Source organism: Nocardioides sp. NPDC057577 (assembly GCF_042801335.1).
GTDB lineage: Bacteria > Actinomycetota > Actinomycetes > Propionibacteriales > Nocardioidaceae > Nocardioides.
Window position 1 is genome coordinate 1 of record NZ_JBHVGB010000009.1, and the last position, 56,500, is coordinate 56,500.

Consider the following 56,500-nt stretch of genomic DNA (forward strand, 5'->3'; position numbering starts at 1 on the left):
ACCTTGCACCGCAGGCCCGGGGGGATTCGCCGGGCCTGCGGTGGTGGGGCTGCCCTCAGGAACGGGCCGCCGCGATCTGCGCACTCACGTCGTAGGGGAACTCCGAGGTGATGCCGATCTTGTCGTACTCCATCTTCGAGGCGTCGAACCCGTCGTTCCAGTTGCCGTTGGTGACCTCGTTGCACTGGTAGGACTGGTAGGACTGGTCGGTGGTCTCACCGACCTCGATGTTGGCGAAGGAGAACCCGCAGCCACCGGCGTCCATGTGGATGCCACGCGTGCCGGAGTCGGGCATCTCCCCGACCGGGTCGGTCAGCACGTCACCGATCACCATCTGCTCCACGGTGTTCTTGATCGGGTGCGGCTCCTGGTTGGCCACACCGTAGGTGTAGAACGCGCCCATGTCACCGGAGTCCAGGCCGGCGTTCTGGATCTCGATGTAGCGGAAGGTGTTGTTGTCGGTGTACTGCTCGCCGTCGACGACCTCCGGACGCGACTCCAGGCTGATGCCGTACCGCGCGGAGTGGTTGACGAAGATGTTCTCGACCAGGTTGTTGCCGGTGTCCATCAGCTCGACCCCGGAAGCGTCGCCGGGCACCAGCTCGCCGATGTGGTCGATGAACACGTTGGAGATCGTGTGCCCGTGGCTCAGGTCGCCCTCACCGGGCCAGCCACCCTCGATCTTGATGGCGTCCGCGCCGATGTTCTCGAACCAGCTGTTGGTCACCTTCAGTCCCTCGTTGGCGAACAGGGCGTAGACACCCATGAACCCGGTGTCGGAGACGTGCAGGTTCGTCAGCGTGATGTCCTTGGTGTTCTCCAGCGTGATCGCACCGAACCGGTTGCGCGGCATCTCGATCTGCCGGTCGTACTCGGGGTACTTGTGCGCATCACCCGAGTCACCTGCCGAGATCCATCCCGAGCGGTACCAGTCGGTGAAGTCGCTGTGCTGCAACCCGATGCCGTCGAAGGTGATGTTCTGCGCACGGCGCTCCGGCGTCGCGCCCTTGACATCGATCAGCTTCTTCACCGTCGGCGCCATGATCCGCACCTTGGAGATGTCGCCCTTCGGCTTGTAGTAGACCTCGTTGTTGGCGTAGTCGAAGTAGTACTCACCCGCCTGGTCGAGGAACGGCAGCGCGTTCTGGATGAAGTAGCGCGAGCCGCCGCCGCTGTTGACCAGCGCGTAGCGCGTCCAGTACTTCAGCGTGGTGAAGCCCTTGCGGTAGTCGGCCCCGCCGATCGGCACGATGTCGGTGAACCAGCTCCAGGAGCCGCCGGACCACACGGTCAGCTGGGCGTTGGCCAGGGGGTTGCTGGTCGGGGTGTCGTCCCACGCCGGGTCCCAGTCACCGTCCTCCCAGTAGAGCCACTGCCGCACGGCCTCCTTCTCGGGCTCACCGAGCTTGGAGAAGAGGTACGGCCCGTGGGAGTCCACCGAGCCACGGTTGGGGTAGCGGGCGACCTCGGCGCGCGCGCCGTCCTCGAACAGCGTGTAGAACCGCTGCCCGGGCTCGACCTTGGTCTTGTAGATCCCGTCGCGGAACGGCTCCCACCCGGTCAGCTCCTTCGCGCCGGTCAGCACCGCCTTGCCCGGCCCGTCCACCGACCGGTAGACCACGTCATGGCCGTTGCTGCCGCTGTCGCGGTCGTCGAAATCGATCGTGGAGTCGACCTGGTACTCGCCGGCCCTGACGTTGACCGTGACGTCGCAACCCATCCGGGCATTGAGCTTCTTGTCGCGGATCTCGTCGCGGGCACGCTCCAGGGTTGCGAACGGCGCGCGCTCGGACCCGGCGGCCTTGTCACTGCCGTCGGTCGAGACCCAGAGGGCCTTGCACTTTCCTCCCGCCGCGTCGGCGGTTCCTGCGGTGACCGCGAAACCGGTGACCGCGACGACGGCCGCCGCGGCCAGCGCGCCCAGGCGGCGCGTCATTGGTTGCTGCATGGTCCGTTCCCTTCTCTATGGGGGCGGAGCGCCCGGCGAGAGACAGAAGGACCACCCAAGGGCGGCCGTGCAGCCTCCGAGACGAGCTCCGTGTGACATGCGCCACGCTACTAGCGTGATGTCATACATATGACGTGTCAAGCCCTGGCTGGATGGTGAGATGCCTCGAACGCCGATGCGGCACGGCCATGTCGCCGCTTCGGCGACGTACGATGTCCTACACTTCCGGGTATGCCGCAACCGCTCTCACGGACCACCACCGTCCTCTCCCAGCCGCGTGACCGGCAGCCGATGCTCGGCGTGGTAGTCGTCGACGAGCTCGTGGACGCGATCGTCTCCGGTCGCCTGGCTCCGGGCGACGCGCTGCCGCCCGAAGGACCGCTCAGCGAGCAGTTCGGCGTCAGCCGCACCGTCGTCCGCGAGTCGGTGAAGCGCATCGAGGAGAAGGGCCTGGTCACGATCGCGCGGGGCCGCGGCACCGAAGTGCGCCCCATGACCGCATGGAACACGATGGACCGAGTCGTCCTCACCGCCCTGATCAAGCACGACGAGACCCTGGGCATCCTCGACGAGCTCAGTGTCGTCCGCGCCCAGCTCGAGTCGGTGATGGCGGCCGAGGCCGCCCGCCGCCGGTCCGAGGACCAGGTCACCGAGCTGGAGCAGGCGATGCAGCGGATGCGCGAGAGCACCGCCGACGAGGAGGTCTTCCGCGCCGCGGACGTGGCCTTCCACGAGACCGTCATGGAGCTCTCCCGCAACCGGCTCGCCAGCAACATCGCGCGCACGCTCATGGACCGGGCGCTGGAGAGCTCCCGCTACCACGGCGTCGACACGCCTGACGCCTTCGCGGTGACCCTGCGCGAGCACGAGGCCGTGCTGGCCGCAATCTCCGAGAGCGATCCCGTCCGAGCACAGGACGCGATGAACGGCCACATCCTCGAGGCCTGGCGCCGCCGCCGTCTGCCGTTGCCCGACGCCGGCAAGCGCGAAGGCTGACCCCGGGGCGTACGACGCCGGTCGGTGGCGTGGGGCGGTTCCCGCACCCACGCCACCGAGCAGGCCTCAGCCCTTGACCGCCCCTGCAGCCATCCCGCTCATCACCCAGCGCTGGGTGAGGACGAAGATCACCAGGATGGGCAGCACGGCGAGCAGCAGCGTGGGGAACACCTGGGTGTAGTCGGCGGAGTACTCCCCCACCGACGCGTAGACGCCGGTGGTGACCGTGTAGAGCCCCGACCCCGGGCCCAGGATGAGCTGCGGACTGGCGAAGTCGTTCCACACGCTCAAGGTGTTCAGGATGAACACGGTCGCCAGGATCGGCTTCATGAGCGGCAGGATGATCGTCCACAGCGTCCGGTAGGGACCAGCACCGTCGATCGCCGCCGCCTCGTCGAGCGAGGCGGGCAACATCCGGATGAACCCGGTGAAGACGAAGATCGTGAACGGCACCGTCGCCGAGGCCATGAAGAGCACCAGACCAGGGAACGTCGACATCAGCCCGAGCGCCCGGAGCACGAAGATCACCGGCACGAGGATCACCTGCGTCGGGATGAACATGCCCGAGATGAAGAACAGCAGCGCCGCACCGAACACCGGGCGAGGCGAGCGCGCGATGACGTACGCCGCGGGCGCACACACGCCGATGGAGACAATGTTGACGCAGATGACCAACCCGATCGTCACGGCGTAGCCGAACGCGATGTCGAAGTCCGGGTTGTTCCACGCCGTGGTGAGGTGCTCGAGGGTGAACTGACCGGGCGAGAGCGAGAACGGCCTGCTGATGATGTCGCGCTGATCCTTGAACGCGTTGACGACCAGGAGGTACATCGGCACCAGCATCACCACGCACAGTGCGGTGACGGTGGCATACCAGAGCGGGGTACGCCGCTCGCCGGTCGAACCGCGGCGACGCACCGGGGCTTGCAGCGCGCTCATCCCTGGGCCCCCTGGTCATGGCGGCGGCGCAGCGCGAGCACACCGAAGGCGAGGATCGCGGCCACCAGGATGAGGACCACGGCCTCGGCCGAGGCCAGCCCGACCTGCCGCTTGGGGAACTCCACGGCGAGGATCTGATAGGCGAACGTCTTCGTGGACCCGGCCGGTCCACCGCCCGTCAGGGAGACGACGACGTCGTAGGTCTTGAGCAGCGAGATCATCGAGGTGATCAGGGCCACCGTCACCGACGGCGCGAGCGCCGGCCAGGTGACGTGGCGGAAGGTCTGCCAGCGGTTGGCACCGTCCATGCGCGAGGCCTCCAGGAGCTCGGCGGGCACAGCCTGGAGCCCGGCGAGGTAGATGAGCAGCTGGACGCCGAACTGCGCCCAGGCGATGACGAGGATCAAGGTCGCGAGCGCCCAGGTCTCGTCGCTGAGGAACGGGAGCGGGCTCCTGCCCAGATTCTCCAGCACCGAGTTGACCGCGCCCTGAGGCCCGAGGATCGCCGACCAGAGGAAGCCGACGACGATCAGGCTGAGCACGTGGGGGTAGAACATGACGACGCGGGCGAACGCGGTGAACCGGGTCGTGCGCCACAGCAGGAGGGCCAGGCCCAGCGCGGCGGCGTTGACCACCATCGACCCCGCGACCGCGACGATCGCGGTCACCACCATGGAGCCCCGGACGTCGGTGGACTCGAAGATCCTGACGTAGTTGTCGAAGCCGACGATCTCGGGGGTCTGGGTGGGGAAGCCGTTGTAGTCGGTGAAGCTGTAGTAGACGGCGTAGCCGACGGGGACGACGAGGAGGCCGACGAAGACCACGAGGGCGGGCAGCACCATCGAGGCCTCCACCCATCCGGAGGTGCGCGGGCGGGAGCCCGGTGACCTGCCGATCACCCCGCGACGCGGTGCCCCTCCCTCCCGCGGCAGGTCAGCTGCCGCGGGAGGGCTGTCGGTCTTGCTGGCGCTCATGAGAGCCATCATCGTTCTCCTCGTCGTGGCCCCGACGGGTCACCCATTCTGCTCGGCCCAGTCGTCGAGCGCCTTGGCGGCGTCCTCGGGGCTGGTTCCGGTGTAGAGGCTCTGCACGATCTCGGTGAACTTGTCGTTGAGGCCGACGACGGGCAGGCGGATGTCGCCCGCGCCTTCACCCACGGTCACCAGCTCGGGTGCCTCATCGATGATCGCCTGGATCTCGGTCGCGACCGGGGACTGCTCGACGGCCGCGCCGGCACGGAACACGCCGTCGGCGGTCAGCTGGCTCTCGATCGCGGCCTCGTCGGTCACGAGGTACTCGACGAGCTGAAGGGCCTCGTCGGAGCGCTCGCTACCGGCGTAGACCATGTAGGGGCTGGCCATGGTGGCGCCCTGCGGGCCGGGGTAGGCCATGCCCTCGTTCACCGGCGGGGAGAAGACGCCCACCTCGAAGGGAAGCTCGCCCGCGTTGTCCAGGCTCGCGACGAGCCAGCTCCCGAGCGGGTACATCCCGACCTTGCCGTCGATGAAGTTCGCGTCGGCCGTGGTCGGGTCGAGGCCGACGTCGGTCTTCTTGATGTAGCCGTCGCCCAGCCAGGTGGCGTAGTGCTCGAACATCGGCTCGAAGGCCTCGCCGAGGGTCAGCTTCTCGTCGGCGACGGCCGACTGCCACTCGGGCTGCTCGGTGTTGAGGGTGGGGTGCCACAGCTGCTGGAGCTGGAGGCCGGTCTCCCACTGGCCCGCGGTCTGCAGCGGGGTGTAGCCGGCTTTGGCGAGCTGGCCGAGCGCGGCGTCGAACTCGTCCCAGGTCTGCGGCGTGGCCTTGATGCCCGCCTTCTCGAAGGCCGTCTTGTTGTAGTAGACGAGCGACTGCGCCTGGGAGCCGACACCGGCGACCAGTCGCTTGCCGTCGATGGCGTACGTGTCGACCATCGGCGTGTCCTCGACCCAGCTCTCGTCGGAGAGGTCGAGCACCTCGGGGGCGATCTGGTCGTCCGGGAAGATGGACTGCACCACGTCGGGAGCAGTGCCCGCAGCGAGCTGAGAACTGAAGGTCTCGCTCACGTTGGTGCCGGTCGGACCCTCGATCTTGACGTCGATGCCGGTCTCGTCCTCGAAGGGCTTCACCAGATCGTTCCAGAAGTCCTTGGTGAGGTTGTCGGTCAGGTTGACCAGCACCCGCACCTCCTTGCTGTCGTCGCTGGCAGCGCCGTTGCCTCCACAGGCAGCGGTCGCGATCAGGGGAAGCAGAACCGCTGCGACAGCACCCGCCCTCCACAAGCGTCGTGTCTCCACAGGAATCTCCGTTTCGTCGTCCGTCGATCTTCATCCGACGGAGGTTGTTCGCGTGGACTCTGGCGATTCGGACTGCCGACCACCGGAGTGAGGAAAGCGCTATCCCGGGCGCCAACGTGACGAAGATAACACATCTTATGTTTAAATGGGCAAGCCCAGATCCAGCCGTTTCCGAAACGGCCGGAAACGGCCTCACAGCCTCGACAACCGAGAGGATCCGCCTCGTGCGCGCCGCCTTCGCGATGACCCCCCAACTTCAGCATCGATTCTTCGATGCACCCCTCCTGGCCGAGCTGGGCGACCTCGTGGACGTCGACCCCGACCAGGTGCTGACGTCCTACGACGACCCCGCTGCCGCCCAGGTGGAGGTGCTCATCACCGCCTGGGGCACGCCGACCATCGACGCGTCGGCCCTCGCCCGGATGCCACGGCTGCGCGCCGTCGTCCATGCCGCCGGCTCGGTGAAGTACTTCCTCTCCCCCGCCGCCTGGGAGCGTGGCCTCCGGGTCACCTGCGGCGTGGAGCCCAACGCCCGCCCCGTCGCCGAGTACGCCCTGGCCGCGGTGTTGTGGGCGACCAAGTCGGTCCTGCCGCTGACCGAGCGGTTCCGCGCCGAGCGGGTTGCCCCCGACCTCACCGTCGACGACACCATCGACGGTGCGTACGGCACGGCCGTCGGCCTGCTGGGCGCCTCGGCCACCGGCCGGGCGCTGATCGAGCTGCTCGCCCCGTTCGACCTGACCGTGCTGGTCAGCGACCCCACGATCGACGCGGCGCAGGCCGACGAGCTGGGCGCCGAGCTCGTGGACCTCGACCAGCTCTTCGCGCGCTCGCGCGTCGTCTCGCTCCACGCACCGATGCTGCCGCAGACCCGACACCTGGTCGACGCCCGCCTGCTCGGGTTGATGGGCGACGGCGCGACGCTGATCAACACCGCCCGGGGAGGGATCGTCGACCACGACGCGCTCCGCGCCGAGCTGGTCTCGGGCCGGCTGCGTGCGGTCCTGGACGTGACCGAGCCCGAGCCGCTCCCCGCCGAGGATCCGATGTGGAGCCTGCCCAACGTCACCCTGACCCCGCACATCGCCGGCTCGCAGGGCGGTGAGCTGCACCGCCTGGGCCGCGGCGCCGTCGACGAGGTGCGCGCTCTGATCGAGGGCCGGCCGCCCCTGCGGCCGGTCGACCCCACCAGCCTGGCCACCAGCGCATGACCAACACCCTGAAACCGGAGACCGACGTGACGACCCCCACCCCTGCGCCCGACCTCGCCCACCTCACCCGCTGGTTCCTGACCTGGGTCACCGACGAAGGGGCGATCAACGGCTTCCACAACCACAGCGTGTGGGGCACGAACCCCGCGACCTTCCTCGACTGGACCAGCGGGCACGCCGCCTTCTCCGCGCCGGCTCTCGGCGCCGTCGCACAGCTCCTCGCCGCGCGGCCCGATGACCGGGCCGCCGAGGTGTGGCGCCGGATGATGCGCTTCCAGAGCAGCGCCCTGCAGGACGACGACCAGTACAAGCACGTCGGCTTCCAGGTCGGGGAGTCGGCCACGACCGGCCTGATCCACAACGCCACCGGTAGCATCGGTCTGCTCCTCGGGCTCAAGCACGCCCGGCATCTGCTCGATGACGCCGAGGTCGACCGCATCGTCGACGTGGTGCGCCGCAACCTGGTCGCCCTCCACTCCTTCGGCGGCGGCCGCCCGGCCGAGGACGGCACCTGCAACCAGGAGTACGCCCGGGTGTGGGTCAAGCTGCTGCTCTCCGAGGTGACCGGCGACGACAGCGGCCTGGCCGAGATCGCCGAGGACCTCGACCTCCTCATCGCCCGCCACCACGAACCCGGAGTCCCGGACGCAGACTCCTCGGGCACCTGGCGGCAGGCCGAGGATCGGGTCGCCGGCGGGATCCTCGAGCCAGCGGAGTACTACGGCCTGATGATCATGCCGCTGCTGCTCGGCCACCTGCGCCTGGGTGAGCAGCGCTACCTCGACGAGGCGGTCCGGCTGTGCCGCCACGTCGCCCGCTCGGCGTGGACCGACGCGGACGGCCAGACCCGCTTCCACCGTTACTGGTACGTCGCACCCAGCACGACCCTGAAGAGCGACACTCCCATGCTGATCGCAGGCATGGGCCTGTCGCTGCACGGCATCCGCGAGGTGTGCCGGGTGCGCCCCGACGCCGAGCTCGAGGAGTTCATGGCGCGCTGCCGGGCGACGTACGCGCACTATCAGGCCCCGGCCGGCTACTTCGCCTCGGCGACCCACTGGGGCACCGAGGCCGACGTCGCCCCGAGCACCGCGTGGCACGCCCACGACCTGGTGTTCCTCGCCGACGACGTCGAAGACCCGGACCCGGACTTCTGGACGACGGTGCTCACGCCCGACGAGCGCCAGTCGGTGCTGATGACCAACCGGGCCGTCTGGGCCGAGCACGGCGTGCACTGGTGCATCCGCAGCCCCCTGACCGCAGGCGACCTCCACCTCTACGGCCGCAAGGACCGGGCGGTGTTCGGGCGCGACTTCTTCGCGTGGACCGACAAGGAGCCGCTCGACGACGAGCTGCGCTACCCCGAGCCGCCGCTCTTCCTCGAGACCAACGACGGGATGCGTCGCGTGGACACCTCCGACCGCCCCACGGACGTCTCGACGCTGGGCACGACCTACCACGGCGGGCTCTGAGCATGCTGCGTCCCGGGTTGTGCTCGGTCACCGCACGTCATCTCCCGACCGACGGGGTGCTGGAGGCGGCCGCGAAGGCCGGCCTGGCCTGCATCGAGTGGGGGGCGGACGTCCACGCCCCGCCTGCCGGCGACCTGCGCGGCCTGGCCGGTGCGACCGCTGCCGCCGGGCTGGCCGTCGCTTCCTACGGCACCTACTGGCGGGCCACGCCGGACGACGACGGCGTCGCGCTGATCGGCGCGGCCCGGGCGTTGGGGTGCACCCGGCTACGCATCTGGGCCGGCACCACCGGTTCGGTCGAGGCCTCCCCCGCCGAGCGCGTCGCGGTCGTACGCCGCGTACAGGGGCTGGCCGACGAGGCCGCCGGGCACGGCCTCGAGCTCGCCTTCGAGCACCACGACCTGACGCTGGCGGACACTGTCGAGTCCACCCTCGACCTGCTGGCCGAGGTGGACCGGCCGAACGTCGGCACCTACTGGCAGCCCCGGGTGGGCGAGCCGGCAGAGGTGGCCCTGGCCGGGCTGGAGCACCTGCTCCCGCACGTACGGGCGGTGCACGCGTTCTCCTGGTGGCCGCGCCACGAGCGCCTGCCGTTGGCGGCCCGCGCCGACCTGTGGCTGCCGGCCCTGGAGATGCTCGCGGACACCGGGCGACCGATCGACGTCCTGCTGGAGTTCCTGCCCGAGGACGATCTGTCGCTGCTGCCGGACGAGGCAGGACGCCTGCGCGAGTGGATCGCGCAGGCGTCCTGACCTCGGTCAGCCGGCAGCCGGGCCGCCCGGGAGTCCGATGCCCTCCCGGGTGACCAGCCGGTTCCAGCTCGCCACCCACTTCCGGCCGAAGGTCTGCGCGACCTCGCCGGTATAGCTGAAGCTCAGCGTGTCGAGGTCGAGCCCGGCGGCCTCGAGCGAGGCCGGCTTGCTGAGGTTGGTGTTGATCGCGTCGCTCCACGTGGAGAGGCGATAGGTCGCGGCCGGGTCGGCGAACGAGTTCTCCCCGGCGCGGTACTCGCCGCCACCGATGATCACCGAGCGGTCGATCGCGTTGCGCGCAGGCACGTAGACGGAGTTCGGGTTCTCCCACACCGTGGCACGGTCGCAGCCGTTGGTCGCGCCGGCCGCGTAGTCGGCCTTCTGGCAGTCCTTGCCGGTCGCGGTGACGCGCGGGACGTACCAGTCCTTGATCTCCGGGAACACGATCGGCGCTCCGTCGGAGTAGCGGGCCTTGCCGTCGGTGTAGTGACGGTGCCAGCGGGCGACGTCCTCCTCGGTGGCCGAGTACTTCTCCCCCGGCCGTACGTCGAGGAACGAGTTGTAGCGGCTCTGCACCACCCAGCCGTTGGGCACCGGAAGACCGGTCTCGCCGTTGCGGTGGTAGAGCTGGTCGTGGCCGGTCTGGTCGACGTCGATGAACACGTTGTCCGTCGCCTTGTTGCTGTGGCCCGACTGGAAGAACACTCCTGAGTGCGCGTTCTTCACGACGTTGTGGTGGAACCGCATCCCCGAGACTCCGTCGTCCATGTAGAACGCGTCGTTGGAGCCGCCGATGGTGTCGAAGAAGTTGTAGGCGACCTCGTTGCCCAGATAGGTGTAGTCACGCCCGGTGTAGACGACGCCCTGGTCGCCGGCGTTCTTCACCAGGTCGTAGAAGAAGTTGTTGTTGACGCGCATGTCGTTGCCCATGATCTGCACCGCCATGTGGGGTGCGTCGTGGACGTAGTTGTTCTCGAAGCTGTTCCCGACGCCGTAGAGGTAGCCGGCGGGCGTGTAGGTCGCCAGCCGTGAGAAGCGCGCGATCTCGTTGTTGCGGGCCACGTTGTCGCCGCGCTCGAGAGTGCTGCGGTCACCGCCGCCGAGCAGGACTCCGCCGCCGCCGAGATCGTGGAGGTAGGAGTTCTGCACGACGTTGTCGTGGCCGCCGCGTACGGTCTCGTAGTCGGGCAGCGCGGTGATGGACTCGGTGGTCTCGCCGATGCGGATCGCGTCCATGCTGACGTTGGAGATGTCGACACCGTCGATCAGGGTCTTCTCGGCGTCGAGCAGCTGGACCGCGCTGATCAGCGAGTCCGACATCGACAGGCCCTTCAGCGTCACTCCCGTGGTGCCCTCGAGCCGGAAGATGTTGTCGTCGAAGGCCCGCAGCGTGGCGCTCTTGCCCTCCATCGTCCCGCCCGCCGGCTTGTAGTAGACGACGTCGTTGCCCGCGTGACGGTCGATGTAGTACTCACCCTCGGCGTCCATCTCGGAGAGGATGTTGAGCGCCTTGACCTTGGTGTAGTCGTTGCGGGGCCAGTACATCGAGGGGTACTTGGCGTACATCGTGGTGCCGCTCCAGGAGACCAGCCGCACCATGTCGTTGGCGTAGTTGTTGCCGAGGTAGCCCGAGAGCCACGCCTCGGTCTCGTACGTCGTGTTGTCGACGTCGGTGAGCTCCTGCGGGTCGGCCTGCACCGGGATGTGCGAGTAGGCACCGAAGCCGCGGGTGCCGTGGTCGACGATCTCCGGCTCCCCTTGAGGAGCCCAGCCCTGGTAGCGGTTGCCCTCGAGCAGCCGGCCGCCGACCTCGTAGAGGGGAGGCGTCATCTTGCGCATCTCGTCCTGGGACCAGGTGTCGCGCTCCGCGGGGTTCGCGAGCTGCTGCTTCTTGTCCTCGAACTGCGCACGCGGCGTCGTCCCGCTGGTCGCCCAGTCGGGCTCCATCCCGAACCGGTCGCGCAGCGTCCACTGGATGAGGTCGTTGGTCGCCGGGACCTTCCACTTGCCACCGTCGCCGTAGAGGTAGCAGCTGCTGTCAGCCCCGGTGCAGTCGTTCGGGTTCGGGTACTGCGCCAGCGTCTGGGTCCCGCCGTCGACGACGAGCTCGGGCGCGAAGGGCTGTGGCAGCCAGTTGAACCCGTTCTTGTAGAGCGTGCCGGGATCGATGCCCTCGGCGCCCAGGTCGTAGACCCACACGCCCTCGCGCAGGGCCGGCGAGTCGAGCCGTGTGTTCGAGGAGAACCGCGGCTGGGCGAGCTCCTCCTCGGACAGGTCGGCGAGCGGCCGCCAGCCCTGGGCACCCAGGGAGTGCGCGCCCGTGAGGCGGACCTTCTCCCCCGCCGCGGCGCGGTAGGTGACCCAGGAGTGCTCGGGACCGGTCAGGTCGATCGCGTCGTCGAGGACGTACTCGCCGCCGTGGACGATCACCGTGCCTCGGTTCTTCGCGGAGGTACGTCCGGCCAGCGCGTCGCGGGCCGCTTCCACCGTCCGCAGCGGCCGGCTCTTGGTGCCCGGGTCGGCGTCGTCCCCGTCGGGGGCGACGTGGATCGTGAGGGTCGTGCCGGCCGCGGTGGCGGGCTGCGTACCGGTGACGAGGACCGTCGAACCGAGTGCCGCCAGGACCACGGCTACCGCCGCGCGGGCGCGGCGTGTCGTGCGAGTCTGCATGTCCGTCTCCTTGAGATATGACGTATGACATGTGTCTAACATCACAGACGAGGTCCGGGCAAGCGTTTTCCAATGTTTCCGGGGCGCGCGACGCCGATCAGGGGTCGAGGCCGTAGACCCGAGCGGCCGTGCCACCCCGGACGTCGGCGCGGCCGGCGTCGTCGAGCCCGGCGAGCACCGTGTCGGCCAGGTCGATCACCTCGTCGTAGGACGAGCGCAGCAGGCAGACCGGCCAGTCCGAACCGATCATCGTGCGCGTGGCGCCGAAGACATCGATGATGTGCGCGGCCCAGGGAAGCACCGCGTCGATCGGCTGGTCCGGAGCGAGCTCGGTGACCAGCCCGGACAGCTTGCACGCCACCGAGTCGTGGCGGGCGAGCGCTGCGACGTGTCCCGCCCACTCGTCGAAGACGACAGGGTCGATCACGGGCTTGCCGAGGTGATCGAGCACCCAACGCCCGCCGGGGACCTGCTCGACCGCTCCGACCGCCGCCCGCAGCTGGGGCTGGCGCACCAGCAGGTCGTAGACCAGGCCGGCATCAGCGACCGCCGTGAGCCCCCGCAGCACGTCGTCGCGGAGCAGCCACCCGGGATCGGGCTCGCTCTGCACCAGGTGGCGAATGCCGACCAGGAGGTCTCCCCCGGGACCCTCGCGCAGCTCGGCGAGCCGGTCGGCGACGTCCGCGGCGGTGAGGTCGACCCAGCCGACCACCCCGAGGATCTCGGGGGTGGCCGCGGCCAGCGCGAGCAGCTCCGGGGTCTCCTCGGCGACCGCGACGGTCTGAACGACGACGGTCCCGGCGATCTCGTGGTCGGCCAGATGGGGCCGAAGGTCGTCGAAGGAGAACGAGCGCCGGATGGCCGGAAGATCGCGCGTCCAGTCCTGGTCGCGCACCGCGAGGTCCCACAGATGGTGATGGGCATCGATGCGCCGGGGCCCGATCGACGGCCCTGCCCATGACTCAGTCAAGGTGGAAGACCTCGGTCATCGGGGACCACTGCTCGTCCTCGGAGGCGGTGGGCAGCCGCTCCTGGCACGGGGCGGTGACCTCCCACCACCGCTGGGTCACGTCGTGGGCGGCGATCGCGGCCATGTCCGCCTCGTAGTCCTCCCCGATGTGCTCGAAGTAGCTGAAGAGCCAGCCGTCGCGCAGGAAGATGGAGTAGTTGCGGATGTTGCTGGCGGTCAGCCGCTCGAGCACCTCGGGCCATACGGCCGCGTGCAGCTCGACGTACTCCGCCTCCTTCTCGGGGCGCAGCCTGACCACGGAGCCGTAGCGAGTCATGGTGGGGTCCTCTCTGTCTCTTTTTCTTGGGGAAGGGCGAGCGGTCAGAGGTCCTCGACGAGGACGACGTGCAGGGTGCGCGGGCCATGGACGCCCTCGACGCGGTCGAGCTCGATGTCGCTGGTCGCCGACGGTCCGCTGATCCAGGTCTGCGGGTTCGCCGGGTCGAGGCGGGCGACGGCCTGCGGAACGCCGGCCACGACGTGGGTGGCTCCGAGGACGCACACGTGCAGGTCCGGGACGAGGGTGAGCGCGCGACGCCCCTGGCCGGGGCCGTGGTCGAGCACGACCGTGCCGGTGTCGGCGATGCCGAGCGCGGCCGCGGAGACGACCGCGTCGATCGTGTCGAGCTCGGCGGCCGACTGCCCGGTGTCGTCGACGGATCCGGGGACCGGCCACGGCAGGCCCGGGGGTACGACGACGCTCCGGCCGGTGACCGCCCGCGCCAGCACCTCGGCCACCTCTGCCGCGCGGCACCGGGTGACCGTGGCGCGATAGTCCTCGACCCTCTCGACGAACCGGGCGAGCACGGCGGATCGGTCGAGGCCTTCGCCCGCACCCCGGTAGCCGCGGGGCACCTCAGCGGTCGGGCGGGGCGCGTCACCGATCGCCCGGCGGACTCGGCCCAGGATCTCCTCACGGGTGCTCATCGTTCATCTCCTCCGGTGCGGCGCCACCAGGCGCGGAAGGACTCGGCGGGCGGGTCCGGCAGGTCGCGGGCCTGCGTCCAGGGGCGCGCCCCGGCACGGCGGGCAAGGCGGACGCCGACGCCGACGAGGCGCTCAGCGAGGCCGAGCCGGCGCCCGGATGCCAGCGTCGCCCCGGCGGCCTTCATCGCCACCGCCTCGGGCTTGGGTACGCCACCCCGATGGGCGTCGACCACCTGCGAGCGCAGCTCCACCAGCACCGAGGGGATGTCGATACGCACGGGGCAGGCCTCGAAGCAGGCCCCGCACAGCGTCGAGGCGTACGGCAGGGAGTCGGTCTGGTCGTCGTGACCCACGCCCTTCAGCAGCGGGTTGAGGATGGCGCCGATCGGGCCCGGGTAGACCGAGCCGTACGCATGGCCGCCGGTGCGCTCGTAGACCGGGCACACGTTGAGGCAGGCCGAGCAACGGATGCAGCGCAGCGCCTGCCGGCCGACCTCGTCGGCCAGCGCGCGGGTGCGGCCGTTGTCGAGCAGCACCACGTGCACCTCCTGCGGACCGTCGTCCGGGGTGACGCCGGACCACACCGAGGTGTAGGGGTTCATCCGCTCCCCCGTGGCCGAGCGCGGCAGGAGCTGGAGGAAGACGTCGAGGTCGTCCCAGGTCGGCAGGATCTTCTCGATGCCGACCACGGAGACCAGCACCTCGGGCAGGGTCAGGCACATCCGGCCGTTGCCCTCGGACTCGACCACCACGAGGGACCCTGTCTCGGCGACCGCGAAGTTGGCGCCGGAGACGCCGACCTTGGCGCGCAGGAACTTCTCGCGCAGGTGCAGGCGCGCGGCCTCCGCGAGCCGGGCGGGCTCGTCGGTCAGGTCGTCCGGAGCGGGACGGCCGACCTCACCCATCGCGGAGGCGAAGATCTCGCGGATCTCGGCGCGGTTGCGGTGGATGGCGGGAACGAGGATGTGGGAGGGCAGGTCGTCGCCGAGCTGCACGATGAGCTCGGCGAGGTCGGTCTCCCAGGCCTCGATCCCGCGGGCGGCCAGCGCCTCGTTGAGACCGATCTCCTGGGTCGCCATCGACTTCACCTTCACCACCTCGGTGGCGTCGTGTGCGGCGGCGATGTCGCCGACGATGCGGCACGCCTCTTCTGCGTCGCTCGCCCAGTGGACGGTCGCGCCGGCCTTCGTGAGCGACTCCTCGAGACGTACCAGATGCTCGTCGAGGTGGAGCAGCACGTTGTCCTTGATGGCCGCACCCGCCAGGCGCAGCTCCTCCCACTCCTCGACCTCACCGACGACGGCGGCGCGCTTGGCGCGGATGGTGCCGGTGGCATGTGCGAGGTTGCGGCGCAGCTGGGAGTCGCCGACCGCATCCCGCGCGGCCTTCGGGAACACCGGCATCCCGACGAACGTGCCGGTCACGAGGCAGCCACCGCGGCAGCCTCGGTCTGGGCGAGGACGTCGGCCAGATGCATGACGCGTACGCCGGCGCGCTGCCGGGAGAGCAGGCCTCCGACGTGAGTCAGACAGGACCGGTCACCGGCCACCAGCACCTCGGCCCCGGTCTCGCGTACGTGCCGGGCCTTGTCGGAGCCCATGGCTACCGAGGTGTCGGAGTTCTTCATCGCGAAGGTGCCCCCGAAGCCGCAGCACTCGGCCGCGCCGGGCAGGTCCACCAGATCGATCCCGCGGACCTGTCGGAGCAGCCGCAGGGGGCGGTCGCCGACGCCGAGCATCCGCAGCGAGTGGCAGGTCGGGTGGTAGGTCACCCGGTGCGGGAAGTAGGCACCCACGTCCTCGACACCGAGCACGTCCACGAGGAACTCGCTGAGCTCGTAGACCCGCTGGGACGTCTCGCGGGACGCCGCCCGCAGGCCCTCGTCGCCGCTGCGGCGCGCCACCAGGTCGTGCTGGTGCCGGGCCGATCCGGCGCACGAGCCCGACGGCGTGACGACGGCGTCGTAGCCCTCGAAGGCGCGGACGAAGGAACGCAGCACCGGCACGGCCTCGTCGAGGTAGCCGGTGTTGACCATCGGCTGACCGCAGCAGGTCTGGGCCTGGGGAAAGTCCACCTCGACGCCGAGGCGGCGCAGGAGCCGGACCACGTTGCGCCCGGTGTCGGGGAACAGGGCATCGTTGATGCAGGTGACCATGAGGGCTACGCGCACGACGGCACCAGCCCCTGGTCGGCCAGGTCGGTCCACAGCTGTTCGGGAACCGACACGGCGAGCCTGTCGAGGTTCTGCTTCACCTGCTCGGGCCGGCCGGCGCCGGCGACGATCGAGACGACCCTCGGGTCCTGCAGCGGGTAGTGCAGGGCGGCGGTGGCGATCTCGACGCCGTGCGCCTCGCACACCTCGCCGATCCGGAGCGCGCGCTCGAGGATGTCGTCGGGCACCTCGCCGTAGTTGTACATCGCGCCCCGGCGCGGGGTGGTGGCGAGCAGGCCGCTGGCGAAGACCGCCGCCGCGACGATCCGGGTGCCGTGCCGGTCGCACGCGTCGAGCAGGCCGTCGGCGACGGATTGGTCGAGGAGCGTGTAGCGGTTGGCGACCATGACCACGTCGGCGAGGCCGGTCTCGACCGTCGCGGTGAGCACCGGGACCGACAGGGAGCCGGTGCCGATCGCGTCGACCAGGCCCTCCTCACGGAGCTTCGCCAGGCCGGCGAGGGCGGTCTCGACGGCAGCCGGGTCACCGGACAGCTCGGGGTCGTGCACGTACAGGATGTCGACCCGATCCAGACCGAGCCGGGTCAGCGACTCCTCGAGGCTGCGGCGTACGCCGTCGGCGGAGTAGTCGAGGACCCGGTGCGAGCTGGCCGGGACGGCGAAGCCCATGTCGTCCTGGGACTGCCCGTCCCAGGACGGGTTGGGCCGCACCAGCCGGCCGACCTTGGTCGAGACGACGAACTCCGACCGTGGCCTCGTCGCCAGGAACCGCCCGATCCGCTCCTCCGAAAGACCCAGCCCGTAGTGGGGCGCGGTGTCGAAGTGACGCACCCCTGCCTGCCAGGCCGCGTCGAGCGTCGCCTGGCAGTCCTCGTCCGTACGCGGCCGGAACAGGTTGCCCATCGGCGCACAGCCGAGTCCGAACAACGGGATCTCCATCCGTCCTCCTCACGCTCTGCCCCCCCGCGGTCGTCCGACCGCCAACCCGAGGCTAGACATCTGATGTTTAGGCTGTCAATATGCATTCACCGCCACATTTGGCGGCTCAGGTTCACCGATAGATCAGACTACTCACCGCTGGAGGCCACCGCATGAAGTTCGCCCGCCTGGGACCCGTCGGGAAGGAAACGCCAGTTCTCGTGCTCGAGGACGAGGTGCGCAGCCTGGCCGATCTCACCACCGACATCGACGCGGCCTTCTGGGCCTCCGACGGGCCGGCACGGGCCGCCGCCGCGCTCGCCGCGGGCGAGCTCCCCCTCGTCGAGGGGGCCGACACGCTCCGCGTGGGCGCCCCGATCGGCAAGCCCGGCGCCATCGTCTGCATCGGCATGAACTACGCCGCGCACGCCGCCGAGTCCGGCTCGGAACCGCCCACGGTGCCGATCATCTTCTTCAAGACCCCCAACACGATCGCCGGGCCGAACGACGCCGTCACCATCCCGCGCAACAGCACCAAGACCGACTGGGAGGTGGAGCTCGGCGTCGTGATCGGCAAGCGCGCGTCCTACCTCGACTCCCCCGACCAGAGCCTGGAGCACGTCGCGGGCTTCGTGATCGCCAATGACCTCTCCGAGCGCGAGTTCCAGCTCGAGATCTCCGGCGGCCAGTGGAGCAAGGGCAAGATCGCCCCCGGCTTCAGCCCTGTCGGCCCGTGGGTTGTGACCCCCGACGAGGTGGAGCACCAGAAGCTGGGCCTGCGCTCCTTCGTCAACGGCGAGCCGCGACAGGACTCCATCACCGCCGACCAGATCTTCGACGTCGCGACGGTGATCCACCATCTCAGCCAGTTCATGGTCCTCGACCCGGGCGACCTGATCATGACCGGCACCCCGGAGGGCGTCGCGCTCTCCGGCCGCTTCCCCTACCTCCAGCCCGGTGACGTCGTCGAGATCGAGATCGACGGTCTCGGCCGCCAGCGCCAGGAGTACGTCGCGTTCGGAAGCCAGGCATGAGTGCCGCGGCAACGCCCGAGCTCGACGGGCTCGTCGCCCTCGTCACCGGTGGCGCGTCCGGCATCGGCGCCGCCGTCGTCGAGGTCCTACTCGAGCGCGGTGCCCAGGTCGCAGCCCTCGACCGCGACCCCGAGGGCATCAACCCCAAGGCCCTGGGCATCCGCGCCGACGTCACCGACGACGCGAGCATCCGGGCCGCGGTGGAGCAGACGGTCACCACCTTCGGCCGGCTCGACATCGTGGTCAACAACGCCGGCATCGGCGCGCAGGGCACGGTCGAGGACAACCCCGACGAGCAGTGGCACGCGGTCTTCGACGTCAACGTCCTCGGCGCCGTCCGGGTCTCGCGCGCAGCGCTCCCGCACCTGCGACGCTCCCCTGCCGCGGCAGTCGTGAACGTGGCCTCGGTGGCGGCGACCACGGGCATCCAGCAGCGTGCCCTCTACTCCGCGAGCAAGGGTGCGATCCAGTCCCTGACCCAGGCCATGGCCGCCGACCACCTCCGGGAGGGAGTCCGGGTGAACTGCGTGAACCCCGGGACCGCCGCGACCCCCTGGGTGCAGCGCCTGCTCGACTCGGCCGACGACCCCGAGGCCGAGCGTGCCGCCCTGGACGCGCGACAGCCGCACGGCCGGCTGGTCAGCGCGGACGAGGTCGCCCTCGCGGTCGCGTACCTGGCCAGCCCCTCGTCGGGGTCGACCGCCGGCGTGGCCCTCGCGGTCGACGGCGGCATGGCAACGTTACGGTTGCGACCGACCGAGTGAGAGGACCAGGATCCCGATGGCGCTGACCGACGAGGCGATCGAGAAGATCAAGGAGATGATCCTCGACGGCCGGCTGAAGCCGGGCGACCGTCTCCCGCGCGAGGCCGACCTGTCCACACAGCTCGGCATCTCCCGCAGCTCCCTGCGCGAGGCGGTGCGCGCGCTCTCGATGATGCGCATCCTCGACGTACGCCAGGGCGACGGGACGTACGTCACGAGCCTGACGCCGGAGATCCTGTTGGAGACGATGGGCTTCGTCATCGACTTCCACCAGGACTCCAGCGTCCTGGACCTCTTCGAGGTACGCCGGGCGCTGGAGCCGCTGGCCGCCGAGAAGGCGGCCCTGCAGATGCCCCCGGACGAGACCGCCGAGCTGCTCGCACTGGTCGACTCCGTCAGTCCTGAGACGTCGCTGGAGGAGGTCGTGGCCAACGACCTGGAGTTCCATCACCGCATCGCCCGCGCGTCGGGCAACACCGTGCTGTGCTCGTTCATCGACGGCGTCGCCAACCGCACCCAGCGGGCCCGGATCTGGCGTGGCGTGACCCAGCAGGACTCCTTCGACCAGACGCAGCGCGAGCACCGTGGCATCGCCCTGGCCATCGCGGACCGGCAGCCGAGCATCGCCGCCGCGCTGTCCCTGGCCCACGTCGCGGGCATCGAGAACTGGATCCGCCGCAGCCTCGCCGAGGACCAGGAGAAGGACCAGGAGAAGGAGCAGGAGTGAACGAGCCGAACCAGGGCCGGCTGCACGTCAGCTTCCGCCCCGGCGACCGCGCCCACCAGGTGCTGGAGGCGCTGCCGGGACCGGTGACCTGCGCCGCGGATCCTTCCGGGCAGTCCCGCGCGGACCTGCTCGCAGACGTACGCGGGGCCACCGCGCTCGTCTGCCTGCTGACCGACCGGGTCGATGCCGAGCTGCTCGACGCGGCCGGTCCGTCGCTGCGCGTCGTGGCCAACATGGCGGTCGGTCACGACAACGTCGACGTCGCCGCCTGTGCGGCTCGCGGCATCACCGTGACCAACACCCCGGGGGTGCTCGACGAGGCGACCGCCGACCTCGCCTTCGCACTGCTGCTCGCCACCTCCCGTCGCGTGGTGGAGGCCGACGCGTTCGTACGCAGCGGCGAGCCGTGGTCCTGGCGGCCGGACCTCTTCGTGGGCCTCGACGTCAGCAGCGGCGCGACCTTGGGCATCGTCGGCCTGGGCCGGATCGGGCTGGCGATGGCGCGGCGCGCCCGCGCTTTCGACATGCGCATCGTCGCGACCCCGTCCCGCTCCGCGGGCGAGGTGGCGGCGCGCCTGGGCATCGAGACCCTGCCGCTGCCCGACCTGCTGGTCGCCTCGGACGTCGTGTCGCTGCACTGCCCACTGACCCCTGAGACCCGGCATCTCGTCGGCGCCGAGGAGCTCCGGCTGATGGGGCCGGGCTCGGTCCTCGTCAACACCGCTCGCGGTCCCATCGTCGACGAGGCAGCCCTGGCGGCCGCGCTGGCCGACGGCACCATCGGCGCAGCGGGACTCGACGTCTTCGAGAACGAGCCGGCTGTCCACCCCGACCTGCTGGCGCTCCCCAACGTCGTCCTGCTGCCGCACATCGGCAGCGCCGGCCGTGCCACCCGCGACCGGATGGCGATGCTCGCGATCGACAACGCCCGCGCCGTGCTCGCCGGCGAGCCAGCGCCGACCCCGGTCCACCCGTAGGCGGACTCGGGCCGGCCGCGAACCCCGCGCGGCCGGCCCGAGACGGTCCCTACTTCGGGACCACGGTGTAGGTGCTGCCGCGCCGGGTGTCGAACTCGACGACGTTCTCCTCCGGCCGGGAGACGTTCGTCCCCGCCACCTTGACCGGCTGCTGCGTACGCAGCCGGAGCCGGTTGCCGAGCAGCGACCGGATCCGTGCCACCTCGACCTTGCCGTCGGCCCACTTCAGGTCGACCTCGAAGCCACCGCGGGCGCGCAGGCCCCGGACCTTCCCCTCGGGCCATGCCTCCGGGAGCGCGGCGAGCAGGAAGAGCTCGCCGGAGTGGCTCTGCATGATCATCTCGGTGATCCCGGAGACGGCGCCGAAGTTCCCGTCGATCTGGAACGGCGGGTGCAGGTCGAAGAGGTTGGGCGCCGTCCGGGAGGGGTGCAGCATGTGCTGGACGTGGAGGTAGGCGTTCTCGGGCTCGAGCAGACGCGCGCGGATGTTCATCTTCCACGCCAGCGACCACCCGGTGGTGACCGCCGGGCCGCGCAGCTCGAGCGCCTTGCGGGCGGCGTCGGCCAGCTCCGGCGTACGCAGCGGGCTGATCTGGTCGGAGGGGAAGACGCCCCACAGGTGGGAGACGTGGCGGCTGCGCTCCAGGGCAGCCTCCTCCCAGTCGATCAGCCACTCCTGCAGCTGGCCCAGATAGCCGATCTGGTTGGGCGGCAGCTGGTCGCGCATCGCCAGCGCCCGCTCGACGAGCGGGTCGTGCTTGCCGAGCGCGGCGGCCGCCTTCTCGAACGCGGTGAACAGGTCACGCAGGATCTGGCAGTCCATCGTCGGACCCGCGCAGATGCTGACCCCTTCGTCGTCCTGCTCGTGGTGCTTGATCTCCGGCGAGTGCGACGGGCAGGTGACCATGTAGCCGGACTGCTCGTCGCGCACCATCGTCTCGAGGAAGAACTCGACCGCACCCCGCAGCGTCGGGAAGTGCTCGGCGAGGTTCGCCTTGTCGCCGGTGTACTCGTAGCGCTCCCAGAACAGCAGCGAGAGCCAGGCGCCGCCCATCGGCCAGACCCCGTAGTAGGCGAAGTCGACCGGAGCGGTGCCTCGCCAGCCGTCGGTGTTGTGGTGGGCGACCCAGCCCTTGTCCGAGCCCCACATCTTCTGGGCCGTGTTCCGTCCGACCTCCGCGAGCTCCTCGGTCATCGCGAACATCGGGTCCCAGCACTCGGCGAGGTTGGCCGGGCCGGCTGGCCAGTAGTTCATCTGCGCGTTGATGTTGAGGGTGTACTTCGACTGCCACTCGGGCTGCATCTTGTAGCTCCACAGGCCCTGCAGGTTGGCCGGCTGGCCCGGGGTCCGGGAGGACGAGATCAGCAGGTAGCGCCCGAACTGGTACCACAGCGCGGCCAGCTGCGGGTCGCCGCCATCACGGAACACCGCCACCCGCTCGTCGGTCGGCTTCTCGATCGCGGCGGAGGTGCCGAGGTCGATGTCGACCCGGCCGAAGAGCTTCTGATAGTCCCGCACGTGCGCCGAACGCAGCTGGCCGTAGCCGCGCCCGGTGGCGGCCTCGAGAGGCTGCTCCGCGCGGCGTACGTGGTCGGCGTTCACGTCGGCATAGTTGCGGTAGCTGGTCGCCATCGTGAGCAGCAGCGTCACCGAGTTGGCGTTGCGCACGCGCAGCTGGGTATCGGCGCACTGGACCGTGCCGCCGTCGGTCTCGGCGCGGACGAGGCTGATGAAGCGGACCGCGCCCTCCATCCCCTCCGTGGCCCCGCTGATGCCCTCCAGAGCGAGCGTCCGCGCATCGTGGGGCTGCACGTCGCTCTGCTGCGGCGAACCGAAGGTGGCGTTGAACGAGACCTTCTCGGCCTGGTCCGCGGTGAGGCGCACGACCATCACCTGGTCCGGGTGGCTGACGAACGACTCGCGGCGGTAGCGCACGCCGCCGACCTCGAACTCCGAGATCGCGGTCGCGCTCCGCAGGTCGAGCGAGCGCCGGTAGGTCGTGGGCTCGCCGTCGAGGCCCAGGAACTCCAGCAGCAGGTCACCGACCGGCTGGTAGAAGGCCTGCTCACTGGGACGTCCCATGAACTCCTTGTCGGCGAGACGCTGGGCGCCCACCCAGTTGTCCTCGAAGATCAGCTTGCGGATCTCGGGGAGCGCCTCGGCTCCGCCAGGCGGGTCATAGCTGTGCGGATGACCGGCCCAGACCGAGTCCTCGTTCAGCATCAGCTTCTCGCTGGCCACCCCGCCGAAGACCATCGCGCCCATCCGGCCGTTGCCGATCGCCAGCGCCTGGAGCCACTCCTGCGCCGGCTGGCGATACCAGAGCTCGAGGGGGTTGGTCTCCGGCTCGTCGGCGGCCGCGGCCGCCTGGGTCACGACCGGCTGCACCAGGGCACCGCCGGCCACCGCCGAAGCGGCCTGCAGCACCCGTCGTCTCGTGAAGTCCACCATCAGCTTCCTCCTGACTCACGCCCACCATGGGCAAACATCGGTTGTTTCAATGTAATAGACATCACACGTCATGTCGATGGTTGCTGCAATTCAGGGGTGATTTGGCCGAAGTCGGCCTTGCCGACTAGTCAGGACGAAGCAAATGATCTGATCTCTAACGAGTCAGAGCACTTCCCGAGCCGACGCCTCCGCGGCCGCGAGCCGTTGCTCGTCGAGCCCGTAGAAGCGCCGCGCGCTGCCGGCGTAGATCTCCTCGCGTTCCTCGCTCGACAGACCGGCCAAGGCGTCCTGGAGACCGGCGAAGACCCGCTCGTAGCCTCCCGCGGCGGTGGAGATCGGCCAGTCGCCGCCGTACATCAGCCGGCTGGGGCCGAACACCTCGACCGCCCTGTCGACGAAGGGCTGGAGGTCGGCCACGGTCCAGCGGTCCGGGGCGGCCCCCGGATAGAGCCCGGAGATCTTGCCGAACACATGCGGGTTCGATGCCGCCCGCTCGATGAGGCTCCACCACGGCTCGCGCTCGGCCTCCCCGATCGGCGGTTTGGAGAGGTGGTCGACCACGATCCGCAGGTCGGGGTGGCGTTCGGAGAGCGTCGCGACGTGCTCGAGGTGGCGTGGCAGCACCGAGACGTGGTCGTAGGTGAGCCCGAGCCGTTCCAGCAGCCCGAGCCCCTCGGCGACGTCCGGCCGGAGGATCCAGTCGGGGTCGGGGAGGTTGTGGATCAGGTTGCGTACGCCGACCACCCGGTCGTCGCCTCGCAGCGACTCCAGCCGCTCGGCGGCCACGTCCGGCCGGTCCAGCGGCACGTAGACCACGATCCCGACCACCTCGGGATGCTGGTCGGCGACCTCGATCATCAGGTCGGTGTCCCCGTCGTGGTCGTCGGACTGGACCAGCACGGTCGCGTCCACTCCCTGCGCCCGCAGCTGCGGCCGGATCTCGTCGAAGGTGAACGTGCGGTTGTACTCGGGCACGTCGGGACCCAGCCACGGATACGGCGAGCGGGTGAGGTCCCAGACGTGCTGGTGGCTGTCGATGATCATCCGAGGTCTCACCGGGTCGCCCAGTAGCTGCCGTTCGGATAGGCGTACGTCGCCACCGACTCGGGATGCATCTCCGCGCTGTAGCCCGGCCGGGCCGGCAGCCGGTAGGCGCCGTCCTCGACGATGCACGGGTCGGTGAAGTGCTCGTGGAGATGGTCGACGTACTCGGTGACCCGGTCCTCGAGCGTGCCCGAGACGGCCACGTAGTCGAAGACGGACAGGTGCTGGACGAGCTCGCACAGACCCACGCCGCCGGCGTGGGGGCAGACCGGCACGCCGAACTTCTGGGCCATCAGGTAGACGGCGAGGATCTCGTTGATGCTCGCCAGCCGCGCGGAGTCGAGCTGGCAGAAGTCGATGGCCTCGGCCTGGAACATCTGCTTGAAGAGCACCCGATTCATGCCGTGCTCACCGGTGGCCACCCCGATCGGGGCCACCGCCTTGCGTACGGCGGCGTGACCGAGGATGTCGTCCGGGCTGGTCGGCTCCTCGATCCACCACGGCTCGAAGCGGGCCAGCGCGTTGACCCACTCGATGGCCTGCGGCACGTCCCAGACCTGGTTGGCGTCGATCATCAGCTTCGCGTCCCAGCCGATCACCTCCCGCGCGATCTCGCAGCGCCGGATGTCGTCCTCGAGGTTCGCACCGACCTTCAGCTTGATGTGCCGATAGCCGGACTCGACCGCCTCGGTGGCGAGCCTGCGCAGCTTGTCGTCGGAGTAGCCCAGCCAGCCGGCAGACGTGGTGTAGCAGGGATAGCCGGTCTCCTCCAGGTGCCGGATCCGCTCCTCACGATGGGGAACGCCGGCGCGGAGGATGTCCAGGGCCTCCTCCCGGGTGAGGGCGTCGCTGAGATAGCTCAGGTCCGCGACGTCGACCAGCTCCTCGGGGCTCATCTCGGCCAGCAGCCGCCACAGCGGCTTGCCGGCTTCCCGGGCAGCCAGGTCCCAGACCGCGTTCATCACGGCGGCGAGGGCCAGGTGCTCGACCCCCTTGTCCGGGCCCAGCCAGCGCAGCTGGGAGTCCGAGGCGAGATCCCGGTAGACCCCACCCAGGTCACCCACCACGTCGCCGACATCGCGCCCGACCAGCGGCTCACCGCGGCGCTGGGCCGCCAGGGTGCAGATGTCGTTGCCGCGCCCGATGGTGAAGGTGAAGCCGAAGCCGGACAGCTCCGGGTCGTCGGTGCTCACCACGACGTACGTGGCCGAGTAGTCACCGTCCTTGTTCATGGCGTCGGATCCGTCCATCGACACAGAGGTCGGGAAGCGGACATCGGTGACATCGACGGCGGTGATACGGGTCACGAGGGATCCTCCTGTGCGGATGGGTGGCCGTTGCGCTTGTTCACGAGATAGAGGTGGGTCAGGACCAGCACCGTCTCGGCACGCTGGTTGGTCACCGTGACGAGCTCGTGGACGTAGCCGAACTCGTCCGGCTTCTTCCGGTGCTGCGTCGTCTCGGTGATCTCGGCGGTAACGGTGATGGTGTCGCCGATGAAGACCGGGCCGATGAACCGGATCCGGTCATAGCCGTAGGACATGGACCGTGGGTTGATGTCGGTGGCCGTCATCCCGACCGCCACCGCGAGGATCAGCGTCCCGTGGGCGATCCGCTGTCCGGCCGGCTGGGTGGCCATCCACTCCGCATCCATGTGATGCGGGAAGAAGTCACCCGTCTGGCCGGCGTGCAGGACGATGTCGGCCTCGGTGATCGTGCGTCCCAGGGTGGTCCTGGACTCCCCGACCGCGTAGTCCTCGAACCAGCGTTCCTCGACTCTCATCGGAATGCTCCTTCCTCGATGCCATCTGCGTCGGCTCCCGCGGCGAGCAGGCGCTCGGCGAGCTCACTGCCCCGACGGACCAGCTCGGCGTCGGTCATCCGGCCGGCCAGCGCCTCCGTCACCCAGGGGGAGACGGTGTCCTGGAACTCCATGTAGCCGGCGGTACGCGGCCGCACCCAAGCGCCCTCGAGGGTCGCCCGGGTGCCACGGAAGAAGTCCCAGGAGTCTTCGTTGAGCCGGTCGTCGTCCCACGAGGAGGCGTAGCCGGGCTGGCCACCGGCGTCGTAGTAGATGCCCGACTGAACCTCCGGCGAGGCCACCCACAGTGCGTACGCCCGGGCCGCGTCCAGGTCTCTCGACCGGGCCGAGACGGCCACGCCGGCACCCCCGAGCTGCGAGCCGGCCACTCCTCGGGGACCGGAGGGCATGTCGACGTACTTGAGGCGATGTGGCCGGAAACCGGCCCGGGAGTAGTTGGTGTAGCCGTACATCAACGGCGCGTACGCCCACGGCTCGGCAGTGTCGCCGGCCAGTGCCTCGGCGACCTCGATCGGGTTCGCGGTCAGGCACCACGAGGGAATCCGGTCGCAGAGCCGGTGCATGAGGTCGAGCACGCTCAGCGCGGCCTCCTCGGGCAGGAAGCTTCCGGGCTCGGCGTTGACCGGCGTCCCCCGGTTGGCAGCCAGGGTGCACAGGGTGGAGTAGGCGTCGATCGGCTTGGCAGGCCAGAGCACCCTGCCCTCGGCGGCCAGGTCGAGCACCTCCTCCCACGTGCCGGGCGGAGCTGGCAGCCGGTCCGGGCGGTGCGCGGCCACCTGGGCAGCGGCGTCCGTGGCCAGGCCGTACTGGCGTCCGGCATGGCGGTACGACGCATGGCTGCTGCCCACGGCATCGGCGGCCAGAGCGGCCAGCTCGTCGTCGTGGCCGGCGCCGTCCAGGGGCGCCAGCACCCCTTCCGCGACGGCCAGCGGCACGTGGGGGTGGTCGATGACCAACAGGTCGAAACGCTCCGCCAGCTCACCCAGCGGCGCGTCGGCGAACGCCTGCAGAGAGCGGTACTCCCAGCGCACCTCGATCCCGGTCCGCCGCGCGTACTCCTGCGATGCCGCGACCTGGCAGTCGTAGCCACGCGGGTGCTCCCAGGTCATGCCGTGCAGGACGGTCATCGGTCCCCCTCGAGGTCGTGCTCGCCCAGGCGTGGAGCCGGGCGCGGATTGGTGAGCCGCTCGCCGTCGATGCGGATCGGGCTGCGGGTGGTCGTCAGGGTGAGGCCGTCACGACGGATCTGCTGGGTCATCGCGATGGCCTCGAAGCCCTTGTGCTCCACGAGCTCGGAGAGGGTGAGCACCGGGGCACACCACACGTCCTCGGCATCCAGGACGGCCAGCCAGGCGTCCCGGGTGTCACCCCGAAGACGGTCGCCGATCGCCTCCTCGATCTCCGACTGCCGGTCCCACCACGTCTGCGGGTCGGTCATCGCCTCCAGCTCGGGGAGCCCGAGCAGCCGCCCGATGACGGGCACGGGGTTCATCGCGATGGCGAGGTAGCCGTCGCTCGTGGGGTAGATGCCGTAGGGAGCAGAGAGGAAGGCGTGGGCGGACCGCGGCCCCTTGCGACGGACCTCGACCGACGGGTCGTTGAGCCGGGTGGTCAGCAGCTCGAACTCCAGGTCCAGCAGAGACTCCATCAGGCTCGTCTCGGTCAGTCCGCCCTTGCCGGTACGGAACCGCCGGACCAGCAGCGCGGTGATGCCCTGGGCCAGGTGACAGCTGGCGAGGTGGTCGGCCACCGCCAGCCCGACGGGGACCGGCGGATCGTCGGCCGACCCGTTGAGCCAGGGCAGACCGGCGATCGCCTGGGCGAGCAGGTCCTGTCCCGGGCGGTCCTGGAACGGGCCGACGCCGCCGTACCCGGTGACGCTGCCGTAGACGATGCTCGGGTTGAGCGCCCGGACGGATTCGTAGTCGAGCCCGATCCGCTCCATCACCCCGGGGCGGAAGTTCTGGACGATCACATCGGCTCCCGCGACCAGTCCGCGGACGCGCTCGAGGTCGGCGGGATCCTTCAGATCGGCCGTCACGCTCTCCTTGTTCCGGTTCATGGCGTGGAAGGAGAGGCTGTCGCCGTTGACCGTCCGCCCGGCGAAGGCCAGGCTCCGGCCCGCGTCTCCCCCACCGGGTCGCTCGATCTTGATGACCCGGGCGCCCAGGTCAGCGAGCCTCAGCGCCGCCACGGGGCCGGCCAGGAACTGGCTGAAGTCCAGGACCGTGACGCCCTCCAGGGGCAGCTCGGAGGCACGGGTGAGTGTCATCGGGGATCCTTTCGGAAGGGCGGACCAGGGGCGGACCAGGACGAACCAGGCGGGGACAGGTGGCTACTGGTCATAGGGCGGAGGCGTTCCACCTCGGGCCGCGTCCGTGTACGCCGCCTCGACGACCGCCATGGTGCGGAAGACGTCCTCGACCCCGGTGGGCAACGACGGGATCGACCCCTCGAGAAAGCGCTGGACCACCGCCATCGAGCCGATGAAGGCGTCGGGGAACCATGACCCCTCGAACGGCACCGGTCGCCAGCCGGCGTCGAGCCGATCGTCGGTGACCACCTCGAGCGAGTCCTCGCCGCCGCGCGGGTAGTCCAGCAGCAGGCCGAGCTGTGCCCGGATGGCGCCGCGGGTGCCCTCCCACTTGACGAAGGACTCTTCGTGCCGGGGTCCGTAGTGGTGGTCGTGGTTGGTGGAGACGACGACCCTGATCGGTCGCTCCCCGTAGCTCAGCGCGATGTCGGAGCGGCTGTTGGCGTGAGACTTCTCGGGGTGACGCACGGTGACGGCGTGCACGCCGGTCGGGTCTCCCAGGAAGGAACGCACCAGATCCAGGTAGTGGACGCTGTGCATGTTGATCTCGAGCCGGTCCAGGTCGAGTACGTAGGGGAACATCTCCCACGGGGTCCGAACCGAGACCCGGACCTCCATGTCGTAGAGCTCCCCGATCGTGCCGGCAGCGATGAGCTCGCGAGCAGCGACGACATACGGCGCGAACCGGAGCTGGGTGTTGACCGCCGCCACCAGCCCCTTGCGCCGGCACACCTCACGGGTGCGGACCCCCTCGGCCAGGTGGTTTCCCAAGGGCTTCTGCAGCAGGACGGCTGCCCCGTCGGGCAGCTGCTCGAGAACCTCGACGTGTGCCTCGGGCGGAAGGGCGACGTCGTAGACCGCGTCGGCCGGTGCCGACCGGACCGCGTCCGCGACGCTCTCGTGCACCGCGCGGATGTCATAGCGTCCGGCAAGCTCCCGCGCCCGCTCCGGGACGAGGTCGGTGATGCTGGCGACCTCGAACCCCGCCTTCGCGTACGCCGGCAGGTGGGCGTCACGGACGATCCCGCCGGCACCCACGAGCACGATCGGACGCGGCGTCGCCGGCATCTCGGCCGAGTAGCCGGGGTGCGGGTCGAGCTCCGGTGGCGAGTGCGGGGCCATCAACCCTTCACCGCCCCCATCGTCTCGCCACGCATCAGGAACTTCTGCGCGCCGAGGAAGACGATCAGCAGCGGCAGCATCGAGATGAAGGTCGCCAGGGCCAGCTGCGGCATGTAGAGCTTCACGTCCAGCCCGGCGGCGACGGTCGGGTTGAACAACGGGCTGGCGCCGATCAGCTGCTGCAGCCCGACCGGGAGGGTCTGGTTGTTCTGGTTGGAGGAGAGCAGCGCCAGCGGCAGGAAGAAGTTGATCCAGTTGGCGACGAAGGCGAAGAAGCCGACCAGCACCGCGGCCTGACGGGAGATCGGGAGCGCGACCCGCCAGAAGATCGACACCTCGCCGAGACCGTCGATCCGGGCCGCCTCCACGAGCTCCTGGGGCATGGTCGTCATGAAGTGGATGTAGGCCAGATAGACCCCGAACGGGAAGAAGCCCATGATCAGCCCCACCGGCCAGAGCTCGCCGACCGCGCCGATGGCATTCACCTCGAGGAAGATGGGGATGACCAGCACGGTGTTGGGCATCACCATCGTGATCAGGGTGATCAGGAGGACGGCCCGGCGGGCGCGGAACCGGAGCCGGGCCAGCGCGTATCCAGCCGGCAGCGCGGCGAAGACCGCCAGCAGGGCGCCCCCGCCGGCCACGGCGAGCGTGTTCATCAGCCAGCGGGTGTACAGCCCACCGCCGCCTGGCCCGAACCCGTTGACCTGCGACCAGCTGTACTGCGCGTTGTCCCACGACATGTCGCCGAAGCCGAACGGCCCGCCTGCCCCGGATGCGACACCCTCGTTGGACCGGAACGCCATCGCGATGAAGCCGGTGATCGGCAGGATGAACATGCACGCGACGAACAGCATCGTGACGACGCGCGCGGTCTTGCCTACACTCCAGTCGAACATGCCGCGCTTCGTCCCGGCCTCGCGGCGCTCGGCCATGGTGCTCTGGCTCATCGGTGCTCCTCCTCACCGAACAGACCGGTTCGGAAGACGACCAGCAGTCCGATGCCCAGCGTGATCACGAGCAGGATCAGCGACATCGCGGCGGCTGCGGGGAAGTTGTAGTTGCTGAAGGCGAAGGCGTAGCCCAGCTGGGTGGGCGTCCAGTGATCGTCCAGGGCGTTGCTGGCGACCTGGTCGAGCAGCTGTGGCTCGAGGAACAGCTGGAACCCGTAGGCGAGGTTCATCAGTACCGCGTAGCCGATCCACGGCCGGATGATCGGCAGCTTCACGTGCCAGGCCAGCCGCCATTCGTTGGCACCGTCCAGCCGCGCTGCCTCGAGCGTCTCCTCCGAGATCCCGTTGAGGCCGCCGTTGACCACGATGACCCACTGACCGACGCCCTGGAAGAACATCATCACGGCCAGGATGAACGGCAGGTTCCCGGGCCCGGCGACCGCCTGCTTGATGGTGTCGACGCCCAGCGCCTGCCAGAACCCCTCGATCGGCGACTGGCTCGGGTTGAGCAGGTAGACCCAGAGCACGAGGTTGGCGACGCCCGCCAGAGCCCCGGGGATGTAGTAGATGAACCGCATCGACGACCCGAACCATCCGGGGCTGGCGTGGACCAGCAGAGCCAGCCCGACGATGCCGATGGTCATGATCGGAAGCCAGACCACCAGGGTTGCGAAGATGTTCACGAACGTGTCGACGAACCGGTAGTCGGTGACGACGGTGCTGAAGCTGTCCACGCCCCCGAAACCCCCGGTGGGGTCCAGCGGTGTCGGCGCCTTCTCCAGCGATGTCTTGATCGCGTACGCGACCGGGATGATGCCCGCGATCATCAGCAGGACGAGGTACGGCGCCATCAGCACCCAGGCGCCACGCGTCTCGCTGGGCCGCGCCACGCGTCGTCGGGGACGACGCCGCGCGCCCGGTTCAGGCGGCGAGGTGGCGATGTCCTCCATCAAGGCGGTCGACATGTTGCTCCTCCGATGTGTCCGGGCCACCGTGAGGCCCCGATGTGACTGGGATGGCATCCCTCCGGCCCGGGACGATCCGGGCCGAAGGGACTCGTGCGCGGCCGGGTTATTCGACCGTGTAGCCCATCGCCTTCGCCTGGCTGACCAGCTCGTCCCCGAAGGACGTCCAGGCCTCGTTGACGTCGCCTCCCGAGGCAAGAGCGGCGGCCATGGTCTCGGTCCACACCGCTCCGGTGTTGTAGAGCATGTAGGCATGGCCGTCGACGACGTGGTCGTTGGCCTTCTTCATCGCCTCGAACGTGGCCTCGTTGTCAGCGAAGTAGTTCGTCTTGGCCTGCTTCTCCGCCCAAGCGTCCTGCACGGGTCCGTACGCCGGCAGGCCGGTGGAGAGCTCGACCTGCCACCTCGGGTCGGTGGCGACGAACTCGGCGAAGGTCAGCGTGTTCTCGAGCTGCTTGCCCGTGATGTGGTTCGAGACACCCCAGAGGCCGCCGCCCTCGTTGCCGGTGGAGGGCTCGCTCTCACCGTCCCACGCGAGAGGCTCCACGGCGGTCATCTCACCGGCCGGGATCTTCCAGGTCTGGTTGAAGAGGTAGTCGCCCCACCATGCGGCACCGGGACTCATGACCAGGTCCTTGCCGACCTTGGCCGCGTCCGGGTCGAAGATGCCGACGGTCGAGAGAGCCTTGCCACCCAGCATCGTGTCGATCAGGTCCACCGCTCGGGTGCACTTGGCGTCCGAGGTGTCGATGTGGACCACGGTCTCGGACTGCCGGTCGTTGGTCGGGCAGCCCGACCCCCACAGATAGCGGTCGGGGGCGTACGCATCGCCGGTGAAGCCGCTGATCTTGCCCGGGTGCTCCTTGGCGATCTTGACGGCGAGGTTGCCGTACTCCTCCCACGTCGTCGGCACCTCGTAGCCGTTGGCGTCGAAGAACGTCTTGTTGTACCAGAACACGTCGGGAGCCGCGTCGTTGCGCAGGCAGCGGACCTGGCCGTCGATCTCGCAGGCGGCATTGATCGAACCCTGGTAGCCGTCGAGCACGTCGGGCAGCTGGTCGCTCAGGTCGAGCGTGTAGTCGATCTGAGCACCGGAGGCCCAGGCGATGTCGTCGTTCGAGGGGAAGAAGATGGCGTCCGGCCAGCCCTTCCCGGCCTCGTTGAACTGGGCGAACTGCTGCTGGAGAGACTTGCCTCCGACGGTCCCGTCGATCTGGTTGATCTTGATGTCGATGTCGGGGTAGGCCTTCTTGAAGGCGTTCGCCGCGGGCACGCGCGGCGGGTCGACCCAGACGGTGATCGCACCTCCCGAGTCCGTCTTCTCCCCCGCGGCATCACTCCCTCCGCCGGAGCCGCACGCACCCAGCAACGAGGCGGTCAGCAGGGTCACGGCGGCCACCAGGGCCGCCCGGTGACGTGAACCGAGTGGATTTCGCTTCATGGACATGGCTCCTTCGACGATGTGTCCCGAGCGGGGTGCGGTGTGACGCAGACCACTGCTCAAACGTTAGAGCAGATCACTGGGAGTGGTCAATCGTTTGAGTGGATCTTCCTTCCAGGCCTTGACGATCCGTGGCCGACGACGCCAAAGTGATCGGCGTCACTCAAACGATTGAGCAAGTCAAACGATTGATCTCACTGCGAGCCGACACCCACCCGACGGCGAGCCGGCTCGGGAAGAAGGACCATGCGCACCACTCGTTCCCTGGTCACCTTGACGACACTCCTGACGATGCTGGCGACCCTGTTCGCCGCGTCCCCCGCGAATGCAGCCGACGGGACGCCCGCGGCGTCGCGGACCACCTCGGCCTGGCTCCGCGATGCCCTCCGGGTCGACACCGCCGACCTGCTCTCGCGCTCCGACCTCGTCCTCGCCACGGCACCATGGCGTGCCGACCAGGCCGTGCCGCTCGCCAACGGCGAGCTCGGCGCCGGTGTCTGGGCGGCCAACGGCTGGACCGCCCAGCTGAACCGTGGCGATACCTTTCCGGAGCTGAAGTCGGCCGGCCAACTGGTGCTGCCGGGTCTCTACGGCCTCTCCTCCGCCGAGGACTACCGCGGTCGCCTCTCGTTGCACGACGCGACGCTCACGCAACGCGGCAACGGCATGACGGTGCGCAGCTATGTGCGCGCCGACGCCGACCAGCTCGTCGTCGAGGTGGAAGGTGCCGACCCCGACAAGCAGCAGACCGCCGAGCTCGGCCTGTGGGAGGGCCGTACGCCGACGGTGTGGGCCCACGGTGACACGGCTGTCGTCGCGGAGACCTTCACCGACGAGTCGAACGCCCGCTCGACCGGGCAGCTGGCCGCGCTGACCGCCCAGGCACGCGATGTGCGGGCCGAGGTCGTCGACGAGCTCGGCGTACGGCTGAAGTTCCGCCCGGGTGCTGACGGGAGGTTCCGCATCGTGCTCGGCGTCCCGTCCTGGGCCGGCGAGGACGTGGCCCGCGCGGCAGCGACCGCCACCCGGCTTCCGTCGCAGCCTCAGCGGAACCATCTGGACGAGTGGCACCGCTACTGGAAGGGCGCGGCGCCCATGCGCCTGGACAGCCCCGACGGATCCGCCCGTTACTTCGAGGCGCTCCGGGCCATGCAGCTCTACGTCGCGAAGGCCTCCAGCGGCGGCGCGGTGCCGGCCAGCCACGGCGGGGTGACCAGCCTGTGGTCGTCGTACCGCGACGACATCCACTGGTCGTCGGACGCGTGGTGGCACTTCAACCTACGGCAGCCGGTGTGGGCGAACCTGGGTGCCGACACCGCCGACCAGAACGCCCCCTACTTCGACCTCTACCTCGACAGGATCGAGGAGATGAAGGCATGGACCCGGAAGAACTGGCCGGAGGCCGACGGGATCTGCGTCCCTGAGTTCCTGGTGTACGACGGCACCGCCGAAGCATGCGTGAGCTCGATGGAGCCCTCATGGCTCAACCGCATCCTCTCGACCGGGGCCGAGCTGGTCGAGAACGTACGTCTCCAGTCCGACTACACCGGCGACCGCGAGATCCTGCGCCGCGCCTATCCGCTGCTCGAGGGCGTCGCCGAGTTCTACCTCTCGGTTCTGGAGGAGGGCGACGACGGACGGCTGCACCTCCACCACGTCAACGCCCTGGAGACGCAGTGGGACACGACCGACCCGACGCCCGATGTGGCCGGCATGCGCACGATCTTCCCGTTCCTGGCCGAGGTCACCAAGGAGCACGGGAACCTGCGCCTCGCCAAGCAGATCGAGGCGGCGATCCCCCGGCTCCCGGAGCTGCCGACGACGGTCCGCGACGGCAAGGAGGTGATCGCCTGGTCCGCGACCGACGAGGAGGACCACAACACCCAGAACCCCGACCTCGAGGCGATCTGGCCCTGGCGGGTGGTCGGCGCGGAGGACCAGATCGCTCACGACACCTTCACGACGCGGGTGTTCGACCAGACCCGGGAGTGGGCCTCGGACGCGCAGCAGGCCGCCTGGCTGCACCGCGCTGACGACATGGTCGACCTGCTCGAGCAGGGCACGAGCGACTTCCAGGTCTTCGGCAACGGCTTCGCCGCACACAGCAAGAACCACGACCCGCTGCGCGGCGGCGGCTTCTACGACACCTGGAACGCTGTCGTGGCCTCCACCGTCCAGGACGCCCTCGTGCAGGACGACCACGGGACCGTACGGATCGCGCCCTCGATCCCGGAGGACTGGAGCGTCACCGGCGCCGTCCAGATCCCGGGTGGACACCGGGTCGACGTCGAGGTCCGGAACGGCGAGCCCACGCTCGTCGGCATCGAGGCCGGGAGCCGGGACCGACTCGCGGTGGCGAACCCGTGGCCCGGTCGGCGAGTCGAGGTGCGGGACGCTCGCGGCCGGCTCGTCGAGCACGGCTCGGGGGACGTCCTTCGGTTCGCCACCACCGAGGGGGCGTCCTACCGGATCACGCCTGCCGGGGCGAGCTATCGCTTCGTCGCGCTCGGTGGCTCGGCGGCGCAGGCCCCGCTGGAGCTGGGCTCCAGGACGTACGGCGTCGCGACGAGCACACCCCAGGTGGTCAGCGACACCGTGCGCGTGCTCGCCCCGAGCAAGCTGCGGGCCATGTTGCGCGCGCAGGAGGGTGCGCCGATCTACGCGGATCGCGCGTACGTCGTCAGCGACCTGCCTGACGAGCTCGCCGGGACGATCATGGTGAGGGGCGCCAACGACGACTCCAAGGTGGTCTCCGAGGAGTACCTCACCCTGGAGATCTCCGAACCCACCACCGCGTGGGTCGCGTTCGATGATCGCGGCGAGGGCGTGTGGTGGCCGCGGTGGCTCACCGACGGCGGTTGGACCCGTACGTCGTCGACGCTGGGCACCACCGACCGGCAGATGGTGCTCTTCCGCAAGGAGGTGCCGGCCGGCACGCTCACGCTCGGCGGCAACTCGGGAGTCTCCGGACAGGGCGGATCCAGCTACGTCACGTTCGTACGGGAGCCCTGAGCCCCCGCGGCCGGGCCGTTAGAGGACTCGTCTGGGTTCTCAGACGGCCCGGCGCGGTGGCGCCGTGGACTCCCGCACGATGAGCTCCGGGGCGGGGTCGGTGATCATCTCGTCGGCCATCTCGCCGGTCTCGATGCGGCGGACCACGCTGCGTACCGCCGCTCGTCCCATGTCGTAGAACTGCATCTTGACCGCGGTCAGCGGTGGCCAGGTGTTCTCCGCGGTCCAGGAGTCGTGCACGGTGGCCACGGACAGGTCCTCGGGCACGCGGATCCCGTCGGCTCGTGCGGCAGCGAGAAGACCGATGGCGGCGTTGACGTTGGCGACCACGATCCCGGTGGGCCTCGGTTCCCGCTCCATCAGCCGCCGCAGGGCGGTGCGGCCGTTGTCCGCGGTGTAGCCGACCCGGGTCTCGTAGCCCGGTCGGACCGGTAGCCCGGCCGCGACGAGGGCCTCCTTGTAGCCGACCCGCCGTCGCTTCGCCGTGAACGAGCGCGGAAGCCCGTTGGCGAAGGCGATCCGCTCGTGGCCGAGGTCGATCAGGTGCTGGGTGGCGATCCGGGCACCGGTGCGGTCGTCGAGGGCGACCGACCCGACGTGTCCCGGGTAGGTGGAGTTGATCAGCACGATCGGAGCGCCCGAGGCCAACAGCTCCCCCATCCCCGCCGGCGCGACCCCGTCGCCGACCTGGATGACCATGCCGTCGACGCGTCCCTCACCGATCAGCCGGGCGATCATCTCGCCGCCAGGGCGTACGTCGTCGGCGCGGCCGAGCAGCAGCGTGTAGCCCTTCTCGGCGGCCTCGTCCTCGGCTCCGTGCATGAGCTCGGTGAACAGGGCGTTGGTCAGGTCGGGCACCACCAGGCCGACCACCTGGGTGCGCGCCGACTTGAGCGCGCGACCGGCGAAGTTGGGGCGGTACTGGAGGTCCTTGGCCGCTTCCACGATCCGCTGGCGGGTCGCCTCGCTCACCCGCGCCGACGGCGCATCGCTGAGCACCCGCGAGACAGCAGAGATCGAGACACCGGCAAGGGCTGCGACATCGCCGAGGGTGGCCATGGGCCGCAGCCTAGCTCTGCCCGGCAGCGGCGGCTTGGGACCCGACTGCTCCGGCGTGGCAGGAGCCGGTCGGCCGTCATCGGTCATGCGGGTCACCCCCGAGCGGATCGGCTCCCTCGCGCAGGATGCCGTGCTCGCCGAGCCGGGGTGCGCCTCGACGATGGCGGAGGATCTCGCCATCGACGCGGATGGGGCTCCGCGTGGTCATCAGGGTCACAGGTGTGCCACCCGGTTCCGGGGTCGAGCGCTCGACCTCCTGGGTCATCTCGAGCGCGGCGAACTCCGGCGAGGCGAGCAGCTCCTCGAGGGTGAGCACCGGCGCGAGCCATCCGCTCGACCCGTCCTGGGCAGGCAGCGCGTCCAGCCAGGCGGCCGTGGTGTCGCGTCCCAGCGCGGCGGCGATCAGGTCGCTCACCTGGTTCGGGGGCTCCTCCTCCCATGACTCTCTGGCCGCGAGCCGGGCGAGCTCGGCGTCGTCCAGCGTGGTCGCGAGCTCGTCGAGCGGCACCCCGGACAGCGCTACGTAGCCGTCCTTGGTGGCGAAGACCCCGGCGGCGGTCCAGGCAGACGTCGGACGAGGCGAGGCGGCCAGGTCCTCGCCCTCGCGTCGAGTCAGCAGCGTCGCCTGCAGGTCCAGCATGCCCTCGAGCAGGCTGGTCTCCACGAGCCCGCCCCGCCCGGTTCTGGCCCTGCGTACGAGCAGTGCGGTCACGCCTTCGGCGAGGTGGCAGCTCATCAGATGGTCCGCCAGGGAGAGGCCGATCGTCATCGGCCGGTCCGCGCCGGCGAGCCAGGTCGCCCCTGACACCGCCTGGGCCAGGAGGTCCTGGCCGGGTCGGCTCGCCCAGGGGCCGGTGTCGCCGTAGCCCGAGGCGCTCGCATAGACCAGCGCCGGGTTGAGCTCACGCACGCTCTCGTAGTCGAGGCCGATGCGTTCCATGACCCCGGGCCTAAAGTTTTCGATGAGGACGTCGGCGCGAGCGACGAGGTCCTTCACCCGATCCAGGTCGTCCGGGTCCTTGAGGTCGGCGACCACCGCCTCCTTGTTGCGGTTCATGGCATGGAACGAGAGCGTGTCCCCCGCCGCCGAGCGACCCGCGAATGCGAGCGTCCGGCCGATCTCGCCGGTGCGGGGGCGTTCGACCTTGATCACCCGCGCGCCCAGGTCCGCCAGTCTCAACGCTGCGACGGGACCCGCCAAGAACTGACTGAAGTCCAGGACCACGGTCCCTGCGAGAGGCAGATCCTCCGGTTGCATCGCCACTCCCCCTCGCGCGATCAATCGTTTGCGCAAAGCCTACGTCTCAGCGGACGTGGAGAGCAAGCACCGGCGAGGCGTCAGGTACGTCGGCCGAGGCGTCACGTGCGTCGGGCGAGGCGTCACGTGCGTCGGGCGAGGCGTCCGGTAGGTCGACCGACCTGGCACGACGCTGCCGGCTCGAGCGACGCGGCTGACCTCTCGAGCGACGCGGCTGACCTCTCGAGCGACGCGGCTGACCTCTCGAGCGACGCGGCTGACCTCTCGAGCGACGCGGCTGACCTCTCGGCCAACTCGGCTGACCTCTCGGATGAGGCGGCGAGGGACCAGCGTCGAGACGTCACGTACGTCGGCCGAGGCGTCACGTAGGACGGCCGACCTGGCACGGTGCTGCCAGCTCGGGCGACGCAGCTGACCTCTCGGCCGACGCGACTGACTCCTCGGCCGACGCGACTGACCTCTCGGATGAGGCGGCGAAGGTCCGGCGTCGAGACGTCACGTACGTCGGTTGAGACGTCACGTAGGACGGCCGAGGCGTCACGTTGGTCGGCCGACCTGGCACGGCACCGCCGGCTCGGCCGACGCGGCTGACTTCTCGGCCAACGCGGCTGACTTCTCGGCCGACGCGGCTGACGCCTCGGCCGACGCGGCTGACGCCTCGGCTTTGCTCAGACGTGCAGGGTGCCGTCGATGCGGCGCGGTGTGGCGGTGTGGCCGTCGCGCAGTTCGTCGGGAAGCAGATGCTCCGGCGCGTCCTGCCACACCAGCGGGCGCAGGAATCGGCGCATGGCGGTGACACCGACCGAGGTGTGCAGGGTGTTGGTGGAGGGCCATGGGCCGCCGTGGTGCTGCGCCCAGGAGACGCGTACGCCGGTGGGGAAGCCGTTGAAGACGAGGCGTCCGGCGAGCGGGGTGACCGCCGCGACGAGTCGTCGGGTCAGCGCGGACTCGTCGGGCTCGGAGTGGAGGGACGCGGTGAGGGATCCGGGCACCTGCTTCAGCGCCGCGACGAGGTCGGCCTCGTCGGCGTACCTCACCACGACGGCGGCAGGACCGAAGCACTCCTCGAGGATCTCCGGAAGTTCCGCCGAGCCGGTCACCAGGAGTCCCGCGGCGGCCCATGCGGGCTCGCTCTGCTCCTGCGCGGTCACGGCGGAGGTGACGGCGGAGGTGACGCCGGGCGCCGCCGCGAGGCGGCCGAGGATCTCGCGGTAGGAGCTCGCGATGCCGACATTGAGCAGCGGCTGCGCGACCGACTCGGCCAGGATCGCGGCCAGCTCCTCGACGAGCCGGTCGCCGGCCTCACCGGCCGGCACGAACACCAGTCCCGGCTTGGTGCACAGCTGCCCGCCCGACCCGGTGATCGAGGCGGCGAGGCCCTCGGCGACAGCCGCCCCGCGAGCCGCGGCGGCACCAAGGGTGACCACGAGCGGGTTGAGGCTGCCGAGCTCGCCGTAGAACGGGATCGGCTCGGGTCGGGCGTTGACCAGGTCGAGCAGCGCCCGTCCCCCGGCGGGCGAGCCCGTGAAGCCGACCGCCTTGACGAGCGGGTGCGCGACGAGGGAGGCACCGGCCTCGCGACCGTGGACCAGACCGATCGTCCCTGGCGGCAGCCCGAGGTCCTCGACCGCGGCACGCAGTGCGTCGAAGGCGAGCTGGGAGGTCAGCGGGTGCGACTCGTGCGCCTTGACCACGACCGGACAGCCGGCCGCGACCGCGGAGGCGGTGTCGCCGCCCGGCACCGAGAAGGCGAGCGGGAAGTTGCTGGCCCCGAACACGGCGACCGGGCCGAGCGGCACGAGCATGCGGCGTACGTCGGGGGCAGGGCCCAGCGGCGTCTGGCCTGCGTGGTCGATCGCGGCCTCGAGGAAGCTGCCCTCACGGACGGCCTCGGCGAAGAGGCACAGCTGGAAGGTGGTGCGGCCGACCTCGCCCTCCAGACGGGGCCGGGCCAGCCCGGTCTCCGACATCGCGGTCTCGACGAGCGCGGGGCCGTGGCCCTGGAGCCGGTCGGCCATCGCTTCGAGCAGGCGGGCGCGGCCCTCACGACCCAGCGCTGCCAGGGCCGGCATGGCGGCCTGCGCCTCCGTGACGACCTGGTCGACCTCCTCGGTGGTGGTGGCTCGCAGCTCGGTCGGGATCTCCTCGCCGGTGGCGGGGTTGTAGGAGGACAGGACGGTCACAGCAGGTTCCTTCCGGCGAGGTTGCGCATCAGGTCGGCGACGCCGAAGTTCCACGGTGCGCACTCCTCGCTCGCCCGGACGAGGTTGACGAGGGTGCCGAGCTCGGGTGCCGAGATCCGGACGACGTCGCCCGCGTGGTGGGTGAACCCCATGCCGGTCTCGTCCCGGTCGTCGGAGGGCGCGAACATGGTGCCGAGGAGCAGTACGGCCCCGTCGGGGTACTGGTGGTGCGGGCCGATCAGCTGGCCGACCAGATCCGCAGGATCGCGGCTGATCGCGCGCATCGACGAGGTCCCCAGCATCTCGAAGCCGTCCTCACCGCGTACCTCGAGCGAGACGGTCATCGCGCGCACGTGGTCGAGGGTGAAGCTGTCGTCGAAGAGACGTACGAACGGGCCGATGGCACAGGCGGCGTTGTTGTCCTTGGCCTTGGGCAGCAGGAGTGCCGAGCGACCCTCGACGTCGCGCAGGTTGACGTCGTTGCCCAGAGCGGCGCCGACGATCCGGCCGTCGGAGGCGACGACCAGCGCCACCTCCGGCTCGGGGTTGTTCCAGCGCGACGCGGCCAGCACTCCGACCTCGGTGGCGGTGCCGACCGCGGACAGCGGCTGGCCCTTGGTGAAGATCTCCGCGTCGGGCCCGATGCCGACCTCGAGGTACTGGCTCCACATGCCACGCTCGCGGAGCACCTCCTTGAGCCGCAGCGCCTCCGGCGAGCCGGGGACCAGCTCGTCGAGCCCGCCGCCGATCGCCGCGGTGATCTCGGCACGCACGGTGGCCGCGGCGTCGGCCTCGCCACCGGCACGTTCCTCGATGAGCCGCTCCAGCATCGAGACCACGAAGGTCACCCCGGCGGCCTTGACCGCCTGCAGGTCGACCGGCGCGAGCAGCCAGGGGCGAGTGGCGTCGCGGCTCTCCGGCGGTGTGTTGGCGAGCAGATCGGCCACCGTGGCCAGCGCCTCGCCGGGCACGTCGGCCACCGCGGCGGCGGGGTCGGTCTGCTCGCAGAGGTCGCGCACCGTCGGGAAGCTCCCGCTCACGTCGTACGCAGTGCCGTCCCGCACGACGACGACGCTCGGGCCTCCGGCCTTCGGGTCCCAGACGCGCCCCACGAGCGTCGGGACGGCGCCATCGGTGGGTCCTTCGGCGGGCAGGGCGGCAGGCAGGGTGGCGGCCAGGTCGGGGCCCCAGTCGGTGGTGGCGGTCATCGGTGGTCCTCCGGTCAGGCTCGTACGAATCGGGGTGCGCGCTTCTCGGCGAACGCGGCGCGGCCCTCGGCGGCGTCGGCGGTCGCGAAGCAGACGGTCTGGATGTCGCGCTCGTAGGCGACCGCCTGCTCCAGCGGCATGTTGGCGGCGGCGGCGAGGTTGGCCTTGGCGGTCTCGACCGCGATGGGGGCACGGCTCGCGATGGTCTCGGCGAGCTCGAGCGCCCGCGGCAGCAGCGCCTCGGGCGAGAGCAGCTCGCTGACCAGACCCCACGCGAGCGCCTGCCGCGCGTCGACCGGGTCGCCGGTCATCAGCATGATCGCGGCGTTGCTGGGACCGATCGAGCGGTCGAGCAGGGCGGACATGCCACCGCCGCCGATCCAGCCGAGCTTCACCTCCGCGGCGGCGAGCTTCGCGGTGGTCGACGCCAGCCGGATGTCGCAGATCAGCGCGGTCTCCAGACCGCCGCCGAGGGCGTACCCGTTGATCGCGGCGATGATCGGCTTGCGCAGCACCTTGAGCGAGTCGCAGTAGTCCTCCCGGTTGCGGAAGGCCCACGGGGTGGCGTACTTGTCGAGTTCGGCGATGTCCGAGCCCGCGCAGAACGCGCGGTCCCCGGCGCCGGTGAGCACCACGACCCGCACCTCGTCGGCCTCGTTGCACCAGCGCGCCAGCGCGACGAGCGCGTCGGACATCTCCTGGGTGACGGCGTTGAGCTTGGCGGGCCGGTTGAGGGTGATGACGCCGATGTGGCCGCGCTGCTCGAACAGCACCTCCGGGCAGGTCGACTCAGGTGCGGTCATCGGGCAGCTCCTTCCGGATTCGTACGGCCGAGGGCGGCCAGGTGGCGATCGTCGATCCGACCGAGGGCGGCCGCGATGCTGATCGAGCCCGCCAGCGCCTCGCGCACGACCTCGGCGGCCTCGGTCTGGAACCTCACGTAGCCCGGGTGACGAGGCCGGATCCACGCCTGCTCGACCGTCTCCAGGGTGCCGAGGTAGAAGTCGCCCACCGGCTCGTTCACCGCCGGCGAGGTCCACGCGGCGCGGGCCGACGGCTGGCCGGCGTGCGCCGGGATGAAGTCCTGCTGCACCGGCCCGGACATCAGGTGGCGCACGTGGTCGAGCAGCTCAGGCGTGGCCCGGCACCGCGCTGTGAGGGCCAGGCCGGTTCCACCGAGGGTGGAGCCGGGCCGCGAACCCGGTGCCAGCGTGGGCGCGTCGGTGAAGCGCACCGGACGGTCCAGCGTGATGTCGGCGTAGGTGACGTAGCCGTAGACGAGCGGCACATGGGCGATCGTGTCGCCCTCGGTCATCTCGGCGAGCAGTCCGATCGGGTCGAGGTCCAGGGTGTGGCGCGGCGCTCGCGAAGCCAGGTCGGCCATCAGCTCGAGGGCCTGGCGTCCGACAACGCCGGAGACGAAGCGGTCCTCGCCTCCGGGCTCCTCCCCCAGCGCGACGCAGACCGAGGAGAACGTCAGCAGCGAGTGCGGGCCGGCGACCGACAGCGCGACCGGCGCCTGCGTGGACAGCGCGGCGACGTCCGCCCACAGCCTCGGCACGGTCTCCACGAGATCTGCTCGGGTCGCGGCGACCTGCGTCGCGGCGTCGAGAGGCACCGCCCACAGCAGCCCGTCCATGACGTACGAGGTCAGGCTGGGGCCGACGGCCGCGTCCGCCCACTCCGCCACCGGCTCGGGTCCGACGAGGTCGTCGAACGGCTGCAGGCAGCCATGGGCGAGGGCGTCGCCGAGGTGCGGATGGTCGAGGACGACGAGGTCGTAGCGGGCGGCGATCTCCTCGATCGGAGTGGACTCGAAGCCGCTGAGCGGGTGGACGTCCCAGGTCAGGTCCAGGTCGCTCGCCTCGGCCGCCGCGACCAGAGCGTCCCGGCCACGTGGGTGGTCCCAGGTCAGGCCTCGGAAGGTCGGCTGACTCATGCGGCGGGCTGGTCGGGGCTGGTTTCGGCGACCACGCCGTCGGCGGTCAGTGCCGCGATCTCCTCGTCGGTGAAGCCGGCCTCGGCGAGCAGCTCGCCGGTGTGCTCCCCGACCAGGGGAGCGCCCCGCTCGATCGCGGCCGGCGTGCGGGAGAAGGCGTACGGGAATCCGGGGGTCGTGACCCGGCCCTCGGTGGGGTGGTCGTACTCGACGAAGGTCCCGTTGTGCTTGATCTGCGGGTCCTCGACCAGGGCCGCGTAGTCCTGGACCGGGCCGCACCAGATGCCGGCGGCGCCGAGGGCGTCGAGCCACTCGTCCGTCGTACGCAGCACCAGCCTGTCCGCGGTGCGGCGGTGGACCTCGTCCCGGTGGGTCCAGCCGTGCACCTCCGAGCTCATCTCGGCGAACGCGGGCTCGTCGATGACCTGGCCCAGCGTCGGCAGGTCGGGCATGGCCAGGGCGAGGAAGCCGTCTGCCGTCTTGAACGTGCCGTAGGGCGCCCGGATGTAGACGTGTGCATGCGGCTCCGCGCTGCGCTGCTGGGGCACCTTGCCGGCCACGAACACCGACAGCTCCTGCATCTGCAGGGTGGTGATCGCGTCCAGCATGTTCACCTTCACCAGCTGTCCCTCACCCGTACGCTCGCGGTGGAGCAGCGCCGCCAGGACCGCCTCGAACGCGGTGGACGCGGTGACCGCGTCGACGAGGTACTGCCCCGCCGGCTGCGGCGGCTCGCCGTGACGACCGGTCGAGAGCATCGCGCCGCTGCGGGCCTGCAGCAGCAGGTCCTGCCCGGGCTGGTCGACGTCGGGGCCGTCCTCGCCGTAGCCGGACATCGAGACGTAGACGAGGCGCGGGTTGATCGCCGAGAGGGTCGCGTAGTCGACGCCGAGGCGCTCGGCCACTCCCGGACGATAGTTCTGTAGGAAAACATCTGCGTTCTCAACCATCCGCAACAGAACGTTCTTGCCGGCAACGTTCTTGAGATCCACGGCCAGCGAGCGCTTGTTGCGGTTGAGCGAGAGGAACGAGACGTTGATCCGGTTGCCCTGCGCGCCACCGGCCGCGGCATGGCGCTGCCACTCGCCGGTGACCGGCTCGACCTTGACGACGTCGGCGCCGAGGTCGCCCAGCCGCTGCGCGGCGAACGGGCCGGCCATGGCGATCGAGCAGTCGAGGACGCGGTAGCCCTCGAGGATGCGGGGTGTGGAGGTCATCGGTTCTTCCTTGCGTCGGTGGGTGGCGGATCAGTCGGGCTGGTCGCCGAGCGCGCGGATCGCGGCCCTGGACGCCCGGACGGCGTCCGCGCCGTCGAGCACGCGGATCGTGGTGGAGTAGTTGCGCGAGTCGCCGTGGTCGAGCCAGGTCATCGACCCGTCCTCGCGGGCGGCGGCGTCGCCGGCGACCGCATGCGTCGACGGCTCCAGCCCGATGGCGTACTGGCCGCTGCGGAGGTTCTGCCACTCGAAGAAGTGCGGCATCGTGGCGGAGTCCCAGGAGACCTCGACCCCGAGTGTCTCGTCGCCGCGGACCAGCGCGACCCGGTGGCGCCCGTCGCCCTCGGCGACCAGCGTGTGCTCGTGGACCTGCTCGACGAACCGCGGCTGCGGCTCGGGGAGGGTGCGGTAGGAGACGCCCTGCTCGGCGACCGAGTCGGAGCACCACGGCGTCTCGCTGATCGCCGCGACGAACTCGCTGCCCGCATCGACCAGTGGCCAACCGAAGTTGAGGTGGTAGAGGAACATGTGCGGCGTCGGGTCGAAGCCGAGGTTGTCGACGACGTCGTGGAGACGGATGTCGAGCCCGTCGAAGTCGACCTCGATCGTGCGGGTCAGGCGCAGGTGCTCCCCGAAGGACGTCGCCTGGACCACCTCTCCCCGCACCCGCAGCACACACCGGTCGCCGTCCCACACCTCGCGAGCCTCGAGCAGCCGGCCGGGGATCGCGGTGAGCCGGCCGTGCAGGCCGTGGTCGACCGTCTGCTTGGGCGGATAGTTGTACGCCGTCGCATCGACGTCGCCGCCGAAGAGGGTGTGGTCCAGGCCGCCGGAGACCAGCAGCCCGTCGAGGGCGCGCAGCCAGGACAGACCGCCCTCGTCGTGGTGCTCGTGCAGGCCCGGATGGCGGAAGCCGTTGCCGCTTCGCCACCCGAAGGGGACGCCCCGCAGCCGGGCCGCGCCGAGGTCGAGCGCGCGATCGACCAGCACCTCGAGCTCGAGCCCGGCCGAGGTGCGCAGCTGCACCGCGCGTACGCCGCGCTCGGAGCCGTTGTCGAGGACGACCTGCCGCACTCCGGCGACCGACTCGGTGTCGCCGGTGCGCTCGCGCAGCGCGCGCGGGGTGAGTCGGTGTCCGAAGATGTCCAGCTCGGTGCTGAGATCGCTCATTGCATGTTCCATCCGCCGTCGACGTTCAGGGTCTGCCCGGTCATGAAGGACGCGTCCGGCCCGACCAGGAAGGCGACGACAGCCGCCAGCTCGTCGGGGCGACCACGCCGCTTGAAGGCCTGGTGGTCCAGCACGTGGGCCGTATAGGCCTCGGGATCCTCGTGGATCTCCTCGGCCTTGGTCGGGAAGGCACCCGGGGCGACCGCGTTCACCCGGATGCCGTGCGGACCGAGCTCGCGCGCGAGCGCACGGGTCAGCGCCACCGCCGCCCCCTTGGTCGAGACATAGCTGGCGAGCTTGTCCCAGCCGCCGGTGAAGGTGATCGAGCCGACGTTGACGATCGAGCCGCTCCCACGCGGCGCCATCAGCCGGGCCGCCGCCTGGGCGGCCACGAAGTAGGCCCGCTGGTTGACCGCCACCACGTCGTCGTACTCGGTGACCGCGATGTCGAGGAACGGCGTCGCCGGATAGATCGCGGCGTTGTTGAGCAGCACCTCGAGCGGCCCCAGCTCGCGCTCGGCCCGCTCCAGGGCAGCGACGACGGCGGAGGCGTCGCGGACGTCGGTCGGCACAGTGAGCTGCCGGGCTCCGGTCGCCTCGACCTCGGCGGCCGTGGTGGTCAGCCCGTCACCGGCCAGGTCGAGCAGAGCGAGCGAGAAGCCCTCCCGCCCGAGGCGTACGGCGCTGGCGCGGCCGAGCGAGCCACCCGCTCCGGTCACCACGGCACAACCGCGGGTCTGCATGGTCCGGGACGTCATCTGACTGGTCCTTTCGTGGGTGGAGCGGGTCAACGTGGGGAGGTGCCCGGGGAGCGCGGGTGGAGGGACGGCTTGCGCACGAGCCGGCGACCGGCTCGCTCCGGGCGTACGTGGGGACCGCCGTGGCGACCCCAGTCGGCGGCCTCGTTCATGCGCTCGATCGCGGCCTCGTCGACGACGAGGCCGAGACCAGGGAGATCGCCGAGCACCAGGTGCCCGTCCTCGATCTCCTGGTCGGAGGTGATGCCGAAGGGCAGGTGCAGGTCCTGCACCTCGAGCGAGAGGTGGTTGGGAACGACCGTGGCTGCGTGGGCGACCGGGTTGGCGTTGTAGCCCACCGGGCTCATCGGCAGGTCGAAGGCCAGCGCGAGCGCGGCCACTCGCAGGAAGTGGGTGATCCCCCAGACGCTGCCGGTCTGCACGACGTCGACCGCGTTGGCCTGCAGCAGCGGCCGGAACTGCTCGAGACCGGTGAGGTTCTCCCCGGTCGCGACGGCCGCACGCACCGACTGGGACACCCGAGTCAGGCCGTCGACGTCCCACCGGCGCACCGGCTCCTCGACCCAGGCGAGGTCGACCGACTCCTCGAGGCGGCCGATGTGGCGTACCGCCTCCTTGCGCGACCAGGACTCGTTGGCGTCGAGCATCAGCGCGGGCGCGGCACCCGTCCGGTCATGGAAGACGTCGCTCACGAGGTGGAGGCGCCGCAGGTCGGCCTCGACGTCCAGGCCGCCCTTGATCTTGACGGCGGTGAAGCCACGGTCGGCGAACCGGGTCTGGAGCTCGGCCAGCTCGTCGTCGGTCAGCGGCCCGTCCAGACCGGAGGCGTACGCCGGCACCACCCGATCGCGCCCGCCGAGGAGACGCCACAACGGCTGGCCGGCGGCTTTGGCCTTGAGGTCCCACAGCGCCATGTCGAGTGCGCCGATCGCCCCGAACACCGCGCCTGCGTGCCCGGACTTGAAGACCCACGACAGCATCCGGTCATAGAGCGCCTGCACGGCGCGTGGGTCCTCGCCCTCCAGGGCCGGGAAGACGACGTCGAGCCCCTGGTGGTGGCCCAGGCCGATGCCCTCCAGCCCCGAGTCGGTGGTGAGCACGACGATCGGGACCGCCGTCTTGCCCGACCCGACGGCGCCGTTGACGTCGCCGATGGGACGTCCCCAGTCGTGCACCGTGGTCAGCGTGCGATAGCCCGTGATGCGCATGGTCTCGTCGGCCCCTTAGCCCTCGGCCGCGGCGGTGACGCCGTCGATGGTCTGCTTCTGGAGGTCGCCACCACCTTCGTGGTGACCACCTGTCGAAATCATCAGACATCATTTGTCTGTTGTCAACCGTCGGTTGTCTGCCGCCGAGTCATGGCGCGCCTCAGAGGACGATCTCGGGCCTCACCCGTTTGGGCGTCCAGACCCGTTGCCGGCGGGCGCCGTGGCTGGTCAGCAGCAGCGCCCCGACGAGGAAGGCGGCCAGGACGAGGGCGTCTGCGACGACGCGCCCCGAGAGTCCGCCGTACATCAGCTGGCGCAGCCCGTCGACGGCGTAGCTCATCGGCAGTACGTGATGGAGCGGGTGCAGCGGCCCGGGGATCGTCTGCCAGGGGAAGGTGCCGCCGGCGGTGACGAGCTGGACGACCATCAGGACCAGGCCGAGGAACTGACCCGGTGCCCCGAGGAGCGCGTTGAGCATGTGCACGATCGCGATGAACGTCGCCGAGGTGAGCAGCAGGAACCCGAAGGTGCCGAGCCAGTTCACCGGGGTGATGTCGACGGCGAAGCCGACGACCACGATCACCACGGCCATCTGGGCGGCACCGATGAGCGCTGGGGTGATCCAGCCACCCAGGGCGATCCGCAGCGGCGCCTGGTTCGCGGCCAGCGCACGGGTCGAGATCGGCCGGACGAGCAGGAACAGGACGTACCCGCCGATCCACGCCCCCAGGGCGAGGAAGAACGGCGCCAGCCCGGCGCCGTAGGAGGATGCCTTCGCCTCGGAGACCGAGTCGATGGCGACCGGGTCCGCGATCGTCGAGGCGATCTGGTCGCGCAGCTCCTCGTCGGTGGCCGGCGCCTGCGCGACGCCGTCCTGCAGCCCCTTCTTCAGGTCACCGGCGCCGGTGGCGAGCGTGCCGGCGCCGTCGCGCAGCTTGGTCGCGCCGGTGCTGAGGTCGCCGGCGCCGTCGGCGGCCGAGGAGATCCCGGTGACGAGATCGGGCATCGCGTCCGCGAGCTGCTCGTTGCCGTCGGCGACCTGGTCAGCGCCGGTCGCGAGCTGGTCGAGCTGGCCGGAGACGTCGCCGACGCGCTGGTCCACGCGGTCGAGCGGGGCGGAGCCGCGGTCGTAGATGGCGAGGATGTCGGCACGCTGCTGCTGGTCGAGCCCCTCGGCCTCGAGCCGAGCGTCGAGATCCGTCCGGGCGGCGTCGTACGCGGCGACGGCGTCGTCGACGGCGGTCGCGGCCCGCTGCCCGGTGGCGGCGATCTGGTCGTTCCCGTCGGCGACCTTGCGGGCGCCGGTGGCGAGCTCGCGCGTCTGGGCGGGTAGGTCGGCGACCTTGCTCTCGATGGTGTTCAGGCCGTCCTCGAGGTCGCCGGCCCCGGTGGCCAGCTTCCCGGCGCCGTCGCGCAGCGTGCCCGCGCCCTTCTCCAGCTTCGCGGCACCGTCGGCGGCCTTCACCAGACCCGAGCGGAGGTCGGAGATGCCGAGCAGGAAGTTGGCCGCGGCCTGCTCGGAGACCTCGCTGGCGATGGCGTCACGGACCTTGTCGGTGACGTTGGTCGCGATCGTGGTCGACAGGTAGGAGTTGGCGTCGTTGGTGATGACCTGGATCTGCGCCTGCTTCGGGTCGAGACGTTCCGCGCCCGTCAGCGTCCGGGAGAAGCCCTCGGGGATCCGCAGGGCGAAGTAGTAGTCGCCCTGCCGGATGTCCTCCTCCGCCGTGGCCGCGGAGACCTCCGACCAGTCGAAGTCGCCCGACTTCAGGAGCTTGTCGGCGACATCGCGCCCGGCGTCGATCTTCGTGCCGTCGGTCGTGGTGGCCCCGGTGTCCTCCACGATGAGAGCCGCCGGGAGCTCATCGAAGTGAGCGTACGGATCGTGGTTGGCGTAGAGGTAGAGCCCGGCGTAGAGCGTGGGGACGAGGACGAGCGCCACGATGACGAGCTTCGCCAGCCGTCCGGCCGTGATCCGGCGCAGCTCGGTCAGGGCGATACGCAGCGAGTTCATGCTTCCTCCGTCGGACCGATGGTGAACGTACGCACGCCGGCGGGGATCGAGACCGCGGCGCTCGCGGTGACCAGGACACCGGGCCGAGTCTCGGAACCAGCGAGGTCGTCGGCGATCTCCAGCCACCGTGCGACCGGCAGGCCGAGCCGCTCGGGGTAGGTGAGGACGAGGAAGCGGGTGCCCGGCCGCAGCAGCGCCATCCGCGCGAGGATCTCGAGGCGGGGTCCCGGCGGAACCGCCTCCGTGGTGACGCCGGACCCGAGGTCGTACTCCCCCAGCCAGCCGTCGATGGCTGCAGCACTCGGCTTGCGCTTCGCCATGGCGAGCTCCTCGCCGAGGATCGTGCGGAACGGCACCATCTCGTCGGGTTCGGAGACCCCTGGCACATCGACGAGCGCCACGGCCGCCTGCAGGGCCCGAAGCGACGCGTCACCGTCCATCTCCACCCTGCCCGCATCCAGCCGGAGCCGCCCGGCGAGGGCGAGCGCCAACGACGTGTGCCCACCTCCCGGCGGCCCCACCGCCACCGCGACCTCTCCCCCGCGCAGCGTCAACGACGTGGCCGGAAGCAGGTCCCGGGGCCCCTGCCGAACACGCACGCCGAGGGCTCGCAGCCTCGTCGTCTCCTCCTCGACCACGTCCTCACTCATGGCCGAAACCCTGTCACCAAATGTCGGCAAAGACGATCAGGCACAACGATCCCGGCGCAGCCGCACCGAGAACGTCGTACCGTGACTTCAGCCGTACGCCTGACCTGAACGGAGGCTCCCACGATGCCCGACACCGACGTGGTCGTGGTGGGAGCCGGCCTGGCCGGCCTGAGCGCGGCCCGCAGGCTCACTGCGGCCGGAAGGTCCGTCGTGGTGCTGGAGGCACGGGACCGGGTCGGCGGTCGCACCGAGGGTGGAGTCCTCGAGGGGCACCCGATCGAGCTCGGCGGCACCTGGATCGGCGAGGGTCATACCGAGATGTACCGGCTCGTCGACGAGCTGGGCCTGGAGACGTTCCCGACCTGGAACGACGCCGGCGAGCTGCTCGTCGACCTCGGCGGCAAGCAGTCCCGGCTCGGCCCGCAGAAGGGCGCGACGCCCAAGTTCAACCCGATCGCCCTGGCCGACCTCGCCCAGGGCCTGGCCCGCTACGAGAGGCTCGCGCGCGGCGTCGACGTCGAGCGGCCGTGGGCCCACCCCAAGGCCTCGCTGCTGGACGGCCAGACCTTCGAGTCGTGGATCCGTCGCAACCTGAGGACGCCCACCGGCCGTTCCTACTTCCGCGTGCTGACCGAGGCTCTCTACTCGGCCGACGCCGCCGACCTCTCCCTGCTCCACACGCTCTTCTACACGATCAGCAACGGCGATCTCGATACGCTCGCCTCCACCGACAGCGGCGCCCAGAAGGATCGCGTCGTCGGTGGATCGGTGCTGGTCTCCCAGCACCTCGCCGTCGGCCAGGACGTGCGGTTCGGCTCGCCCGTGGCCCGCATCGCCCAGAGCAGCGAGAGCGTCAGTGCCATCACCCGCGACGGCGAGACCCACACGGCGCGACATGCCCTCCTCACCCTGCCTCCGACCCTCGCCGGGCGGCTCGACTACGACCCGATCCTTCCCGCCGGCCGCGACCAGCTCACCCAGCGCGTGCCGGCCGGAACGGTCGTGAAGTGCTTCGCGGCGTACCCGAAGCCGTTCTGGCGCGAGCAGGGACTCAACGGCCAGGCGATATCCGACCGCGGCCCGGTCAAGGTCACCTTCGACGTCTCCCCGCCCGGCGCGGAGGTCGGCATCCTGATCGGCTTCGTCGAGGCCGGCGAGGCCCGCAGCTGGCAACGTCTTCCCGACAGCGAGCGTCGCCGCGGCGTCATCGACTGCTTCGTGCGCTACTTCGGGGGCGAGGCAGCCACCCCGATGTCGTACGTCGAGAAGGACTGGAGCGCCGAGGAGTTCACCCGCGGCTGCTACGGCGCCGGCTTCGGCCCCGGCGTCTGGACGAACTTCGGACCGCTGCTCCGCGAGCCCGTCGGTCGGATCCACTGGGCCGGAGCGGAGTACGCCACCGCATGGAGCGGCTACATGGAGGGAGCAGTCCGCTCGGGCCAACGCAGCGCCGACGAGATCCTCGCCGCACTGGCATGACCCGCAAGTCTGCTGAGGTCGAGATCTCCGATGTCGGTGGCACGAAGAGACTCGTCTTCGACATCATCAGCGGTAGTCCCGATGTCCTGGCCGAGATCATGGAGGCACTCGCGTGAAGATCCACCACCTCAACTGCGGCACGATGCACCCGGTAGCCACCCCCGGCAGCCTGGTCTGCCACGTACTTCTCGTCGAGACGGAGAACGGTCTCGTGCTCGTCGACAGCGGATTCGGTACGCAGGACGCCGCCGACCCGAAGGGCCGGTTCGGCGGCGCGCGCTTCCTGGTGCGCCCGAGTTTCGACGTCTCCGAGTCGGCCGTCGAGCAGGTCGCGCGGCTGGGCTTCGACCCTCAGGACGTACGCCACGTCGTGCTCACCCACTTCGACGCCGACCACACCGGCGGGCTCGCCGACTTCCCCTGGGCGCAGGTACACCTGACCGCAGCCGAGAACTTCGCCGCCCTGCACCCCCAGGGCGCCATCGAGAGAGGCCGCTACCTGCCCAGCCAGCGTGCCCACGGCCCGGTGCTCGTCGAGCACACACCTGAGGAGGGCGAGTCCTGGAGAGGGTTCGCGGGGGCCAAGGAGCTCACCGAGATCTCTGCCGGCCTGGTGCTGATCAATCTGCCGGGCCACACCCGCGGCCATGCCGCCGTCGCCGTCGACGCCGGTGACCACTGGGTCCTGCACGCTGGCGACAGCTTCTACCACCACGGCCAGATCGACGGCTCCGGCCACGCGCCGCGCACCCTGACCCTGATGGAACGCCTCATCGCGCACGACCGGAAGAAGGTCCAGGCCAACCACGAGCGCCTCGCCGAGCTCTGGGCCGCCCCCTCCCCCGACCTCGTCCTCGTCAACGCCCACGACCCGAGCCTGCTCCGCTAGCCTCACCTCGCTGTCGTCTCATGAAGAGGAACACGATGTCCGAGCGCGAGTTGACTCACCCCGTCACGCTGACATTGCCGAACGGTCACCTCAATCCGGACGCGGTCGGGTGGGCACGTCAGCCGCTTGTCGACACCACCGGCATCGGTCGCGGCCGGGGCCGCAACAAGCGCTGGGAATACTGGAATGTCACCACGCCGACCCACATCGTCGGACTTACCGTCTCCTCGATCGACTACGCCGCCGTCCATGAGGTCTGGGTCCTCGACCGTGTGACCGAGCAGACCTGGGGCGCAGCGGCGACGGTGATCCCGCCACGGCACGTCGAGCTACCGGCCACCGTCGAGAGCGGCCGAGCGTTCGCCCGGGCCAAGGAGCTGGAGATCGAGGTGACCCCCGACACCGACGGCACTCGCCTGCAAGCCCGGATCCCCGGAGTCTCGATCGACGTTGTCGCGCATCTGCCCGCGCTGCACGAACGACTGGCTGTCGTGGTGCCATGGAGTTCGACCCGTTTTCAGTACACAGTCAAGGATGTCGCCCGGCCGGCGACAGGATCACTCACCATCGACGGCATCGCCCACCAGCTCCCCGCGGATGACTCCTGGGCAGTCCTCGACCACGGCCGGGGCCGATGGCCCTACAGCATCAGTTGGAACTGGGGCGCTGGCTCGGGTCGCAGTGGCGGTCGGGTGATCGGCCTCCAGGTCGGCGGTCTCTGGACCGAGGGCACCGGGTCGACCGAGAACTCCCTGTACGTCGACGGGAGGCTGCACAAGATCCACGAGGAGCTCACCTGGGACTACGACCTGGCTGAATGGCGCCGGCCCTGGCGCGTCCATGGAGGCGGCCTCGAGGCGACGTTCGAACCGTTCTACGACAAGGTCACCCGGACCAACTTCGGCGTCCTGGCCGGGCGCACCGACCAGTGCTTCGGGCACTGGTCAGGCACCTACGCGATCCCGGACGGCGACAAGATCGCCTTCGACCAGATCCTCGGCTGGGCCGAAGAGGTACACAACCGCTGGTGAAACCTGTAGTGGATCCCCGCCTAGCCACTTCTGAGCGCACCGACGCACAACGACACCGCAGCTCAGACTCGGAAATCGAAGAAGCCCGGACCTTTCGGTCCGGGCTTCTTCTTTGGAGTAGCGGGGACAGGATTTGAACCTGTGACCTCTGGGTTATGAGCCCAGCGAGCTACCGAGCTGCTCCACCCCGCGTCGCAAGAAGAACATTACACGCGAGGGGAAACGAACCCCTAATCGGAGGAGTCCCTCATCCCCCCGAGATGAGGTCGGCGGCCTGGTCGACCTTGTCCTGAGCCTCGGCGATGAGGCGCTCGCGCTCGGCGTAGTCGCCGGCCTTGCCGGCCTCGTCCGCCTGAGCGAACAAGGAACGCGCGTCCTCGAGGAGCTGGCCCACCTCACCCGGAGAGTCACCGGAGGGTGGGGTGGTCTCGGCCGGTTCCTCGTCGGGATCGGAGGCCGTCGGGGGCGTCGGGGCGGCGCCGGTCAGCGCGACCTCGAGGGCCTCGTTCAGCGTCGAGCCGTAGCCGACCCGTCCGTCGTAGGAGACCAGCACGAAGGCCAGCTGGGCATAGCCCGAGGTCGAGGCGGTCGCTCGGCGGGCGTAGATCGGCTCGACGTACAAGATGCCGTTCTTCGCCGTCGGGTACGTGACGACCTGGCCCCACACCGGCGCCGATCCGGAGCGGTTGAAGGAGGCCACCTCGTCGGCGATCGCCTTGTCCGTACGGAACTCGTTGGAGACCATGCCCGGACCCTGGGTGTCGTCGGGGAAGCCGGTGGTGATCCGGATCTTCCCGTAGTTCTCCGAGGTGGCGTCCGAGTCGACCGACATCATCGCCGCCAGGTTGGGACGGTTGTAGGGCACGAACGCGGACGTCAGCGACCAGCGCGCCGTGCCGGAGCCGTCGTCGAGGAACATCCGGTAGGGAGTCTGCTGGTGGTTGTCGTCGTTGGGGTCCTCGGGGACGGCCCAGCGCTCGTTACCGGAGAAGAAGACGTCTGGGTCGGAGACGTGGTAGCGCGCCAGCTGGTAGCGCTGCACCTTGTAGAGGTCCTCGGGGTAGCGAAGGTGCTCCAACAGCTCCTTCGGGATCGACGACTTCGGCATCACGGTGCCGGGGAAGGCCGCCTCCCACGTCTGCAGGATCGGGTCGGCCTCGTCCCACTCATAGAGCGTGACCGTGCCGTCGTACGCATCCACGGTCGCCTTCACCGCGTTGCGCATGTAGTTGATCTCGTCGGTCGGCAGCGTCTGCACCCCGGCCGAGGTCTGGGTGGCGTCGTCGGTCATCGAGGCGAACGAGTCACGCGCGGCCTGCGGGTAGCGGTCGGTGGTCGTGTAGCCGTCGACCACCCACTGGATCCGCCCGCCCACGATCACCGGGTAGACGTCGTCGTCCAGGGTCAGCCACGGCGCCACCTTCTGCACCCGCTCCTTGGGAGAGCGGTCGTAGAGGATCTCGGAGTCCTCGGTGACCCGCGAGGAGAGCAGGAAGTTCGTGGAGCCGAACTGGATGGCGTACATCAGCTGGCGGAAGTTGGACCCGATCGGGATGCCGCCGGCACCTTCGTAGGTCGTCCGGGTCTCGCCGTCCTCGGAGTTGTAGTCGAGCTCGACCGCGGCGCCCTTGTCGGCCTTGCCGACGATCGAGTACTCCGGCGAGTCCTCGCCGAAGTAGACCTTGTCCTGGAACTTGCCCTGCCCGGAGGTCAGGTCGTGCTGGCCGGTGCGGTCGCCCTCGGCCCACTGCATCTGGTTCGACTCGGTCTTGTCGTCGGCTCCGCGCATGTTGGCGTAGGAGGCGATCACGCCGTTGGAGTGGGTGTAGACCGTGTGCAGGTTGGTCCAGGTGCGGTCGGAGTCGGAGATGCCGGCCTGGTTGAGCTCGCGTACGCCGAGCACGACCGCGCGCTCCTTGCCGCCGACCTCGTAGGTGGAGATGTCCAGCGGCTCGTGGACCGAGTAGTAGGAGCGACCCTGCTGGACCTGCTCGAACTCGCGGTGGACCACAGCGGGGTCGACGATCGGCAACGAGGACGCGGTCTCGTCGAGCTGCTCGGGAGAGGCGCCGTCGGCCTCGGCCTGCGAGGTGTACTCGGTCACCTCGAGGTCGTCCTTGGCGATCCCGTAGGCGTCCTGGGTGGCCTTGATGTTGGCCGCCAGGTAGGGCTTCTCCTTGTCCTGCTCGCTCGGCCGGACCTGGAAACCCTGCACGACCGCGGGCCAGATCATCCCGATCAGCAGCACCGAGATCGCGAACAGCGAGATCGCGATCGAGGGCAGCTGCCAGTTGCGCCGCCACATGTTGAGGATGAACAGCACGCCACAGATCACCGCGATCCCGAGCAGGATCTGGTTGGCCGGGAGGACGGCGTGCTCGTCGGTGTAGGTCATCCCGTCCAGGCGGGGCCCGGAGCCGTTGACCAGGTCGTAGCGGTCGACCCAGTAGTCGAGCCCCTTGACCAGCAGGATCAGCCCGAGCATGGCGCTGAGCTGGATCTGCGCCGAGCGGGTGAACCGGT

General features: G+C 70.0%; 46 protein-coding genes and 1 tRNA gene (1 of these 47 cut by a window edge). 12 read left to right on the top strand and 35 right to left on the bottom strand.

What is annotated here, in order from left to right; all coding sequences use genetic code 11:
• Positions 1-55: 55 nt before the first annotated feature.
• Entirely contained in the window at positions 56-1,936 is a 1,881-nt protein-coding gene (locus ACFU7D_RS03160) for a right-handed parallel beta-helix repeat-containing protein (RefSeq protein ID WP_378863198.1), read from the bottom strand.
• A 243-nt stretch (positions 1,937-2,179) separates the two neighbouring features.
• On the opposite strand from ACFU7D_RS03160, the gene ACFU7D_RS03165 reads away from it, so the two are divergent.
• Positions 2,180-2,944: a FadR/GntR family transcriptional regulator gene (locus tag ACFU7D_RS03165; protein ID WP_378863201.1), complete on the top strand. Its 765-nt coding sequence runs from the start codon at positions 2,180-2,182 to the stop codon at positions 2,942-2,944.
• Positions 2,945-3,010: 66 nt separating this feature from the next.
• On the opposite strand, the gene ACFU7D_RS03170 is transcribed toward ACFU7D_RS03165, so the two are convergent.
• Genes ACFU7D_RS03170 through ACFU7D_RS03180 form a run of 3 tightly spaced genes read right to left on the bottom strand, consistent with a single transcriptional unit; the run spans position 3,011 to position 6,156 of the window.
• Complete coding sequence (locus tag ACFU7D_RS03170) at positions 3,011-3,883, bottom strand: carbohydrate ABC transporter permease (RefSeq protein WP_378863204.1); 873 nt, start codon at positions 3,881-3,883, stop codon at positions 3,011-3,013.
• Positions 3,880-4,857, bottom strand: coding sequence for a carbohydrate ABC transporter permease (locus ACFU7D_RS03175; protein WP_378863207.1), 978 nt, complete (start codon positions 4,855-4,857; stop codon positions 3,880-3,882). The genes ACFU7D_RS03170 and ACFU7D_RS03175 overlap by 4 nt, the downstream gene beginning before the upstream one ends.
• Before the next feature lie 39 nt (positions 4,858-4,896).
• On the bottom strand, positions 4,897-6,156 hold the full coding sequence (locus tag ACFU7D_RS03180; RefSeq protein ID WP_378863210.1) for an ABC transporter substrate-binding protein: 1,260 nt from the start codon (positions 6,154-6,156) through the stop codon (positions 4,897-4,899).
• Between the two features lie 224 nt (positions 6,157-6,380).
• On the opposite strand from ACFU7D_RS03180, the gene ACFU7D_RS03185 reads away from it, so the two are divergent.
• From ACFU7D_RS03185 to ACFU7D_RS03195, 3 genes are read left to right on the top strand one after another with little or no spacing between them, the layout of a single operon-like run.
• On the top strand, positions 6,381-7,367 hold the full coding sequence (locus ACFU7D_RS03185; protein WP_378863213.1) for a hydroxyacid dehydrogenase: 987 nt from the start codon (positions 6,381-6,383) through the stop codon (positions 7,365-7,367).
• A complete protein-coding gene (locus ACFU7D_RS03190) occupies positions 7,364-8,839 on the top strand; it encodes a hypothetical protein (protein ID WP_378863216.1) in 1,476 nt (491 codons plus the stop codon). Before ACFU7D_RS03185 ends, ACFU7D_RS03190 begins: the two co-directional genes overlap by 4 nt.
• A 2-nt stretch (positions 8,840-8,841) precedes the next feature.
• Positions 8,842-9,591, top strand: a complete 750-nt coding sequence (locus ACFU7D_RS03195; protein WP_378863219.1) for a sugar phosphate isomerase/epimerase family protein — start codon at positions 8,842-8,844, stop codon at positions 9,589-9,591.
• A 6-nt stretch (positions 9,592-9,597) separates the two neighbouring features.
• Here the strand turns inward: ACFU7D_RS03195 and ACFU7D_RS03200 are convergent, their stop codons facing one another.
• From ACFU7D_RS03200 to ACFU7D_RS03230, 7 genes are all read right to left on the bottom strand, one after another.
• Positions 9,598-12,261 carry a right-handed parallel beta-helix repeat-containing protein gene (locus tag ACFU7D_RS03200; protein WP_378863222.1) on the bottom strand — a complete coding sequence of 888 codons (2,664 nt, stop codon included), beginning with the start codon at positions 12,259-12,261 and terminating at the stop codon, positions 9,598-9,600.
• 97 nt (positions 12,262-12,358) lie between these two features.
• On the bottom strand, positions 12,359-13,231 hold the full coding sequence (locus ACFU7D_RS03205) for an amidohydrolase family protein (protein ID WP_378863225.1): 873 nt from the start codon (positions 13,229-13,231) through the stop codon (positions 12,359-12,361).
• Positions 13,224-13,547 carry an L-rhamnose mutarotase gene (locus ACFU7D_RS03210; protein ID WP_378863228.1) on the bottom strand — a complete coding sequence of 108 codons (324 nt, stop codon included), beginning with the start codon at positions 13,545-13,547 and terminating at the stop codon, positions 13,224-13,226. Before ACFU7D_RS03210 ends, ACFU7D_RS03205 begins: the two co-directional genes overlap by 8 nt.
• A 44-nt stretch (positions 13,548-13,591) precedes the next feature.
• Positions 13,592-14,197: a lactate utilization protein C gene (locus tag ACFU7D_RS03215; RefSeq protein WP_378863230.1), complete on the bottom strand. Its 606-nt coding sequence runs from the start codon at positions 14,195-14,197 to the stop codon at positions 13,592-13,594.
• Entirely contained in the window at positions 14,194-15,600 is a 1,407-nt protein-coding gene (locus tag ACFU7D_RS03220) for a LutB/LldF family L-lactate oxidation iron-sulfur protein (protein ID WP_378863334.1), read from the bottom strand. Before ACFU7D_RS03220 ends, ACFU7D_RS03215 begins: the two co-directional genes overlap by 4 nt.
• Before the next feature lie 17 nt (positions 15,601-15,617).
• Complete coding sequence (locus tag ACFU7D_RS03225) at positions 15,618-16,352, bottom strand: (Fe-S)-binding protein (protein WP_378724632.1); 735 nt, start codon at positions 16,350-16,352, stop codon at positions 15,618-15,620.
• A gap of 5 nt (positions 16,353-16,357) precedes the next feature.
• Positions 16,358-17,308, bottom strand: a complete 951-nt coding sequence (locus ACFU7D_RS03230) for an aldo/keto reductase (RefSeq protein WP_378863233.1) — start codon at positions 17,306-17,308, stop codon at positions 16,358-16,360.
• Between the two features lie 152 nt (positions 17,309-17,460).
• Between ACFU7D_RS03230 and ACFU7D_RS03235 the strand changes: the two genes are divergently transcribed.
• From ACFU7D_RS03235 to ACFU7D_RS03250, 4 genes are read left to right on the top strand one after another with little or no spacing between them, the layout of a single operon-like run.
• Positions 17,461-18,321: a fumarylacetoacetate hydrolase family protein gene (locus ACFU7D_RS03235; protein ID WP_378863236.1), complete on the top strand. Its 861-nt coding sequence runs from the start codon at positions 17,461-17,463 to the stop codon at positions 18,319-18,321.
• The gene (locus ACFU7D_RS03240; protein WP_378863239.1) at positions 18,318-19,085 is read left to right on the top strand and encodes an SDR family NAD(P)-dependent oxidoreductase; all 768 of its coding nucleotides are present in this window, start codon (positions 18,318-18,320) and stop codon (positions 19,083-19,085) included. The genes ACFU7D_RS03235 and ACFU7D_RS03240 overlap by 4 nt, the downstream gene beginning before the upstream one ends.
• A 16-nt stretch (positions 19,086-19,101) precedes the next feature.
• Positions 19,102-19,812, top strand: a complete 711-nt coding sequence (locus ACFU7D_RS03245) for a FadR/GntR family transcriptional regulator (RefSeq protein WP_378863242.1) — start codon at positions 19,102-19,104, stop codon at positions 19,810-19,812.
• Positions 19,809-20,789, top strand: a complete 981-nt coding sequence (locus ACFU7D_RS03250) for a 2-hydroxyacid dehydrogenase (RefSeq protein WP_378863245.1) — start codon at positions 19,809-19,811, stop codon at positions 20,787-20,789. Before ACFU7D_RS03245 ends, ACFU7D_RS03250 begins: the two co-directional genes overlap by 4 nt.
• 49 nt (positions 20,790-20,838) lie before the next feature.
• Here ACFU7D_RS03250 and ACFU7D_RS03255 read toward each other — a convergent pair whose 3' ends face one another.
• The 10 genes from ACFU7D_RS03255 to ACFU7D_RS03300 form a co-directional block, all read right to left on the bottom strand.
• Positions 20,839-23,241, bottom strand: a complete 2,403-nt coding sequence (locus ACFU7D_RS03255) for a glycoside hydrolase N-terminal domain-containing protein (protein WP_378863248.1) — start codon at positions 23,239-23,241, stop codon at positions 20,839-20,841.
• Positions 23,242-23,403: 162 nt separating this feature from the next.
• The gene (locus ACFU7D_RS03260) at positions 23,404-24,285 is read right to left on the bottom strand and encodes an amidohydrolase family protein (RefSeq protein WP_378863251.1); all 882 of its coding nucleotides are present in this window, start codon (positions 24,283-24,285) and stop codon (positions 23,404-23,406) included.
• Positions 24,286-24,293: 8 nt separating this feature from the next.
• Positions 24,294-25,592 (bottom strand): L-fuconate dehydratase, encoded by a 1,299-nt coding sequence (locus ACFU7D_RS03265; protein WP_378724500.1) that lies wholly within the window; start codon positions 25,590-25,592, stop codon positions 24,294-24,296.
• Positions 25,589-26,068, bottom strand: coding sequence for a MaoC family dehydratase (locus ACFU7D_RS03270; RefSeq protein WP_378724502.1), 480 nt, complete (start codon positions 26,066-26,068; stop codon positions 25,589-25,591). The genes ACFU7D_RS03265 and ACFU7D_RS03270 overlap by 4 nt, the downstream gene beginning before the upstream one ends.
• On the bottom strand, positions 26,065-27,234 hold the full coding sequence (locus ACFU7D_RS03275; RefSeq protein WP_378863254.1) for an extracellular solute-binding protein: 1,170 nt from the start codon (positions 27,232-27,234) through the stop codon (positions 26,065-26,067). The genes ACFU7D_RS03270 and ACFU7D_RS03275 overlap by 4 nt, the downstream gene beginning before the upstream one ends.
• Positions 27,231-28,379, bottom strand: a complete 1,149-nt coding sequence (locus tag ACFU7D_RS03280; protein WP_378863257.1) for a CaiB/BaiF CoA transferase family protein — start codon at positions 28,377-28,379, stop codon at positions 27,231-27,233. The genes ACFU7D_RS03275 and ACFU7D_RS03280 overlap by 4 nt, the downstream gene beginning before the upstream one ends.
• A gap of 63 nt (positions 28,380-28,442) precedes the next feature.
• On the bottom strand, positions 28,443-29,543 hold the full coding sequence (locus ACFU7D_RS03285; RefSeq protein ID WP_378863260.1) for a Gfo/Idh/MocA family protein: 1,101 nt from the start codon (positions 29,541-29,543) through the stop codon (positions 28,443-28,445).
• Entirely contained in the window at positions 29,543-30,493 is a 951-nt protein-coding gene (locus tag ACFU7D_RS03290; RefSeq protein WP_378724510.1) for a carbohydrate ABC transporter permease, read from the bottom strand. The genes ACFU7D_RS03285 and ACFU7D_RS03290 overlap by 1 nt, the downstream gene beginning before the upstream one ends.
• Complete coding sequence (locus ACFU7D_RS03295) at positions 30,490-31,461, bottom strand: carbohydrate ABC transporter permease (RefSeq protein WP_378863263.1); 972 nt, start codon at positions 31,459-31,461, stop codon at positions 30,490-30,492. Before ACFU7D_RS03295 ends, ACFU7D_RS03290 begins: the two co-directional genes overlap by 4 nt.
• Before the next feature lie 106 nt (positions 31,462-31,567).
• Positions 31,568-32,902 carry an ABC transporter substrate-binding protein gene (locus ACFU7D_RS03300; protein ID WP_378863266.1) on the bottom strand — a complete coding sequence of 445 codons (1,335 nt, stop codon included), beginning with the start codon at positions 32,900-32,902 and terminating at the stop codon, positions 31,568-31,570.
• Positions 32,903-33,148: 246 nt separating this feature from the next.
• On the opposite strand from ACFU7D_RS03300, the gene ACFU7D_RS03305 reads away from it, so the two are divergent.
• Positions 33,149-35,914 (top strand): hypothetical protein, encoded by a 2,766-nt coding sequence (locus tag ACFU7D_RS03305; RefSeq protein ID WP_378863269.1) that lies wholly within the window; start codon positions 33,149-33,151, stop codon positions 35,912-35,914.
• Positions 35,915-35,953: 39 nt separating this feature from the next.
• Here the strand turns inward: ACFU7D_RS03305 and ACFU7D_RS03310 are convergent, their stop codons facing one another.
• The 12 genes from ACFU7D_RS03310 to ACFU7D_RS03365 all read right to left on the bottom strand — a co-directional run bounded on the left by ACFU7D_RS03310 (position 35,954) and on the right by ACFU7D_RS03365 (position 50,578).
• Complete coding sequence (locus ACFU7D_RS03310) at positions 35,954-36,973, bottom strand: LacI family DNA-binding transcriptional regulator (RefSeq protein ID WP_378724518.1); 1,020 nt, start codon at positions 36,971-36,973, stop codon at positions 35,954-35,956.
• A 76-nt stretch (positions 36,974-37,049) separates the two neighbouring features.
• The gene (locus ACFU7D_RS03315) at positions 37,050-38,231 is read right to left on the bottom strand and encodes a CaiB/BaiF CoA transferase family protein (RefSeq protein WP_378863272.1); all 1,182 of its coding nucleotides are present in this window, start codon (positions 38,229-38,231) and stop codon (positions 37,050-37,052) included.
• Positions 38,232-38,899: 668 nt separating this feature from the next.
• Positions 38,900-40,414 (bottom strand): aldehyde dehydrogenase (NADP(+)), encoded by a 1,515-nt coding sequence (locus tag ACFU7D_RS03320; RefSeq protein WP_378863275.1) that lies wholly within the window; start codon positions 40,412-40,414, stop codon positions 38,900-38,902.
• Positions 40,411-41,622, bottom strand: a complete 1,212-nt coding sequence (locus ACFU7D_RS03325; RefSeq protein WP_378863278.1) for a fumarylacetoacetate hydrolase family protein — start codon at positions 41,620-41,622, stop codon at positions 40,411-40,413. The genes ACFU7D_RS03320 and ACFU7D_RS03325 overlap by 4 nt, the downstream gene beginning before the upstream one ends.
• Positions 41,623-41,636: 14 nt before the next feature.
• Positions 41,637-42,425 (bottom strand): enoyl-CoA hydratase/isomerase family protein, encoded by a 789-nt coding sequence (locus tag ACFU7D_RS03330; protein WP_378863281.1) that lies wholly within the window; start codon positions 42,423-42,425, stop codon positions 41,637-41,639.
• Positions 42,422-43,561 (bottom strand): hypothetical protein, encoded by a 1,140-nt coding sequence (locus ACFU7D_RS03335; protein WP_378863284.1) that lies wholly within the window; start codon positions 43,559-43,561, stop codon positions 42,422-42,424. The genes ACFU7D_RS03330 and ACFU7D_RS03335 overlap by 4 nt, the downstream gene beginning before the upstream one ends.
• Positions 43,558-44,778, bottom strand: a complete 1,221-nt coding sequence (locus ACFU7D_RS03340) for a CaiB/BaiF CoA transferase family protein (RefSeq protein WP_378863287.1) — start codon at positions 44,776-44,778, stop codon at positions 43,558-43,560. The genes ACFU7D_RS03335 and ACFU7D_RS03340 overlap by 4 nt, the downstream gene beginning before the upstream one ends.
• A gap of 30 nt (positions 44,779-44,808) precedes the next feature.
• Entirely contained in the window at positions 44,809-45,948 is a 1,140-nt protein-coding gene (locus tag ACFU7D_RS03345; protein WP_378863290.1) for an aldose 1-epimerase family protein, read from the bottom strand.
• Positions 45,945-46,706 carry an SDR family NAD(P)-dependent oxidoreductase gene (locus ACFU7D_RS03350; protein WP_378863292.1) on the bottom strand — a complete coding sequence of 254 codons (762 nt, stop codon included), beginning with the start codon at positions 46,704-46,706 and terminating at the stop codon, positions 45,945-45,947. The genes ACFU7D_RS03345 and ACFU7D_RS03350 overlap by 4 nt, the downstream gene beginning before the upstream one ends.
• A gap of 29 nt (positions 46,707-46,735) precedes the next feature.
• Positions 46,736-47,914, bottom strand: a complete 1,179-nt coding sequence (locus ACFU7D_RS03355; RefSeq protein WP_378724534.1) for a mandelate racemase/muconate lactonizing enzyme family protein — start codon at positions 47,912-47,914, stop codon at positions 46,736-46,738.
• Between the two features lie 160 nt (positions 47,915-48,074).
• On the bottom strand, positions 48,075-49,928 hold the full coding sequence (locus ACFU7D_RS03360; RefSeq protein ID WP_378863295.1) for a YhgE/Pip family protein: 1,854 nt from the start codon (positions 49,926-49,928) through the stop codon (positions 48,075-48,077).
• A complete protein-coding gene (locus tag ACFU7D_RS03365) occupies positions 49,925-50,578 on the bottom strand; it encodes a hypothetical protein (RefSeq protein ID WP_378863298.1) in 654 nt (217 codons plus the stop codon). Before ACFU7D_RS03365 ends, ACFU7D_RS03360 begins: the two co-directional genes overlap by 4 nt.
• Before the next feature lie 123 nt (positions 50,579-50,701).
• On the opposite strand from ACFU7D_RS03365, the gene ACFU7D_RS03370 reads away from it, so the two are divergent.
• The 3 genes from ACFU7D_RS03370 (at position 50,702) to ACFU7D_RS03380 (ending at position 53,977) form a co-directional block, all read left to right on the top strand.
• Positions 50,702-52,057, top strand: a complete 1,356-nt coding sequence (locus ACFU7D_RS03370; RefSeq protein WP_378863301.1) for a flavin monoamine oxidase family protein — start codon at positions 50,702-50,704, stop codon at positions 52,055-52,057.
• Positions 52,058-52,169: 112 nt separating this feature from the next.
• Positions 52,170-52,946, top strand: coding sequence for an MBL fold metallo-hydrolase (locus tag ACFU7D_RS03375; RefSeq protein WP_378863304.1), 777 nt, complete (start codon positions 52,170-52,172; stop codon positions 52,944-52,946).
• A gap of 35 nt (positions 52,947-52,981) precedes the next feature.
• Complete coding sequence (locus ACFU7D_RS03380; protein ID WP_378724544.1) at positions 52,982-53,977, top strand: DUF2804 domain-containing protein; 996 nt, start codon at positions 52,982-52,984, stop codon at positions 53,975-53,977.
• A 118-nt stretch (positions 53,978-54,095) separates the two neighbouring features.
• On the opposite strand, the gene ACFU7D_RS03385 is transcribed toward ACFU7D_RS03380, so the two are convergent.
• Positions 54,096-54,169 (bottom strand) — tRNA-Met (locus tag ACFU7D_RS03385).
• Positions 54,170-54,224: 55 nt separating this feature from the next.
• Positions 54,225-56,500, bottom strand: partial view of a UPF0182 family protein gene (locus ACFU7D_RS03390; protein ID WP_378863307.1) — the 3' portion only. 622 nt of this gene lie beyond the right edge of the window; the window shows 2,276 of its 2,898 coding nt (coding positions 623-2,898); the start codon falls outside the window, past its right edge; the stop codon is at positions 54,225-54,227.

What these genes read in the sequence shown, in the direction of transcription:
- ACFU7D_RS03225 (WP_378724632.1), bottom strand. Translation starts at nt 16,352, where the DNA reads ATGGTCACCTGCATCAACGATGCCCTGTTCCCCGACACCGGGCGCAAC.
- ACFU7D_RS03270 (WP_378724502.1), bottom strand. Translation starts at nt 26,068, where the DNA reads ATGAGAGTCGAGGAACGCTGGTTCGAGGACTACGCGGTCGGGGAGTCC.
- ACFU7D_RS03310 (WP_378724518.1), bottom strand. Translation starts at nt 36,973, where the DNA reads ATGGCCACCCTCGGCGATGTCGCAGCCCTTGCCGGTGTCTCGATCTCT.
- ACFU7D_RS03245 (WP_378863242.1), top strand. Translation starts at nt 19,102, where the DNA reads ATGGCGCTGACCGACGAGGCGATCGAGAAGATCAAGGAGATGATCCTC.
- ACFU7D_RS03330 (WP_378863281.1), bottom strand. Translation starts at nt 42,425, where the DNA reads ATGACCGCACCTGAGTCGACCTGCCCGGAGGTGCTGTTCGAGCAGCGC.
- ACFU7D_RS03215 (WP_378863230.1), bottom strand. Translation starts at nt 14,197, where the DNA reads ATGAGCACCCGTGAGGAGATCCTGGGCCGAGTCCGCCGGGCGATCGGT.
- ACFU7D_RS03260 (WP_378863251.1), bottom strand. Translation starts at nt 24,285, where the DNA reads ATGATCATCGACAGCCACCAGCACGTCTGGGACCTCACCCGCTCGCCG.
- ACFU7D_RS03370 (WP_378863301.1), top strand. Translation starts at nt 50,702, where the DNA reads ATGCCCGACACCGACGTGGTCGTGGTGGGAGCCGGCCTGGCCGGCCTG.
- ACFU7D_RS03240 (WP_378863239.1), top strand. Translation starts at nt 18,318, where the DNA reads ATGAGTGCCGCGGCAACGCCCGAGCTCGACGGGCTCGTCGCCCTCGTC.
- ACFU7D_RS03335 (WP_378863284.1), bottom strand. Translation starts at nt 43,561, where the DNA reads ATGAGTCAGCCGACCTTCCGAGGCCTGACCTGGGACCACCCACGTGGC.
- ACFU7D_RS03345 (WP_378863290.1), bottom strand. Translation starts at nt 45,948, where the DNA reads ATGAGCGATCTCAGCACCGAGCTGGACATCTTCGGACACCGACTCACC.
- ACFU7D_RS03300 (WP_378863266.1), bottom strand. Translation starts at nt 32,902, where the DNA reads ATGAAGCGAAATCCACTCGGTTCACGTCACCGGGCGGCCCTGGTGGCC.
- ACFU7D_RS03340 (WP_378863287.1), bottom strand. Translation starts at nt 44,778, where the DNA reads ATGACCTCCACACCCCGCATCCTCGAGGGCTACCGCGTCCTCGACTGC.
- ACFU7D_RS03290 (WP_378724510.1), bottom strand. Translation starts at nt 30,493, where the DNA reads ATGAGCCAGAGCACCATGGCCGAGCGCCGCGAGGCCGGGACGAAGCGC.
- ACFU7D_RS03220 (WP_378863334.1), bottom strand. Translation starts at nt 15,600, where the DNA reads ATGCCGGTGTTCCCGAAGGCCGCGCGGGATGCGGTCGGCGACTCCCAG.
- ACFU7D_RS03360 (WP_378863295.1), bottom strand. Translation starts at nt 49,928, where the DNA reads ATGAACTCGCTGCGTATCGCCCTGACCGAGCTGCGCCGGATCACGGCC.
- ACFU7D_RS03380 (WP_378724544.1), top strand. Translation starts at nt 52,982, where the DNA reads ATGTCCGAGCGCGAGTTGACTCACCCCGTCACGCTGACATTGCCGAAC.
- ACFU7D_RS03170 (WP_378863204.1), bottom strand. Translation starts at nt 3,883, where the DNA reads ATGAGCGCGCTGCAAGCCCCGGTGCGTCGCCGCGGTTCGACCGGCGAG.
- ACFU7D_RS03305 (WP_378863269.1), top strand. Translation starts at nt 33,149, where the DNA reads ATGCGCACCACTCGTTCCCTGGTCACCTTGACGACACTCCTGACGATG.
- ACFU7D_RS03210 (WP_378863228.1), bottom strand. Translation starts at nt 13,547, where the DNA reads ATGACTCGCTACGGCTCCGTGGTCAGGCTGCGCCCCGAGAAGGAGGCG.
- ACFU7D_RS03200 (WP_378863222.1), bottom strand. Translation starts at nt 12,261, where the DNA reads ATGCAGACTCGCACGACACGCCGCGCCCGCGCGGCGGTAGCCGTGGTC.
- ACFU7D_RS03235 (WP_378863236.1), top strand. Translation starts at nt 17,461, where the DNA reads ATGAAGTTCGCCCGCCTGGGACCCGTCGGGAAGGAAACGCCAGTTCTC.
- ACFU7D_RS03230 (WP_378863233.1), bottom strand. Translation starts at nt 17,308, where the DNA reads ATGGAGATCCCGTTGTTCGGACTCGGCTGTGCGCCGATGGGCAACCTG.
- ACFU7D_RS03195 (WP_378863219.1), top strand. Translation starts at nt 8,842, where the DNA reads ATGCTGCGTCCCGGGTTGTGCTCGGTCACCGCACGTCATCTCCCGACC.
- ACFU7D_RS03325 (WP_378863278.1), bottom strand. Translation starts at nt 41,622, where the DNA reads ATGACCGCCACCACCGACTGGGGCCCCGACCTGGCCGCCACCCTGCCT.
- ACFU7D_RS03275 (WP_378863254.1), bottom strand. Translation starts at nt 27,234, where the DNA reads ATGACCGTCCTGCACGGCATGACCTGGGAGCACCCGCGTGGCTACGAC.
- ACFU7D_RS03160 (WP_378863198.1), bottom strand. Translation starts at nt 1,936, where the DNA reads ATGACGCGCCGCCTGGGCGCGCTGGCCGCGGCGGCCGTCGTCGCGGTC.
- ACFU7D_RS03285 (WP_378863260.1), bottom strand. Translation starts at nt 29,543, where the DNA reads ATGGCCCCGCACTCGCCACCGGAGCTCGACCCGCACCCCGGCTACTCG.
- ACFU7D_RS03280 (WP_378863257.1), bottom strand. Translation starts at nt 28,379, where the DNA reads ATGACACTCACCCGTGCCTCCGAGCTGCCCCTGGAGGGCGTCACGGTC.
- ACFU7D_RS03190 (WP_378863216.1), top strand. Translation starts at nt 7,364, where the DNA reads ATGACCAACACCCTGAAACCGGAGACCGACGTGACGACCCCCACCCCT.
- ACFU7D_RS03355 (WP_378724534.1), bottom strand. Translation starts at nt 47,914, where the DNA reads ATGCGCATCACGGGCTATCGCACGCTGACCACGGTGCACGACTGGGGA.
- ACFU7D_RS03165 (WP_378863201.1), top strand. Translation starts at nt 2,180, where the DNA reads ATGCCGCAACCGCTCTCACGGACCACCACCGTCCTCTCCCAGCCGCGT.
- ACFU7D_RS03350 (WP_378863292.1), bottom strand. Translation starts at nt 46,706, where the DNA reads ATGACGTCCCGGACCATGCAGACCCGCGGTTGTGCCGTGGTGACCGGA.
- ACFU7D_RS03295 (WP_378863263.1), bottom strand. Translation starts at nt 31,461, where the DNA reads ATGTCGACCGCCTTGATGGAGGACATCGCCACCTCGCCGCCTGAACCG.
- ACFU7D_RS03365 (WP_378863298.1), bottom strand. Translation starts at nt 50,578, where the DNA reads ATGAGTGAGGACGTGGTCGAGGAGGAGACGACGAGGCTGCGAGCCCTC.
- ACFU7D_RS03315 (WP_378863272.1), bottom strand. Translation starts at nt 38,231, where the DNA reads ATGCAACCGGAGGATCTGCCTCTCGCAGGGACCGTGGTCCTGGACTTC.
- ACFU7D_RS03255 (WP_378863248.1), bottom strand. Translation starts at nt 23,241, where the DNA reads ATGGTGGACTTCACGAGACGACGGGTGCTGCAGGCCGCTTCGGCGGTG.
- ACFU7D_RS03175 (WP_378863207.1), bottom strand. Translation starts at nt 4,857, where the DNA reads ATGAGCGCCAGCAAGACCGACAGCCCTCCCGCGGCAGCTGACCTGCCG.